Raw genomic sequence first — 55,836 nt, forward strand, 5'->3', positions numbered from 1 at the left:
ATCGCCGGATTCGTAGAAGACTCGGCGGTTAGAAACCGCGTCTACACAGACAAAACCCGCCTCCGCGGGTTGAAGAAAAGACGGTTAAAATCGCCGGATCTGATTAATTCTCTTCATTCCGCGGAGGCGGAATTTGTTTGTGTAGACGCGGTTTCAACCGCCGTCTTTTTCTTATATTATAATTTGAGTCAAAGTCCTGTAGGTGCGATCGGCTCAATATCTGGATCGAATCCACCAACTTGATTTGTGCGAATTATCCACAAAAAAGCTCCTTGTTTTAAGAGGATTTTGGCGATCGCATCTTGGGTACGCCTCGGCAGCATTGTTCGGTAACTCATAGCAGCTTTGAACGAATTCACGATGCCAGCAAAAAAGCTTTTTTTCAGTTCAGAATCAATACCCGCCAATCTCGCATTTTTGCGCCAATCTGGACGGACAACACCGAGGGGAATTAATACTTTTTCTAAACTCTCTCCTAAGGCTATTAACTGGTTAAATCTTTCGGTTTGTGCGGCGGTGGGATGTGTTTTCAGCCAGTCTTGAATCTGAGGATTTGACTCAATTTCCGCAGTAATTTTTTTAATTGTCGCGTAAATTGCCTGACTGGAATCTTGGACGCAAGAAGTTGCTGGCGTGACTAAACTGGCGCCGGTGCCGTCTCCGCTGCGGTAGCGCGCCATCATGATATCTAGTTGCTGGTTGAATTCGGCTAAAGGCGACAAGGTGATGCCGTCAAAGTCGTAGTCGCAACACACGCAGTCTAATTTACAGATGATATCGCACACCGGGCGATCGCCCAACCAGCCGCGCTGCAAGTCTCCCATGTAACTTTGCCATTTGCTGGAACCTGCTACAATGCCGTCTGGATTGTGGGCATAAACTTGTTTGTATTCTATGTCAAAACGCAGTTCGCGGGTAAAGCGATCGCGCACAACTTTTGCTACTCCAAAAGCAAAATGTCCGGTGACAATTCTCAGCGGTGCCGGTTCGCCGCCTTTGCCGCCGATACCGCCGAAACAGTGAATCACTATACCGATATCTCCTTCTTGCCAAGGGGAGATTGAATCGTTTTCTGTAGCATCATTTGGCATCAACAATACTCTTTTGGCTTGTCCTTTTTGCGCCCTAGTATTTAACCAGTTTTGGTCTTTTAAATAAGCGAGAGATTTTTGTAACCCGAAATGTGTTTCATCTGGGATTAATTGGGCAATTTTCCGGGGTTCGATAGCCTGAACAACAAAAATATTATCTTCATCTCTTTCGCCGTAAATGTACCAGCCCTCTGAATTTAATGGCGATTGTTCGATTTGGTGATTGGTAGACCTCGCTATCCCATTTTTGTCTGGCTGTACTTGGGGAATCCGAATGATTTCGGCGGCGCCGTCAAATTGTTGGGATGTTTGGCCCAAATGCCGGACAATAAATTTGTCGCTGTCGGGTTCTGGGCGCTGTAAAATTGAGACTAAGGCACAGAAACGTCCGATAATTTGTACTGGTTCGCGATCGATAATTAATTCTTGCGGGTCGCTGTTGCTATGGTTGATGGCAATCACCGGTCTCCGTAACATCACAGTCACGCTGTCTTCGCGTCTGCTACCTGCTAGAGTTTCTAAAGGGCCGACATTGCGCCAGCCGTTCAATCTATCTGGATGGATGTTGCCTGATTTTTGACTTTTTTGAGTTTGTTTGGTGAAGCTGATATCTTGACTGACGGCGTGGACAAAAAATTGTACTTGGCGATCTGTACTCCACTTCAAAAATGCTATTTTGCCAATGAAATTTTGATGTTTTTTGGGTGCATTGATCACTTCAAAAAAAACTGATCCATAAATCTGGCGCTGTTCGTTTGATGGCAAAATCAAGCGCCCTTGCCAAAGTGCGATCGGGTTGTAGAGATGGGCAACTGCTGCTGCATCTTCGCAGACGATTTCTGGCTCCGGCTCTTCTAAAGTATCGCTTTCTGGTTCCTCAAAAAACGCCGGATAATTGGAATCTTCTTCGACAAATTGCGGTTCTAAAAAAACGTTTTTACCTGCGGCAATATTGGCAGTTGAATCTCGGTTTTTTAGGGGTGATTTCAATTTCAGAAAATGGCGTTTTTCCTCCAGCTTGTCCTGCAACCAATTGACAAAAACCCGAACAAAAATAAAAGCTGTGAGACCGAAAATCACAGCCAAAGCTGTCATCCCCAGAGTCAAAAGAAATTGCTCTAAAGATTGACCGGAAAGTAAAATAATTTTGGGCCAAATCGAAGAATATGCCGCCATAAATATATCTAGAAACGAGTTTTAGGTTCGATCCAGTCTGTGCTGGCTTGAGTGCCGAAAACTAGGGGTTTGTCTTGGGTGACAGATACGGTTTGGCCAGTCATATCGACGGCACAAAGAGGCCAAGATCGATCGCCCAAATGACCGGCGCGGAACAGAACTTGTCCCGGGCAAACTTGACTCCAACCCAACAATACAGCATGGGTGTAAAGACTGCGAGCCGGAGCAACGGTATAAGTATAATTATCATTTTTATCCCAAATGACCGCGTAGTCGGACATATCGGAAGAGTTGAACAACGCTTCAAATTCGCGGGCGAGAACGCGGGAACCCTCTTGATTCCAAGAAACAGGTACTAAAATCGCGATCGTCCCGGACATATCTGTGTCATCGCTAGCATACATTCCGCTTTCCGCCAGGGGCGAAGCAGCCGCCACTGTTTGCAGTTCCCCAGTTTTGAGATTTTCCACAAACATGACGCTGCTAACCCGACACCGGGCCAATTCCGGCTGTACTTGCAATTCAATTCGACTGTAAGCCGCGTATTGGCCGTTAGTTGAAACTAGGGAAGGACTCCGATAGTAGCGGATACCTGTGCCAGCATTTGAACTCACCTTAGCGTGAGTCTCATTAATCCATTCCCAAGGCACGGGATAGGGGCTATTTAAAGGGTCAGCCATCATTTTTTTTCCAAAAGTTCTACAATATTATCTAACAGATTCAGCCTCACACGCAGGAGATGATAAATCTGGTTTGTGTCGGAAATGCTGTGCCGCCAAACCCCAGATTTGTAGAAACCGGGTGAATTTTTCAGATTTGAGATTTGTCCTCCAATCTAAAATCTAAAATCCAAAATCTAAAATTGGATATATAGGATAGTATCGAAATTAATCTGGTATGTGTACCGAGAGGGAGGAACCATGACGCGATATTCTACGGAAAAACCTTCAATCCCCCCGACTCGCGTCTCTAAGTCGCGGGGAAAAGGTTTATTTTTACTGTCGCTAATCTTTAGACTGCTGTTGCTGGGAGTAGGCAGCGGTTTTGCGTGGGTTTTGGGGATGGCGATCGCCCAAATTTATCCCTCACGCGCCACGTCTATGCCGATCGCCGAGAGATTGCTGCGCGTAACTCAAAATTTGACCTCCAGCCCGAAACGCGCCCCAGCAAAGCCAATTCCAGCGCTTCCTGCACCAACCGCTACACCAACTCCCCAGTCGAAAGTCAATCCCGCCCAGAGAGAGAAATTGCAGGGAGATTTAAGAAAGTTGCAGGGCGAGCTCAACGCGCTAATTGGGCGCACAGCGGCTTTAGAAAGTCAGTTGGGTAGCAGCCGCCCGACGGAAACTTTGGAAAAGCGGTTGCAGTTGATGTCGCAGGAATTGGCTGCAACCCCAACGGAGGCCACTCCTCCTCTGGCTTTACCCGCGCCGAGCCCTCTCGATGGTAACGCGCAGCCACAGAATACGAGAAATCCAGTGTTTGCAGGGGATGCGCTGATGGTAACTTTGCCCAGCGATGTTTTGTTTAATACTGGCAGCATTTCTCTGCGGGCGGGTACCAGTGCGATTTTGGACAATTTGGTGGCGGAGTTGCGGAGTTACGAGGGGGCGACGGTGCGGGTTGCAGGCCACACTGACGACGCTCTTGAAGAGGCGGAAAATCGCAATGTGTCGTTTGCGCGGGCTCAGGCTGTGGTGCAGTATTTGTCTGGTGTGCTCGGGCAGAAGTATCATTGGGTGGCGATCGGCTACGGGGAAAGTCGCCCTTCGGTGGATAATAGTTCTGAGATCAATCGGCAGCGCAACCGTCGCATTGAAGTGGCAATTAGTCCTTAGTCAGTTGTCAGTTGTCAGTTGTCAGTTGTCATTGGGCTTATAGATACTAGACTTAGGATTGATAGAGCAACCGCAGATTTAAGGCAGATTAACACAGATGAACGCAGATAATTTCAAGAGAGTTTGTGGCTGTGGCAATTTTGTCTAGTTTTTTCAATTCACTGTGCCGAATTTTAGGAAAAATCATGCAACATTATTTGTAGGGTGTGTCGCCGCCAACCATCTTTAAAATTGACAAATAGTCGATCGGGCGACGCACCAGATAATTGTAGGGTGTGTCACCCTCAACCATCTCTCAAATTGACGAATAAACTCAGGGCGACGCACCGGATAAAATATTTGAGCAAATCAGCCTTTGACGAGTTTGGTGTTTGTGGAAATAATTTTAATGAGTCGTATCACGTGCGTCGCCCTGAGATTCTCGGTATTGAGTTAGGAATTTATCGCAGGCGACACACCCTACAACTACAAGCTGTCAACTGTCAACTGTCAACTGTCAACTGTCAACTGTTGAAGCCGAAGGTGTCAAAGGCGGTAAGTCAGAATTATTTTTAGCTTGATTTATTGTCTCTCGATATTCGCTCCTCAGCTTCGGTTTTAAATACAAATTCTCAATCAAAGCAGCTACTCCCGCAAACCAAGGCGGCACAATTACCGCGCCAATAATTCCTAATACTTGCACGCCTCCCAAGACAGACAGCAATTGATACAATGGATGCACCCCAACCGAGGAACCAACCAGCAAAGGATCTAGTACGTAAGTTTCTAAGTTTTGGATAAATACAAACAGCAGCAATACCCACAACAACACCCATCCACCCTTAGCTAAGGCGACGATTAAGGCGGGTACTGCACCCAAAACCGGGCCAATGAAGGGAATCAGATTTGTCACACCTGCGATCGCACCCAAGCCCAAAGCAAACTCCGGCATCCCCAAAAAGCTCAAACCTGCGGTGATAAATATCCCTAAAATCCCCGAAACTAACACCCGCCCGCGAATGTAACTCCCCATTCTTTGCCCGATGGGCGTGGCTTGGGCGGCGAGTTTTGTGTCCCAAGGTTTCGGGAAAAACTGCACCAAACTTTTAATTAATGTGTCGCTGTCCGCTACCATGTACCCGGAAATAAATAATGCTAAAACTAGGCTGAAGAAGCCGCCGAGAATGCCTCTTGTTAAACTGTACGATCGCAAAACCAGTTGTTGGCTCGATCGAATCAGCCAATTTGTCAGCGATTGAGTGTCCAGCAACTGATTCACCAAAGCAGGTGCATCATCGGTGAGGCGACTGGCTAAGCTAGTCGCTACCACTTCCAGACTTTCGGCGTAAACTGGTAACTGTCGCACCAGTAACTGTATTTGATCGATGACTGTCGGCCCGATTAACACTACCGTCCCGCTGAATCCGCCAATCAGAGTTAAATAAACCAGAATCACCGCCAGCCAGCGGGGAACGCGCATGGTTTCGGCCCAATTGACGATCGGGACGATCGAAGCAGCGAGCACCACTGATATCATCAGAATTACTAGCAGACTCCGCAATTGCCACAGCAGCACTAGCAGCAAGGACGATGCTACAATGAGCAGCAAGTTAGGTATAGAAATTGTAATCCGCTGTTCAGACATGATTAAATAATAAAGGTCTGTAGTTGCGCTTATCTCCTCGCACAGGGCGGGTTTATTTATCTTCTGAGTTACCCCATATATTTTGGGTAAAACCCAGCCCTACTCATTTTATAATAAAAAGTAACATCGGCACAAAAAAATAATATGCAACCACAATATTCAACTCAAGATTTATCAGCCATTTCGTCTATCAAATCACCAACGCTGTTTTACGAATGGCAAAAATATCGCTGCGCTTATGATGTTTATCAACCAACTACTGCGACAGAAGATAGCATACCTTTGTTATTAATTCATCCCATAGGAGTTGGATTGTCAAGAGTCTTTTGGCACAGATTTTGCGAAAGTTGGTACAAATCAGGTAACACAAATCCGATTTACAATCCCGACCTTTTGGGCTGCGGTGATTGCGAAATGCCCGCTGTGGCTTGCTATCCTGAGGATTGGGCGGCACAGTTGCAGTTTTTCTTGGAGACTGTAGTAAAAAAACCTGCGATCGTCCTCGTGCAAGGTGCTTTACTGTGTGTAGCCTTGGAATTAGCCAAAATCCAGCAGAAAAGCGGTTCTAACTTAATCCATTCCTTAGTCCTCGCCGGGCCTCCAGCTTGGGCGGTGATGAACAAACATTCGACAGATAGAGAGCAAAAAATCGTCTGGAATTTGTTAGACTCTCCCTTGGGAAACGCTTTTTATCGATACGCCAGACGCGCTAAATTTTTGCGCTCTTTTTCTGCAAAACAACTGTTTGGCGATGCTGCTAAAGTTGACAGCGAATGGTTGGATGCTTTGCAAGCTGGGGCGGCAAATCCTGACAGCCGTCATGCAGTTTTCTCATTTTTAGCGGGTTTTTGGCGGCAAGATTATAGTACCACGATTCAACAGTTTATAAATCCGGCACTCGTTATCATGGGAGAAAAAGCCTCAAGCATCAGTCAATCAGGTAAGGAAGAAAAACCAGAGGAAAGAATAGCGCAATATTTGGCTAACTTTCCCAACGCAGAGGGTTTATTAATGCCGGGGCGCAATGTTTTACCCTACGAATCTACGGCAGAATTTGTGAGTGCTGTTGCGGAGTTTGTGAATGGAAGTTTGCAACCGCAGATATCAGCAGATGAACACAGATGAACGCGGATGGAATTTCGTCTGCGTTAATCCGCGTTCATCTGCGGTTAAAAAACTCTGAATTTCAACTGCGATGCCAAATTGTTGTGCCATCTTTTTGATCGATCAGAGTAATGCCCCGATCCTTGAGTTCGTTGCGAATGCGATCGCCCTCAGCGAAATTTCTAGCTATCCGGGCATCCTTCCGCTGCTGAATCATCGCCTCAATTTCCGCATCACTCAAACCGCCAACCGCCGCATCGCTGTCAGCTTCCGGTTGCACCTCCAACCCCAAAACTCCCGCCAAATTCACCAAAGTCAGCCAATGAAGCTGCAACAATTCCGGCGAAGTTTCAGTTTTGCCTTGATGCACCAAAACATTGCTTTCCTTACCCAATTCCTTCGCCAATTCAAACAAAACAGCCAAAGCAGCAGGAGTATTGAAATCATTATCCATAGCTGCTTGGAATTGCTCCACAGCTTTGGTATCTTGTCCGGTTTTCTCAACATCCCAATTTAGTTTATCGGCATATCGGAGTCCAAAAAGCAAGCCTTCGTTGATAGTATTCCAGCCATTTTGAGCATTGGCGATCGCATCTTCGGTAAAATCTATCTGACTGCGATACTGCGCCATAAACACAAACAGCCTCACCGCCATCGGTTCCACCGCTTTTGACTTATCGCCTTGATTCTTACTCCCCCCCTTAGCAAGGGCAGATTCATTTTCACTCTTACTCCCCCCCTTAGCAAGGGGGGGCTGGGGGGGGTCAGATTCAAGTTCTCCCGACCAATTCCCCTCCAACAAATCGCGAATTGTAATAAAATTGTGCAAAGACTTCGACATCTTTCTGCCATTAACAGTCACAAAAGCATTGTGCATCCAATAATTAGCCAAAGACTTGCCAGTCGCAGCTTCAGATTGAGCAATTTCGTTTTCGTGATGCGGAAAAGTTAAATCGGAACCGCCGCAGTGAATATCAATAGTTTCGCCCAAGCAATCGCGCACCATCGCCGAACATTCAATGTGCCATCCGGGGCGACCTTTTCCCCAAGATGATTCCCAAAAAGGTTCACCGGGTTTAGCGCTTTTCCACAGGGCGAAATCTGAGGAATCTTGCTTTTTTTGAGCTTCTATTTCGGCAGTTTCTAATCTGCCGCTAGCCCCGGCTTCCATTTCTTCCAACTTGCGGCCGGAAAGTTTTCCGTAGTTGTCAAACTTGCGAACGCTGTAGTAAACGTCGCCACTGTTCGCATAGGCAAAGCCTTTGTTTTCTAACTCGTGAATCAGCCGTTTGATGCCGTCTATTGAGTGGGTGGCGCGGGGATATTCATCGGCCCTGAGAATATTTAGTTTGTCCATGTCGGCAAAATATTCGTCGATGAAGCGTTCGGCTACGGCTTCCATTGTGGAATTTGTCTCGCGGGCGCGATCGAGAATCTTGTCATCAATATCGGTAAAATTCTGTACGTAGCGCACCGAGTATCCCCGCCACATCAGATATCGGCGCACCATATCCCAGACGATGTAAGCGCGGGCGTGGCCGACGTGGCAGTAATCGTATACCGTAACGCCGCAGCAATACATCCGCACCTTTGAGGGTTCGATGGGATCGAAAGGTGATTCGCGGCGGGTCAAGCTGTTGTAAAGCGTTAGGGACATGGGATTTGAGATTTGGGATTGATGTATTGCTCTAATTTATTATAGTACCGCGTTTGATTCCGCTATTTTTTTTGCTATCAAAATTTGATTGACGAACTCCGTCGGCATGGTGTAGCATTGAATTAGATGCTAATTTAATGTTATTATTATGATCAACCTTTCAAGAGACATACATTCTCTCACCGATTTCAAACGTAATACGACTGAGTTTGTGCAGCGACTGAAGCAAACAAAAAATCCTTTAGTTTTAACTGTCAACGGGAAAGCAGAGTTAGTTGTTCAGGATGCTGAATCTTATCAGAAGCTTTTAGATGCAGTTGAGTTATTGGAGAGTTTAAAGGGAATTAAACTGGGCTTGGAACAAATGGATCGAGGGGAAGGGAAAAAAGCGGAGGATTTTTTTAATCAACTGTTTGACAAGTTAGACAGTTCCCCATGAATCAGATGAGGAAGGTAATAGCTGATGAAAGAAAATATTTGGATTAACTTTTTAGAAAAAAATAAATTAATGCGATCGCCTGATGAAGTGACAGCTTTTGAAAATGCTTTAGCCTCAGTTGCCGATCGTCCTCACAATGAAGATTTGCCAGATTTGCATCTGATTTTAGACGATCGCTGCGAACAGCCAGAAGTCATGTTCGGTTTGATTCATTTTTTAGAATCTTTTGATGTGTCAGCACAGATTCAAGCATTTGTTACAGTTATACCGCAATTAATGCTCGTTGCTTCGGAATGGACGAGAATTCTCCACAACCGCATTTTGAATGATGATGATGCTTGTCGTTTGTATCGAGATATTTTGCATTCATTGAACTCCGAAGAACCTAGTTTTGTTCGTCAATTGCTGGAAGAAAGCGCTAGTTACAATTTAAGCAAGCGGGAACCAAAATTAGAGTTGGCTAGGTAAGAATGTTTAGGCAACAGCAAAATCTGTCAAAGGGCGATCGATCGTCTGGATGGTGAAAAGCCAGCACTATATCGCTTTGATGAACTTCTTCTTTTAACAGTTCGTTGGCGATTCCTTGTCTTTACAAAAGTATTGGAAAACCTGATTTTTAGGACAATAATTAATTATGGTCAGTCGGTGGCGATCGCCATTTTTTGAGTATCGTGTGAGATATGAGTTAGAATTGGGGTTGAAAAGCTCCACATTGCGATCGCCCCTAATCGCAGTCAACTGTGGGTTCCATCTACAATCCATAATCTAAAATCCGATGACTTCACTCCCACCCAACCGCGCCAAAACACTCAAGGAAGCTTACCGCGCTTGCGATGTCAAGCCTCTAGCGGGTGATGATATTGCCCGATATTATGTAGATTTGTCCGCAGTACGCAACACAGTGGCGATCGAAAATGTTAGCACGGATTTGGATCTTCAAGAACCGGGAGAATTTAACACAATTTTGTTTACCGGACATCGGGGATGCGGCAAAAGTACAGAATTAAAACGCATTCAGTCGCGGTGGGAAAATGAATATCGGGTGATTTATATAGAATTCGATCAGGAACTAGATGTTCTTGATGCTGAATATACCGATTTATATTTGCTAGTTATCAAAAAAGTAGCTGATGAGTTAACTGAATTAGGATTGAAGTTTGATCCAAAACTATTACATAGTTTTGAATTGTGGTTTAAAGAAGTCACTAAAGAAACAGAAGAAACTGTTCAATCTTCTGTTAGCATTGAAACTGAAGCAAGTGCAGGGGCAGAAATTCCCTTTATTTCTAAGCTGATGGCAAAATTGATCGGTCAAATCCGAGGTTCTAGTCAACACAAACAAGTTATTCGCGAAACTCTTCAGCGCAATCTATCCCGCTTGCAAACAGATATGAATCTGTTGTTAAAAGATGCTTTTGACAAGCTGATACGCAAATATCCAGGCCGTTACAAAAAAGGATTTTTACTGATTGTTGATAACTTAGACCGCATTACTCCAAGAGTTGCCAATCATTTGTTTTTTGATTATGCTCCTCAACTGCAAGAACTAGACTGTACAATTATCTATACAGTGCCGATTTCGGTAATTTATTCATATAAAAATGTCAGCAATTTATTTGATAGCAATCCCAACATCGTGCCAATGGTGAATATTTATGAATTTAACCGCAGTGAGTGCGATTTAAATTGCAATCAGCAAAGATTAGATGGAGTTGCCAGTTTGATCGAGAAACGAGTTGATGTTAGTGCGGTATTTGATGATCGAAAACAGTTGCTAGATTTGGCAAAAGCCAGTGGCGGTCATGTGCGACAATTGATGCAGATAACTCGATCGGCTTGTCGCACGGCCATTACTCGCAAACACAATAAAGTTTTGGCTGAAGATGTAACTTACGCTTTAAATCAACAGCAATTTGATTTTGAAAGGTCTACTCCTACACCAGAATATTATACAATACTAGCGCGAGTTTGCATCGACAAAGATATTGCTAAAGAAGAAATCGGACAAAATTTATTATTCAATCTTTCCGTCTTGGAATACAACGGCAATAGTCGGTGGAATTATGTCAACCCACTCGTAAAACAAAGTTATGCTTTCCAACAAGCCCTTAGATCAATTCAAGGAAATCCCTGAAATACACCAGCAAAGGATAATTGAATTCAATCAAGAATCTTTTGACCAATTGCTGACGTTTGTCGATATTGTTCCCGATGATGCCTTTGATTTGGGATTTATTGACTGTAATTTTGCGAAGGATACAGATGCGATTATTCAGGCTTTAATTAATCATCCCGATTGTCAAGAGATGCAGTTTGAGATTTGGGATTTTCCCGATCCTGATATGCGCTTTTTGATGGATGAAATTCTGAAGGTTTTGCCAGCAGTCAAGGTTCAACCAGACAAAAAGTTGATTTTCATTGTGCGGGGAGTGGAAAATGCGATCGGGATGACGGGGGAATATCCGCCAATGTTGGTAGATTTTAATTGGGTGCGAGATGCTTATCCGGTTATGGTACGGCATCCAATGATTTTTTGTTTGCCAGATTATGCGATTACGCGAGTTGCTAATTATGCGCCGGATTTCTGGGCCTGGAATTCGGGAACTTTTGTGTTTAAAACTCCGGCAAATACTAGGGATGATGCGATTTCTCAAACTCTGGATGCTAGCAAAGAAATTAGCAATTGTGAGGTTCCAGAAAAGCAGGAACGGATAGATTTATTAAAACGGTTATTGATTGAATACACTCCCTCGAATGGGCGCGAGGAAACTCAAGGTGATTTAAAAACTCGCATTAGGGTTTTGAATGATTTGGGAATTGCTTATCGCAGTCGGAGTGACTACTCAACAGCAAAATACTATCTGAAACAAGCATTAGATTTGGTTAAAGATGATGAAGATTTAGCCGAACTCAAGGCAAATTCTTTGCATGAATTAGCAATTGTTGAACGCAATCTAGGAGAAATCGAAAAAGCGATTACTTTAGAAAAGCAAGCTATGGAAATCTTTGAACGCATCGGCGATATTAAGATGAAAGCTGCTACTTTGCACCAACTAGCAATAATCTATGCCAATCAAGGGGATGTAGAAAAGGCGATCGCATTTTATCAAGAATCTCTCGAACTTGAGGAAAAAATTGGCGATGTTCAAGGGAAAGCTGCTACTTTGCACTGTCTAGCAATAATCTATGCCAATCAAGGGGATGTAGAAAAGGCGATCGCATTTTACAAGGGGATGTAGAAAAGGCGATCGCATTTTATCAACAATCTCTCGAACTTAAGGAAAAAATTGGCGATGTTCAAGGGAAAACTGCTACTTTCGCAATGCTTGGACAGTTGTTAGCAGCGCAGGGAGATTTTGACCAAGCTTTGAATTATTTACAGCAATCTTTGAAGATTTTACAGCATTTGCGATCGCCCGATGCGGAGATAGTGAAGGAAATTATTGCTGAGGTTGAGCAGATGGATGGAGATCGTAAGTTTGCGCGCGGGATTTAGAAACCGGGTTTCTCACGAATATCTCGTGAGGATGCGTAAAATCTCGTAGAAACCCGGTTTCTGGCCGCCCTCACCCACCAAACCCTCCAAACCCATCACCAGCCCCGTCCCAGAATATGTCATCAAACCCTGATATTTGTCCGAACATCGATCCCCTGACGCTCTAAAATATCAATATTCCCTGACATATTGATCCCCGAATCCCCGAAAATGCGTATAAGTACCCATGATTAAGGCAAAAGACCCCTTGACCAGACCGGGAGTTGTCTGCAACATTAAGTCATGACAAAGCGATCCCAAAGAAATGCTTTGATTGAGCAACTTTGGGAGTCAGATAGCGCGTGTGCTGCCGGCACAGCGTTGCTAGCAGCACCGATCGCACTCGCACAATCGATCTTGTCAATCAAGAATCGATAGATAAAGCTTTATTTAGATCGGACGGTGCGCGCAGAAGCCAATAAGTCAGAAACCCCGATCGCAATTGGGGACAAGACAAGCTAAAAACCAGCAAGGCTTCAAAGGTTGGAGAGATTCAGAAGCTCGATCGTAATTGTATTTAAAAGAGTTTCTAACTCAAAAAATCAACACATTAGTGTTGAATCGAAAAATCTAACCCGCCATCCAAATTAGTGGAGAACAAACTCATGGCAAAAGAACGCCCACCATTAGAAGAGATGACTTTGCGACAACTCCGCAGAGTTGCTAGCGAATGTGGAGTCTCTCGCTACAGCCGGATGCGGAAATCGCAACTTCTGGCATCAATTCAAGAAATTCAGCGCAACAAGTTTTCATACAGTCCATCTCGCAAACTAGAGGCACAAGAAGCAGTGGAAGCAGCAAAGTTTGAACTAGGTCAAGAAGATAGAACAGGCGGTTCTTTGGCGTCTGTAGATGAAGGTTTAGCAGATTTGCCCAACGGTTACGGTGAAAGCCGGGTTGTTTTGATGCCCCGCGATCCAGAATGGGCTTACACCTACTGGGATATCCCGAACGATCGCAAACAAGAAATGCGCCGCCAAGGCGGACAGCAACTCGCCCTGCGGATCTACGACGTTACAGATGTTAACCTCGACATCCAAAGCCCCCACAGCATTCAAGAATATCCCTGCGACGAACTGGCGCGGGAATGGTACGTGCCAATCCCCGTAAGCGATCGCGATTATGCGATCGACATTGGCTACCGCTGTGCAGACGGCCGTTGGTTGGTGTTGGCGCGATCGGCAGAAGTCCGAGTCCCGCCAATCTATCCCAGCGACTGGATTGAAGACCAATTCATCACCCTCGACTGGGAAGAAGACTTGCGCGGCCAAACCTTCGCCGAACTGGTTCCCCCGGCCAAGAAAATCGCACAAGCAACCAACGGCATCGCTTACAGCACCGGCAACGCCATCTACGAACAAATCTTCGGCATGGCAGAATCGGCAGAATCGATGCGCGTAGCAGGTTCGATGTTCGGTTCCATGCAGCACGTTGCAGGTTCGATCCAGCAATCCGCAATCCACGAACAAGCTTTGAGTTCCTACGTATTCCCCTCCGGTGTTGGAATGTGGGCTGGGGCAGGAATGTCTGCCCTCACTGCGTCAGGTGTGGGTATGTCCGGCCTCACTGCGTCAGGTGTGGGTATGTCCGGCCTCACTGCGTCAGGTGTGGGTATGTCCGGCCTCACTGCGTCAGGTGTGGGTATGTCTGGCCTCACCATGTCCGGTTTCGGTATGTCCTCCGGTGTCGGTATGTCGGGAGTTGGCTTTGCCGCCCCGATGCGCCCCCGCCAGTTCTGGTTAGTTGCTGATGCCGAACTGATCGTCTACGGCGCCACCGAACCCGATGCTACCGTCTACGTAGGCGGACAGCCAATCAAACTGAATGCTGACGGCACTTTCCGCTTCCAGATGTCTTTCCAAGACGGCTTGATCGACTATCCGATTTTTGCAGTAGCAGCAGACGGCGAACAAAACCGCGCTGTCCACATGAAATTCGAGCGCGAAACCCCTGAACGTCGCACCAACACTAAGGAAGATTCTGTTGTGGAATGGTTGGGCTAATCGTAAATGTCGATCGCGATCCCGGTAGGTGTTTGGGTTTGTGCCAATTTTTTAACCATCACAAGGCCTACCCGGAGCAAATGGCGATTTGTTAGGGTTAGTTTCAGACAACAACCCATAACACCCCCTATACACCGTTCTCCTATTTTGAGGAGCGGTGTTTTTTGTATTTAGAAGGAAGAGTTGACAGTTGACAGTTGACAGTTGACAGTTGACAGTTGACAGAGGGAATAAGGAATAAGAATTATTTCTTGGTAGGGTGCGTGAGGGCGAGAAATCTTTACATCCACACTTCGAGACTATTACTCACGCACCGCCCCAACGATTGAATCATATCAATGCTAGCGTCAACGATATTAGACAAGACTCTCAACATCTGCCTGTAGATAGATGTTGACTTAACTTGCGATCGAACTCGTGACCTCAAAATTTGTAATTTTCACTCAACAATTATTAAGTAAGCTAAAGTTTACTTAAATTTTCATTGCACAAACTCGGTAAATCCCGCGAAACGAAAGAAAGCGAGTTATGAGATCAGTAAGGCGATCGCACAGTCATATCTCAAAAGCCAATGCCCAAAATAAATTCCCCGCCCCAGCGAAGGCAAAAGCGCCCCCGTCTTTTCGCCTTATTCGCTGTCACATTAGCAGCCGTCTTGCTGTTATTTATTCTGCCCGCACTGACTCAGCAGCCAGTTGTGCTGACGATGTTAATGCAAGGCCAAGACATTGCCAACTGGAAACCGTTTGTCAAAGAATTTGAACAGAAAAACCGCGATATTCGCATCAACCTCGTAGAAGGGCCCTTTGACACAAACCTCGTCGAAAATCTTTACACATCTGCCTTTCTTTTAGGCGAGTCGCCCTACGACATCATCAACATGGATATCGTTTGGGTTCCCAAATTTGCCGCCGCAGGTTGGGTAAGGGATTTAACCGACAGAATTCCCCCCGAACAACTTGCAAAATTCATCCCCGGTAACGTTGAAGGCGGAAGGTATCGGGGCAAACTTTACCGAATTCCCCACGCTTCGGATGCCGGAATGCTTTATTACCGCAAAGACATTTTAAAACAAGCCGGAATTCCAGCACCGAAAAATTTTGAAGAGATGGTAAAAATCTCTCAAAACTTACAGCAACAAGGAAAAGCAACTTGGGGTTATCTGTGGCAAGGTAAACAATATGAGGGAGTATCTGCGATGTTTGTCGAAGTGCTCTCGGGTTTCGGCGGCTTCTGGGCTAATCCTCAAACTTTTGAAGTTGGGTTAGATAAACCCGAGGCCATTAAAGCAGTGGAATTTCTCAAAAATACGATCGCCTCCGGCATCTCTCCAGCGGGTGTTACTACCTACGGCGAAGAAGAAACCAGGCTGTTGTTTCAAAACGGGAAAGCGCTGTTTTTGCGAAACTGGCCCTATGTTTGGAAGCTAGCAAATGCCGAGGGATCTAAAGTGAGAGGCAAAATTGCGATCGAGCCAATGCTCAGCAGTATCGGTAAAACAGGCGGTTCTTGCTTGGGCGGCTGGGGCTGGGGAATATCCAAAACATCAAAACATCCAGAACAAGCCTGGAAAGCAATTAAATACCTCACCAGCGAGGCAACCCAGCGCAAATTTATTTTAGAAACAGGTTTAATTCCCAGTTACAAATCCCTATTTACCGACAAAGAAATAGTCGCCAAATATCCCCACTACCCGCAACTTTTAAAAGTAGTGGAACGCCCAGCCTTGCGCCCGCCCATTGCACAATACGCTCAAGCTTCTGATATTTTGCAGCGCTATTTGAGTTCAGCTTTTACTGGGAGAATGACTGCGGAACAAGCAATGAAAGCGGCGGCTAGCGAAACTCGCAATTTATTAGGAAGTTTGAAACAACCAAAAGCTTCTTGAACAGTTGACAGTTGACAGTTGACAGTTGACAGTTGACAGTCCTAAAGCCGTAAATGAGGGATAAATTAGGGCTAAAAAATATGCAATCAGACAAGATGCGACAGCGCGAACAAAGAACCGGATGGATATTAGTAGCACCAGCATTGATAATTCTGCTGCTAGTATTTGCTTACCCAATCTTGCGCGCGTTTTGGCTGAGTTTATTCACCCAAAACCTCGGTACTGAATTGAAACTGGTTTTTTCCGGCTTTGCTAACTACAGTCGAATGTTAGGCGACGGGCGTTTCTGGCAAACTTTAAGCAACACCACAGTCTTTACTTTTGCCTCTGTTGTGCTGGAATTAATTCTCGGCATGGGCATTGCCTTAGTCTTAAATCAATCTTTCACGGGGCGCGGCATTGTGCGGACAATTTCCCTGCTGCCTTGGGCGCTACCTACTGCATTGATGGGTGTAGCTTGGGCGTGGATTTTTAACGATCAATACGGCGTAATTAACGACATTTTACTGCGCTTGGGATTGATTCAAAAGAGCATTAGCTGGTTGGGAGATCCGACTTTGGCAATGATGGCAGTGATTACAGCCGATGTTTGGAAAACTACGCCGTTTGTCAGTCTGCTTTTGTTAGCGGGATTGCAATCGATTTCCGGTGATTTGTATGAAGCCCACGCCATTGACGGCGCCAGTAGTTGGCAGAGTTTCCGTCAAATTACCTTGCCGCTGCTGATGCCCCAAATTGTGATTGCTTTGCTGTTTCGATTTGCCCAAGCTTTCGGCATTTTTGACTTGATTCAGGTGATGACGGGAGGGGGGCCGGCTGGGGCGACTGAGACGGTTTCTATCTACATTTACAGCACGGTGATGAGGTATTTAGACTTTGGGTACGGGGCGGCTTTGGTGGTGTGTACTTTTTTGCTGTTAGTGGCCGCAGTTGCGATCGCCAGTTACCTATTATCGAGAGCCCGCGCCAGTCAATTTTAGATTTGGGATTGGGGATTTTAGGTTGGTGGTAGTTAATGAATCAGATACGTTGAGGGAGAAATTAAAATCAGACTATTCATTGCTTCAATCTTCTTCCTTCCAGGTAGAGGTAGCTGTCAACTGTCAACTGTCAACTGTCAACTGAATGAAACGTTCCTTTCATTGGTATAAACTATGTCGATCGCCCGCGAACAACCTACCACAAAACCCTTTAACATCCGGCAATTAATCTTGCCCCTATCAGCGATATTAATTGTCGCATATTTCCTCGCACCCATCATCTGGCAAGTGCTGACTTCCTTCAAAGTAAACGCCGATATCTCAGCAATTCCCAACGTCTACATTCCCGCACGAATTACCTTCGATCATTACCTGTCCTTATTCCAGCGCCGTCCGTTTGCACTTTACATTTTAAATAGCGCTTTTGTTTCCATTACTTCCACACTGCTGTGTTTAGCAGTAGGTGCTCCCGCAGCTTACGCATTAGCCAGATTGCGGCTGTGGGGCGAGAGAATTATTCTGGCAAGTGTGACAATTGTGACGCTATTTCCGGCGGTGTTGTTATTTTTAGGACTGTTGGAAATAGTCAAAGCTTTGGATTTAGGAAATAATTATTTAGCCTTAATTATTCCATACACAGCTATCAATCTGCCGCTAACAATTTTGGTAATGCGGAGTTTCTTTCAACAACTGCCAAAAGATTTAGAAGATGCTGCTAAAGTTGACGGATACAACACCTTTCAAATGCTCTGGCAAATCGTGCTGCCGATGACATTTCCCGCCTTAGTCACAACCGGAATTCTGACATTTATTTCAGCTTGGAACGAGTTTATTTTCGCACTGACATTTATGACTCGCGAATCTCTGAAAACAATTCCCGTCGCCACGGCTCAACTCAGCGGTGCATCAGTCTTTGAGATTCCCTACGGCCCGATCGCAGCAGCCACAGTTTTAGGAACCTTACCCTTGGTTTTGCTAGTTTTGGTGTTCCAACGGCGCATCGTTCAGGGTTTAACAGCCGGGGCTGTCAAGGGATAGTAAGGAGAGTTTTGAGTGGTGAATTTGTCAATAAAACAGTCAAATAGTTAAGGATCGCGAATTAAATAATTTACACAAGTTTGTGGAATGGGCGTCCCGCCCGTCCAGAAAGAACGGGCGGGACGCCCATTCCACAAGAACAATAAAGATTGTAAGTTATTTAATTATCATTCCTAAGTTGATTCCTAGTGACGAATAACCAATAACCAATAACCAATAACCAATAACCAATAACCAATAAAAAATCATGGCAAAACTGCAACTAAAAAACCTCAATAAAACCTACAGCCCCAAAGTTGTACCAGTAAAAGACATTAGCTTAGATGTCAGCGAGGGCGAATTTCTGACCTTGCTGGGGCCCTCCGGGTGTGGCAAATCTACCACGCTGCGGTTGATTGCAGGGTTGGAACAGCCGACTAGAGGCGAGATTAGAATTGGCGATCGCGATGTGACATATCTCAGACCGGGCGATCGGGATATTGCAATGGTTTTTCAAAGTTACGCGCTGTATCCGCACATGACAGTGTACGACAATATGGCATCCAGCCTCAAACTCCGCAAAATATCCGACAGCGAAATCGATCGCTTAGTGACAGAAGTTGCAGCATCCCTCGGATTGACCGAATTAGTCGATCGCAAACCGGGTAAACTATCAGGCGGACAGCGGCAGCGAGTAGCCCTCGGACGCGCCTTAGTGCGCCAACCAGCAGTATTTTTGCTCGACGAACCTTTAAGCAATCTCGACGCCTTATTGCGAGAAAAAGTTAGGGCCGAACTCAAACAATTGTTTTCATCCCAAAAAGCCCCTGTAGTGTACGTTACCCACGACCAAACCGAAGCAATGACACTTTCTACAAAAGTCGCAGTTCTCAACAGCGGCAGCATCCAGCAATTAGACCCGCCACACTTGATTTATAACCGTCCGGCAAATCAGTTTGTAGCGGGTTTTGTAGGCAGCCCGCAAATGAATTTGCTAGTGCTTAAATGCCAGGGAAATTTTGCGATGTTGGGCGATTCTGGAGTTCCGCTACCAAATCTGCCGACAGTCCCACCAGAGATTGTCTTGGGAATTCGCCCGGAACACCTCAGCTTTGCAGATGTAGAGGCCAGGAAGAAGCCAGATCCAGAGGCAATTAAAGGTGAGGTTTATTTAGTAGAAAACTTGGGAATGCAAAATTTAGTTAGCGTCCGAGTTAAAGGTTTGGAGTCAGTAACGGTGCGCGCTTTGCTCCCAAATGACCGTCAGTGGAGTTCCGAAATTGTCGAGCTGGTTTTTCCGTCTCAGTTGCTGCACTGGTTTGATGTCAAAACTGGCGATCGCTTGAAATGAAAATTTGGCCTGTATAACACGATCGATTGAAAATAGTCTAACCCTGTGCTGAAAAATACTATTTCTGCTTTTAACTAAGTTATGACTGTAGTAAGAGGTATAAGTATTTGGCTGCTGTTAAGGTGATATTTGTGCTTGAAAAAGCTAGTTGACTGGTATCATTTGCGATCGATCGCCATCACAAAAAAGGTTTGTAGTGCGGACTTAAGTCCGCAGTATAGAGGTTTTCAGAAAGATGAGGTATGACTGACAGCTTATATAATAATAAACAAAGAGGGCTGAAGCCCAACTACGTCCGCGAATCTTTTTAAGAAAGGCTATACAAACTAATCTGCACATTTTATGTTAAATTATATCGCGAACGGTAGCATCGGTATTGTGCGATCGCTCGGGCGGTGCCTCAGTACCAATAGTCTCATAGTCGGTAGTTAAAGAGCGATCGCACTGGCGCACCCTACTACTTGTTTATTTATAGAAAATAATGACATGAAGAACAAACATCTTAACAGTCTTTGCTTGGCAGGCCTGCTGTTGCTCGTGCCGATTTGTCCGGGGACAATTGCCCGCGCTCAAATTTCCGAAACTTCCGATACTAACGCCAGTCCAAAAACCTTCCTCAAAGATGAACTGTATTTTGGCTTAACTAAACCCGGAGGCGAGACAATTTCTGAGTCAGAATGGCAGGAGTTTGTCAAGGAAGTTATTACCCCTCGTTTTCGGGAAGGGCTAACTGTATTAGACGGTTCCGGGCAGTTTCTCAACCAGGGCGGAATATTGATTCGAGAAAACTCTAAAATAGTTATTTTGATTTATGAAACTAGCCAGGAAAAAAATCGAGCTATTCAGGAAATTATCGAAAATTACAAGCGCAGGTTTCAGCAGGAGTCAGTGCTGCGAACGACCAGCGAAGTTAAGGTTTCTTTCTGATTAGCTCATCCAATCAGCGTTTTTATGATATTATTCCTAGTAATCAAGGTCATACCCTCAGAGATAAGTAGGGTGCATTCAACAGTTGACAGTTGACAGTTGACAGTTGACAGTTGAATTTTGACTGCTGACTGCTGACAGTTTAGGAGCGACCTCTACCCTTAAGTCAGAGAATTGGAATAATGAATAGTCTGATTTTAATTTCTCCCTCAAAGGGAGAGGCTTTCAACCAATTTTTTCTCGTAAAAATTATAATTTGTGGGTATCGATCGCACATTGCAAAAAGTCGCCAGAAAAACCAGCCCGGGAGAAAACAAAAATATGACGAACGATGGCAACCCAAAAGCCCAAGCGCCGGATAACGACGATGTACAAAAAAATTTGGACGGTATTGGGAAAGCTTTGATTGTGAGCGTGGCTTGGTCTTACGCAGAGGCATTGGAGCGAACAAAACGAGATCGAAAAGAACAGAAAGCTACGCCGGAATCTCAACCAGAATCTCAACCAGAATCTCAACCAGAATCTTAGACATCCGCCGCTGCGAAAACAGCGCAATTGCTTTCATCTACAGAAAAGCGATCGATCGCGCACCGGCGAACCATCACAATCATCGCGCTCGAACACATTGGAATCGACTTTTTCGGCAGATTCCCGAAATTGCAGCGGTTTTTATGCCATTTTACCTCAATATATTTTATTTTACCCAAAAGGGATTTACATTAAACAAACTACGGTTTTATAGCTACAGTGTACAGAACAAACAACCAATTTTGAGATCGGTCTCATGTCTAATTCAAAAATGATTGGCAAAGCGATCGCAGGTGGCATTTGCTTCGGCATCCTCGCCAGCAGCTTCAACGGCGCGCAAGGCCCAGCATCCGCAGCAGCACCAACAATTGCCGAAGCAGCAGCCCCCGCCGCTAGCAATATCGACAAGCAACTTCTAGGTCAATGGCAAGGTACAATCCCCTCCGGTCAGTCTTTCACCTTCGTCTTTGCCCCAGAAGGCAAATTGTTCATGATGGGTAAATGCCCCGACGGAGCCCCCTGCGCCAAAGAAACGAGGTATAAAGTTAATCTCGCTGCAAAACCGATGCACCTGGATGTCAGCCTCAACAAGACCGAAACCGTTGAGACTGTTTTTGAGTTGACTCCCGAAGGTCAAATGCGCCTTCAGGTGGAAGGCACCAATCCCGGACTGCCAAGACCGAATTCCTTAAACGACCAGGCAACCGTGTTTAAAAAGGTCTCCGAGACCACTGCACTGCCTGCTGGCACTCAAGTCATCGGTTATTGAGGAAAATTCTTCCCCCGCATTCGGCAGTTAAGTAGTTCTGGGTTTTGAGTTTTGGGTGTTGTTATAGGCAGTTTTCAATTCTATGAAATATAGTAGGGACACCGCGCCGTGCACATTGGTGTCAACAACCAGGTCAAACCCAGTCACAGATGGCTGTTTGACCATTAAACTTAGATCCCCCCTTAGCTTGCCCCCTACTCCCCCTTAAGAAGGGGGGGACAAGAAGTTACTCAAAGTCCCCCTTCTTAAGGGGGATTTAGGGGGATCTAGACTTGGCATAAAACCCATATTTCTCAAGGGTTTCAGCCTTAAGTTGACACGCCTTGGGCGAAGCGTAGCGGAGGGAGTGCAGTGTCCCTACCGTAGCATCTGTATTTTTTTTACTAAGCGTGAAAATCACCATCAGTTAAAGAATTTAAAATTTAAAACTGAAAATTTAAGAGTTTCCCGCTGCCTTCTGTCTTTAACAGGCCCTGCTACAATCCACTTAATCTCCTTTTAACTTTTGCCATAGACTTCCATGAGTGAAACCGTCCTAGAAGTTCGCAACCTGCGGGTTGAATTTCAATCTGCGGACGCAGACAATGCGTCCGCAACAGTCAAAGCTGTTGACGGCATTTCCTTTGAGGTGAAGCGAGGGCAAACTCTGGGAATTGTCGGAGAGTCGGGTTCGGGAAAATCGGTAACATCCCTCGCTGTTATGGGTTTGCTGTCAAGTTCGTTAACGAAAATCCAGGGCGAAATTTGGTTTTCTCCGACAGCAGACGGCGTTACCAAGCAGCCTGTGAATCTGCTGGAAATGCCCGATCGGGAAAAACAAACCTACCGGGGAAGCCAGATTGCGACGATTTTTCAAGAGCCGATGAGTTCGCTAAATCCCGTTTTTACGATCGGCTTTCAACTCACAGAAGCCATTTGTCTCCACCAAAAGATATCCCAGACAGCAGCGCGGCGCAAAGCTGCTTCGCTATTGCAAGAGGTGAAGCTGCTACCGGGGGACGAGGAACTGCGGCAGCGCTGTTTGGCTTTGCGGCAAGAAGCAGGTGCCCAGGACGATCGCGATTTCATGCCACAAGTCAACGGCCAAAAACAAGCTATGCTCGATCGCTATCCCCACGAACTCTCCGGCGGTCAAATCCAGCGCGTGATGATTGCGATGGCCATTTCTTGCAATCCCACTTTATTAATTGCTGACGAACCGACAACGGCCTTAGACGTAACCGTGCAAGCAACAATCTTAGCTTTGCTGCGCGAGTTGCGGGACTCTAGAGGCATGGCAATGATTTTTATTACCCACGATTTAGGCGTCATTGCTGAAATTGCCGATACGGTGGCGGTGATGTACCGAGGTAAAATTGTTGAATGCGGTGCGATCGAGCAAATTTTCAGCAATCCCCAACATCCTTACACAAAAGGTCTCTTAGCTTGCCGCCCAACTCTCGAACGCCAAATGCGCCGCTTACCGACAGTTTCCGATTTTATGGAAGTCACCACAAATGCTAGCGGCGAATTGGTAATTGTCGAGAAAAATGTCGATTTAGACGGCGACAGCAGCGGCGGACTTTCCACTTTTCCCACCGGAAAACCCCCTCGGCTGCCGAATATTTCCGAGCCTTTGCTAGCTGTTAATAACTTGCGAGTCGGTTTTCCGGTGCAAGGAATGTTTGGCGAAACTAAACGCTTGTTTATGGCGGTAAACGATATTTCTTTTGAGGTTTACCCGGGCGAAACTTTGGGTTTAGTCGGCGAATCTGGCTGCGGTAAATCAACTTTAGCGAGAGCATTGCTGCAATTAATTCCGATATCCAGCGGCAAAGTGTTTTTTGAAGGTCAAGAAATTACCCCTCCTACCAAAAGTAGTTCCCGAGGGCAGTGGATGGCTAATTATCGGCTCAAAAAAGAGTACGATCGCCAATTGCGCCGGCTGCGGCGCGATTTGCAAATTATCTTTCAAGACCCTTATAGTTCTCTCGATCCGCGCCTGAGTGTTGGGGAAGCGGTGATGGAACCGATGGTGATTCACAGCTTTGGCAAAAACCCGAAAGAAAAGCGCGATCGCGCCGCTTATTTGTTGGATAGAGTGGGTTTAAATCCCGATTTTATGCGGCGCTACCCCCACGAATTTTCCGGGGGACAGCGGCAGCGAATTTGTATTGCTAGAGCTTTGGCTTTGAATCCTAAGTTTATTATTTGCGATGAATCGGTTTCTGCATTGGATGTATCGGTGCAGGCGCAAGTTTTAAATTTGCTCAAGGAGTTGCAAACAGAGTTTGGACTGACTTATATTTTTATTTCTCACGATTTGAGCGTGGTCAAGTTTATGAGCGATCGCGCGATCGTCATGAACAAAGGTAAAATCGAGGAAATTGGCACAGCCGAGCGCATTTACCGCCAACCGCAGCAAGCTTACACGCGGCAACTGATAGCTGCTATTCCGGCGGGGAATTTGGAGCGCATTCGGCAACAGCAATTAGGTCGCCAATCTGCTTTGTCTGCTGCGAATGCGCCCCTATCGCCTGGGGATGAATCGCAACAAATGTGATATTATCTAGTCCTTAAAATTAACCCCGAGCCTTTAGCAGCATCGGACTAAATGCCTCATCCAACCAATTTGATTGTGGTGGTTTGATGGGATACAATTCTAACCAAATCCCAGAATTAAGCCTACACATGGATTGTACCAAGGTTTGTAGTGCGGACTTCAGTCCGCTTTATACTGCGGACTGAAGTCCGCACTACAAACCGTTTTTGTGATGGTAATCAACCGGACACGATATTAATACCAGATTGATAATTGTAGCAAGAGTTTTGTGAACTTGTATTAATACAGTTAAAAAAATCAAAATCCAAATTAAACACTTAACACTGGATTCTGCCTTCGGTATGGAGAATGTCCGGTTATAGCAATTTGCAACACTCGCGAAGTACAACGGATCCATTCCCAATTCCCAATTACCCGGGAACATAGGAGTTTAACTAACAACTCCTACCAACATCTTTTTATTTTTTTTTCATAAATCAACAGTCGATCTTCATTTTAACTTCACAATTAATAGGTAGTATGAAATTTGGTTGAATTTGACGGAGAGTGCGGGTTTTTCAACCAGCAGTCAGAGAGTTCCCCGCAGTATTTTAGTACATCAAACCGGGTCATAACTTACGCAAAAAGTGGTTTGACAAGATACTCTTACGCGGTAATGTGCTTCAGGCGCACTCTAGATAATTAAATTTTGCGTGCTGGACTAGCTAGATTAGGCCAAATGTCCAATGACCAACAGCAATATCTAGTCCATTATTAAAGATAAACCCTTTATGCCCTTACAAAAAATGATAAAAGCCGCACCGCAGCTAAAAAAATATTACTCGCTAATTCCGTAAATACACTTAATTTTATGGTTGTGTTGCATAAAATAAGGAAAAAATGCCAATGCTTGATTTCGCCAGCTAGAAAAAATTTACCCGAAAGAATTGGTTGAAAGCCCCAAGCCTGCTCGGGAGAAATTAAAATCAGACTATTCATTACTCCAATCCTCGGACTTAAGGGTAGAGGTAGCTCTCAAATAGTCAACTGTCAACTGTCAACTGTCAACTGTCAACTGTTGAAAGTATTTTAACATCTTTAGAGTTGTTTTTAAGTCTTAACTCATCAAAAATTAAACTTATTCAAAAAAATGAAAGATCTAGTTCATATAGAAGAATCACAAAACACTAAATTGTTTAAATTCCTGCAACTATTATTGATAAAATTAACGGCAGCAGTCACCAGCAGACAGAAGGCAGAATGCAGTATGCAGTATGAACAAACAATCAGCCTCGCGACGATCGCCTCAGGCAGTGTATTCTCAGTTGCGAGTGTGGTACTGCTTGTATTAAACGGGTTGCTGGTAACAGGCGGAGGCGATGGTTTGTGCAAGAGCCAACTCGCCCTGGGATGTTTGGCTGTAGCCAATATTGTCATGTTGGTGGTGTCCGCGCGATCGCACGCCTCTGCTGTCTGGGCCTGCAACGATCGCCAAGAGAGCAAGTTCAACCAGGGCGATCGATTTTTTAGCCTGTCGCCAGATATGCTCTGCGTAGTTGCTTTTGACGGTTATATTAAGCACATCAACCCAGCAGCCGAAAAAATCCTCGGCTATTCCCCAGCCGAAATGGTGGGCAAACTCTTCATTGAATTCGTCCATCCAGGCGATCGCGAAACTACTCTAAAACAAGCTGAAAGGATTGCTGCGGGGAATAATATCGTTGGGTTTGAAAACCGCTGGCTGTGTCGCGAGGGGTCTTACAAGTGGATAGCCTGGACTGCTAGCCCTTTCTGCGAAGAAGAATTGATCTATGCTGTCGCCCGCGACGTTACCGATCGCAAACTCGCCCAAGAGTCGCTCCAGCACAGCAATTCAATCTTGCGTTCCGTGATTGAAAGCACGCCGGATGTCATTTTTGTCAAGGATATTCAAGGCCGCTACGCGATCGGAAATTCTGCCCTAGCTAATTTTTTTGAAAAACCTATTGAGGCAATTATAGGCAAAGACGATACAGAATTATTTCCCGCTGAAATAGCCAAAAGAATGATAGATTCAGACATCGAAATTCTAGCATCAAGAATACATTTCAATCAGGAAGAAAATCTCCATATAAATGGACAAATGCAAACATTTCTGACAGCAAAATGCCCTTGGTACGACTCGGAAGGAAATGCGATCGGCATCATTGGTATATCACGCGACATCAGCGATCGGAAAGCAATAGAAGCAGCACTACAAGAAAGTAACATCCTCTTTGAAAACGTCATCGAAAGTACAGGCGACAGCATTTTTGTCAAAGATATTCAGGGCCGCTACCTATTGGTCAATTCTACGGTTGCGGGCATGATTGGCAAGCCAAAATCAGAAATTTTTGGCAAAAATGATGCCGAATTATTTCCGCTGGAGATTGCGAATATGCTGGCGGAAAATGACCGCCGGATCTGGCAATCTGGGATTGAGGAAAGCATCGAAGAATTAGTAAAAGATAGTGAGGGCAACATCCTGACATTTCTTTCTACCAAAAGCCCTTTGCGCGATCGCTCTGGAAACATCACGGGCGTGGTGGGAGTTGCTCGCGATATTAGCGATCGCAAACAGGTAGAAGCCGCCCTGCGGCGCAGCGAAGAGCGGTTGCAGCTAGCTCTTTGGGGTTCCGACAGCGGAATGTGGGATTGGAATATAGTTACTGACGAAATGTATTGCAACCACGAGTACAGTGCTTTGTTGGGCTACGAACCAGACGAACTACAAGCAAATGCGATCGGTTTGTCACAGCTAGTTTATCCCGACGATTTACTGGTATTGAACCAGAAATTAAATGCCTATTTGGAAAATCCAGAAAATGGCTATGCTGTTGAGCATAGAATGTTAGCTAAATCCGGCGAATTTAAATGGATTTTGGCGCGGGGGAAAGTCGTAGAAAGAGATGAAAATAATGCTCCGGTGAGAATGATTGGCACTATTTCTGATATTGGCGATCGCAAACAAGCCGAAAAAGCTCTCCAAGAAAGCGAGCAAAAATATCGGTGTTTAACTGAAGCCACCTCCCAAATTATTTGGGATACTACCGCCGCAGGCGAAGTTGTCGCCGAACAAACAGGATGGAGTGCATTTACGGGAGCGACTTACGACGAAATTAAAGGATGGGGGTGGCTCAATAACATCCATCCCGACGACAGAGAATATACTGCCAGGATGTGGTCTGAGGCACTTGCCGATCGCACCTTATTCGCAATAGAACACCGCTTGCTGCGGCACGACGGCGAGTACAGGTATATGACCGTGCGCGGTATACCCGTATTGAATGCAGATGGCAGCGTTCGCGAGTGGGTTGGCATCCACTCCGACATTACCCCAGCCCGCCGCGCCGAGGCAGAAATGTGGCAGCAAAAAGAATTTCTGAGCAGCATCTACGACAGTGTGAACTACAGTATTTTCGTACTAGATGTCGGCGCAGACGAAGAATTTCGCTACGCCGGCTGGAATCGAGCAGCAGAGTTACTCAGTAACATCAGCAAGGAGGAAGGATGCGGCAAAACTCCAGAAGAACTTTTCCCAGCATCTACGGCAGCGTTTTTCCGGCAGAAATTAAGAGAATGCCTGCTAAAAAATAGCTCTCTTTCTTACGAAGAATCTGTTAGTCTTGAGACTCAAGAAGTCTGCTTTATCACAACTCTGACTCCGCTGCGAGACGAATTTGGGAAAATTTGTCGCATTGTGGGAAGTGCTACCGACATTACAAAACGCAAACAAGCCGAAGCACAATTGCGCGAACAAGAAGAATTTTTAAACAGCATCTATAACGGATCGAATCAAGTTATTTTCGTGGTAGATGTCGCCGCCGGAGAGTTCCGCTATGCAGGCTGGAATGCAGCTACAGAAGCATCTACAGGCATTTTGAGTGCTGATGTCAAAGGCAAAACTCCCGAAGAAGTGTTTCCCCCAGCAGTAGCAGCAAATTTTCGGCAAAGATACCTCGATTGTTTGGCCGCAGACAGCTCGATTTCTTACGAAAATAGCGCCGAATTGGCAGGTGTAGAAAATTGGTTTATCGTAACTCTGACGCCCCTGCACGATACCTCTGGCAGCATCTACCGAATTATTGGTAATTCCACCGACATTACGGCTCGAAAACTTGCAGAAGCAGCGCTGCAAGCTAGTCAGCACTTTGTTGAGCGCATTGCCAATACCAGTCCGAATATTCTCTATGTTTACGACGAAATCGAGCAGCGAAATGTGTATGCCAACCGCGAAATCACCGACCTCCTGGGCTATACAGTGGCAGAAGTTCAAGAAATGGGCAGCAATCTGTTGCCGACAATTATCCACCCTGAAGATTTAGCTAAATTTCCCAGATATATCCAGCAAATAGAAAATGCTCCCGACGGCGAGGTGGTTGAGTACGAATATCGGGTGCTCGACAGACAAAATAGTTGGCGCTGGTTAGTCAGTCGCGATATTGTATTTAGCAGAACAGAGTCGGGCAAAATCCAGCAGCGTCTCGGTGTTGCTGCCGACGTTACAGATCGCAAATTCGCAGAACAAGCTTTAGCAGAACAATTGAAACTTTCTTCATTCACAGCAGATGTGGGAATTGCTCTGACTGAAAACCGCACTTTACCTGCAACTTTGCAAAAATGTACCGATGCAGTTGTGCGCCATCTGGATGCTGCGTTTGCTCGGATTTGGACGCTCAATGAAGAGGGAAATGTCTTGGAATTGCAAGCAAGTGCGGGGATTTATACTCACATTGACGACGCTCACAGCCGCATTGCGGTCGGCGAGTTCAAGATTGGTTTAATCGCCCGGGATCGACAACCTCACCTCACTAATTCTGTGCAAGAAGATGCCCGAGTCAGCGACAAAGAATGGGCGAAACGAGAAGGAATGGTGGCTTTTGCTGGATATCCGTTGATTGTTGACAATCAGTTGGTGGGAGTAATCGCCATGTTTGCTCGCCAGGAGTTGACGGAATCTACACTGATTTCTTTTGCGTCAATTGCCGATTCGATCGCCCTGGGAATCAAGCGCAAACAAACAGAACTTGCTCTCGCCGCCCAAAAGCAAACTTTGAGGGGAATTATTGACAATGCTCCCATCTGGGTGTGGATGGCAAATGCTAGCGGGCGGATGTTATTAGCCAACAAAACTTTCTGCGAAGATGTAGCTATTCCCGAAGAGAAGTTCTTAGCAGCCTCTCACTATTCCGAAGTTTTTGGATTAGAAGCATCTGCTAACTGCATGGTATCAGATGCACAAGCCTGGAGCCAAGATCCTCCCTGTTATTCTGAAGAATTGCTCCAGTTGGTTGACGGTGAATACCACCAGTTGGAGATAATTAAAACTCAGGTCAAAGATGATTGCGGTAATGCGATCGGCTTAATCGGTTTGGGTTTGGACGTAACGAAACAAAAAGAAGCTCAAAGACAGTTGCAAGAGTCGGAAGCGAGATTCCGCAAATTAGCAGAGCAGGAAGCGCTGCTTAACCAACTAGCTAGCAATATCCGCAAATCTCTGGATTTAGACACTATTTTGGCCACCACTGTGCAGCAAATACGTGAATTGCTGCTGCTCGAACGGTGCCTATTTATCTGGTATATAACCAACGAAAAATCAGCATTTTGGAATGTAGAATACGAGGCAAAAAATGATGAACTACCTTCCTTGCTGGGTGTATTTCCGGCTAACTTGACTGGTTCTAAAGCCGAGCGAATTGCCAATATTGAAATAATTCGGGTGGATGATTTTAAAAATGTTACCGATCCAGTAGAGCGGAATTTTTTCATGTGTATAGGATTACAGTCTATGCTGGACATTCCCATTCAGACATCTTCAGGTAAAATAGGGGTAATTTGCTGTAGCGCTTCTAGCAGCATCCGGTGTTGGAGCGATGAGGAAGTGGAACTGTTAGTGGCTGTGGGCAATCAATTGGCGATCGCCATTAATCAAGCCGAACTTTACGAAACATCTCGCCTCGTCGCCGCCGAAGCTTCATCAGCAGCCATGAAGCAAAAATTGCTCAACCAGTTAGGCAGTCAAATCCGCGCTTCTCTCGATTTAGATACTATATTGGCAACAACTGTACACCAAATTCGCGACTTGCTACAACTCGATCGCTGCTTGTTTATTTGGTATGTATCCGATGTCGAGATACCCGCTTGGGATGTCGTCCACGAAGCTAAAAATGATGACTTGTTCTCGCTTGTGGGTTATTATCCTGCTGACGTAACGGGGAGTCTGGCCCAAAAAATAGCCCAATCGGAAATCTACCAAATAGATGATGTTGCAAATTTGAGCGATCCCATAGAAAGAGAGTTCTTTTTGCAGTTGGGTTACAAGTCTGTCTTGGATTTGCCGGTCAAAAGTGCAGGGGGTTTAATTGGTGTTGTGGGCTGCGTGGCTTGTCGCGAGATGCGGAGGTGGACACAAGACGAAGTGGATTTGCTATCGGCAATTGGCGATCAATTGTCGATCGCCATCAGCCAATCCGAACTCTACACCCAAAGCGTCGATTCAGCCCGAATGGCGCGAGAACAAACTGCCCAACTAGAAGCAACTCTGTGCGAACTTAAGCTTGCTCAAACCCAGCTCGTGCAAGCAGAAAAAATGTCGAGTCTCGGTCAGATGGTAGCAGGAATTGCCCACGAAATCAATAACCCAGTCAGCTTTATTTTTGGCAATCTTACCTACACAGAAGAATACACCACAAACCTGATGAAACTGCTGCAAATGTATCGAGATGAATACCCGGAACCGACCGCAGCTATTCAGGAGGAAGTAGAGGCATTAGAGCTAGATTTCTTGTTAGACGACTTGCCAAAAATGCTGTCTTCGATGCAGGTGGGAGCAACTCGCATCCGAGATATCGTGCGGAGTTTGCGAAATTTCTCTCGCCTTGATGAATCTGAAATGAAAAAAGTTAACATTCACGAAGGCATCGACAGCACGTTGATGATTTTAGAACACCGTCTGAAAGTTCAGCCCGTTAGCGCAGCGGGTACGGAGTACCATCGCCCAGCAATTCAAGTCGTTAAAGAATACGGACAATTGCCGCTGGTAGAGTGTTACGCCGGACAATTGAATCAGGTGTTTATGAATATTATAGCGAATGCAATTGACGCTTTACAAGAACCGCTTCCAAATTCAGCAATTATCCGCATTTCTACAGAGGTAGAAGGTAATTTTGCTGCGATTAGAATTGCTGATAACGGTGCAGGTATCACCGATCAAGTCAAGCAGCGGATATTTGATCCGTTCTATACTACAAAACCGATCGGTTCGGGGACGGGAATGGGTTTGGCGATTTCTCATTCTATTATTGTCGAAAAACACAAAGGTGAAATCAAGTGTTTCTCTGTGGTGGGGAAAGGCACTGAATTTACGATCAAGATTCCGATTCAAAGAAGAGAAAATTAAATAGGTTCTATAGGGTTAACTCTTAGGTACGTAGTTGCGCTTCAGCGCTCTTTCGGGTGCATCTGGCGCAAGGCGAATATATCCGTATGGGCTATAGCATGACCTCGGTGAATATGAGATGATAACTAATAACTTATATGCGATCATGCTTCGCCCTCTTCCTTGCGCCAGATGCACCCGCTCTTTCATATGTATAAAAGCGCTGAAGCGCAACAACGTACCTTTATACAGTTGCGTAAATTCAGTTAATATGATATGAACAATCTAAAATCTGAAATCTGAAATCTGAAATGACATTACCTCCAGGCAATTTGGGTTTACCGCTAATTGGCGATACCCTCAACTTTTTACAAGATGCTCAATTCGCCAAAAAACGCCACCAACAGTACGGGCCAATTTTCAAAACCAGCATCTTCGGACAGCCTACCGTGTTTGTGTCCGGCTCAGAGGCGAATTTGTTTGTTTTAAGCCATGAAAATCAATATTTTGTTATGAGTTGGCCTCCGAGCATGAAAGCGCTTTTAGGGCCGCTTTCCTTGGCGCTGCAAACGGGTTCGGAACATCAAAATCGGCGCAAGCTGCTGTACCAAGCGTTTCAACCGCGAGCTCTGGCGGGCTACATCGGCGGGATGGAAGATATCACTGGGCGCTACTTGGAAAGATGGACGCAGATGAGCGAGTTTGCGTGGTATCCCGAACTGAGAAATTATACTTTTGATGTTGCTAGTAAGTTGTTAGTTGGGATTGATGCTGGTTCGGAGACGGCGCTGGGACATTATTTTGAAACTTGGTGCGAGGGTTTATTTTCGATTGCTTTAGATGTGCCGTGGACTAAGTTTGGAAAGGCGAAAAAGTGCCGAAAGTTACTGTTATCAGAACTTGAAAAGATTATTCGCGATCGCCAACAAGATATGGGAGAAGGGAATGATGCTTTGAGTTTGCTGATTTCGGCTCGCGACGATGACGGAAACAATTTGAGTTTGGAGGAGTTGAAAGATCAAGTGCTGCTGCTGTTGTTTGCGGGACACGAGACTTTGACTTCGGCGATCGCCTCTTTTTGCCTTCTCCTAGCTCAAAACCCCGATGTGATGGCAAAAGTTCGCGCGGAACAACAGCAGTTTTCGGCAACTGAACCGCTAGACTTGGAACAGCTCAAACAAATGACTTATTTGGAGCAGGTGATGCGAGAAGTGCTGCGGTTGGTTCCGCCGGTGGGAGGCGGTTTTCGGCGGGTAATTCAGGCTTGCGAGTTCGGCGGCTACGAAATTCCCCAGGGTTGGAGCGTGCTTTACGAAATCAATCAGACGCATCAGGATAGCTCAGTTTATCCCGAACCCGATCGCTTTGACCCCGATCGATTTAGTTTGGAGCGATCGACAAATGCTAAACCTTTCAGTTACGTGCCCTTCGGCGGCGGTTTGCGGGAATGTTTGGGGAAAGAATTCGCGCGGTTAGAGATGAAACTGTTTGCGGCGAGGATGGTTCGAGAGTGCGAATGGGATTTGTTACCGGATCAAGATTTGAATTTAATCCGAGTACCGACTCCACACCCGCGTGACGGTTTGCGAGTGAAGTTCCGGCAAAAAATTGCAGGTTCGTAGTGAGGACTTCAGTCCGCATTCAGGTTCGTAGTGAGGACTTCAGTCCGCATTCAGGCTCGTAGTGAGGACTTTAGTCCGCATTCAGGTTCGTAGTGAGGGGAGCATCTCAGTTTTGCATTTATAGTGCGAGCGTCCCCGCTCGCGTATGCTACAAATCGCGAGCGGGGACGCTCGCACTATAATAAAAAAAATGCTTTTTGCAAAATTGAGATGCTCCCAAGCGTGAGGACTTTAGTCCGCATCTATCCGAGGACTAAAGTCATCACGCTCCGGTGCATTTGGTTTTTGAAGAGGGCGAAGCATGACCGCAGATAAGTTATTAGTTATAATCTCATATTGACCGCGGTCATGCTTCGCCCCTACAAATATATTTGACAAACCCAGATGCACCTGCGATCGCCTACAATATTACAACTCCATCGGCCCCAAATACTTAGTCAAATAAGGCGAAAACACCTCATAAATCAGTGTCAGCGGCTTCCCGTGATGCCAAAACAAATAGTGTCGCCCCCAAAAAGGCCCCGACTCTTGAAAAGCCGACTCCAAGGCCACCGACTCACCGCAATAAATGCCTTGCACATCGCGATACAATTCTGTTCGCAGCCGCGCTAAACTTGCCCAAATTGGCAAAGATTTATTTTCCAAATATTCATCTACGTGACTCGCTTCCCACCAAGAAGTCGCGTAGGCGAGGCGCTGTCCCGAAGCTGTACGCAGCCACACTTGACGGCGCAGGCGCGGCCCTGGAACCGCCACAATTTGTGCAGGCGCACCGTCTGCGTCTTCACCCACCAAGGACATATCGATCACATCTACTTCTGTGGGTTCCCCTGTCAGCAGTTGCAGGTGACGGGTGGGGGAACCGTCGCCCAAGAGCAGTATTTGCCATGCGGGTGCTAGCTTGGTGTGGGGTAAACCCTTCTGTACTGCGTCTTGGGCTCCTTCCCACAGGGGGTTGAGAGCGTGCCAGGTTTGGCTGTTTTTGGGTGTAAATGTTGCAGTCAAGGGTCTTTACAAAACTTAATTTTTTGTTTATTATAACGCTTCTGCAATTATCCAGTCACAAGTCAAAACTCTATTGGCGATCGACTTATGACGATCGCCCAGATGATTTTGAGTTAATTAGTTATAATGCAGTTCGCGATCGCACTCCGACTTTCATAACCGGGTTTGTGCGAAATCTGCGGGTGACAACACCTGTTTTCGTAAAAAAAACGCTTTTTTGGTACCCGTGCTTCAACAGTTGACAGTTGACAGTTGACAGTTGACAGTTTGATAGTTGACAGTTGACAGTTGACAGTTTGATAGCGACCTCTACCTAGAAGTCCGAGGATTGGAGTAATGAATAGTCTGATTTTAATTTCTCCCTCGAAGGCTTGGGGCTTTCAACCAATTCTTTCTGGTAATTCCTAAATACTTTTATTGGACTGATTTTATTAGATTTTTCTACTGACAACTGACAACTAAAAAATAAAAAATAAGAGGGCGGGTACTTTTAGTACCGCCCCTACCAACTAACAACTAACAACTAACAACTAACAACTAACAACTAACAACTAACAACTAACAACTAACAACTAACAACTAACAACTAACAACTAACAACTAACACTGACAACTACTATATGTTACGAATAACCGAAATCAAACTTCCCTTAGATCATCCTGAAGATGCGATCGCCAGCGCCCTTCTCAAAAAGCTGCAAATTCCCCCCGCAGAATTGCTCAGCTATACCATCTTCAAACGCAGCTACGACGCTCGCAAAAAAGCCGAAATTGTTCTTGTCTATATTGTGGATGTCGAGACAACACAGGAAAACGAACTTCTGCAACGCTTCAAAAAAGACCCTCATGTCATGGTGACGCCAGACACGAGTTATCGCTATGTAGCCCAAGCCCCCAGCAATTTGACGACAGTTCGGCCCATTGTGATCGGTACGGGGCCGTGCGGTATGTTTGCAGGGCTGATGCTGGCACAAATGGGGTTTCGCCCGATCCTTTTGGAACGTGGCAAAGCTGTGCGCGATCGCACGGCTGACACCTTTGGATTTTGGAAGAAAAAAATAGAATTCAACCCAGAATCTAACGCCCAGTTTGGGGAAGGCGGTGCGGGAACTTTTTCGGATGGCAAGCTCTACAGCCAAGTTAAAGACCCTCAGCATTACGGGCGCAAGGTGCTGACAGAACTTGTGAATGCGGGTGCTTCACCGGAAATTTTATATATTAATAAGCCGCATATTGGTACGTTTAAATTGGTGGGAATTGTCCAAAGTATTCGCGCCCAAATTGAATCCTTAGGCGGTGAGATTCGGTTTCAAACTCGTGTCGAAGATATTCATATCGAAAATGGCAAAGTGCAGGGAATTACTACAGCCAGCGGAGAATATATTGCTAGTAATTATGTAGTTCTGGCGGTGGGACACAGCGCCCGCGATACTTTTGAGATGTTATTCTCGCGCGGTGTTTACATTGAGGCTAAGCCTTTTTCGATTGGTTTTCGGGTGGAACATCCCCAAAGTGCGATCGATCGCTGTCGTTTTGGCGATCGGGCGGGCCACAAGCTTTTAGGTGCCGCCGATTACAAACTGGTTCACCACTGTGCAAATGGTCGTTCTGTCTACAGTTTCTGTATGTGTCCCGGCGGTTTGGTAGTGGCGGCGGCGTCGGAACCGGGGCGACTTGTGACGAATGGGATGAGTCAATATTCTCGCAACGAACGCAATGCTAACAGCGGGATTGTGGTGGGTATCACGCCGGAAGATTATCCGGGTCATCCGTTGGCGGGAATTGAGTTTCAGCGTCGCCTAGAAGAACGGGCATTTGAGTTAGGAGGTGGCACTTACAACGCCCCTGGGCAGCTTGTGGGAGATTTTTTGGCGAATCGCCCTTCGATCGCCCTAGGCGCTGTGCAGCCTTCTTATACGCCCGGAGTTGTGATGACTGATTTGAGCGAAAGTTTGCCGGATTTTGCGATCGCAGCCATCCGCGAAGCACTTCCGGCTTTTGACAAACAAATTAAAGGATTTGCGATGGATGATGCGGTTTTGACTGGAGTGGAAACGCGGACTTCTTCACCAATTCGGATCAAGCGCAAAGACGATTATCAGAGTTTGAATACTGAAGGGCTTTATCCTGCGGGGGAAGGTGCGGGATATGCGGGTGGAATTCTGTCGGCGGGGATTGATGGGATTAAGGTAGCGGAGGCGGTTGCTTTGAGTATATTGCAATCTTCAAATCACAAAGTTTGAGGTAGGATTAACTAAGATTTTGCACAATGTCAATTAGCCTTTTATGAACAGGCAAGATGCCTGTTCCAAAAAGATTAAATTTCTTGTGGAACAGGCATCTTCCCTGTTGCTGTTGATGTAACATCTCAGATCAACCAACTGCAAATTCGGTGTATTGTCGGACATGAGGTGCATGATAGGCTAGCACAATTTCCTGGGATGGGACGCCTCGTGCTATTAATTGATTGGCGATCGCCTCTTCAGTTCCGTCATGCTGTACCCAAATTTTCCCATCTTTAATGTCTACATGAATTATGCAGCCATAAATTCGAGTGTTACTATCTTTCCAACCCACATGAACCAGTTGATAGCGATCGCTGACTAAATCGAAAATTGTCTCGCTGGAAACTGGATCGTGAGGCGATCGCCTCTGAGATCGTTCAGTTAGCAATTCCTGAATATATTGACGATACAAACTTACTTTATCCATTCAGAAATCTCCTGTTTTTCGGTGTCGTAAACTAAAAGTGGAATTTGATTGCGTTCAATTACCGTTTGAATAAATGAGTATTTGAAAAATTTTCTGTGAATACCTAATGGAATTGCCAGGTAAAGAGTTCTCTCTGGATCGTCAAATTCTAATGCAATCCGATAGTTGATAAATTGTCCCACTGCGGTATGAAACTCTGAAATCGTCGATGGTGCCAAAAACGTTTTGATTTCAATCGCAATTTTTTCATTATCCTTTGTAGCTGCTAATAACTGTTCTGCACCCAGATCGATATAAAAATCAACAAATCCGAGATCGATATGATAAGGGTCATCGGTAATTGTCCAACCCTGATTTTCGAGGGCAGTTTTGACGAGTTCGTGAAACTTATCTTTAGCTGGCATATTTAAACAGTAGCTAATTGCGATCGAATTTGAGTATCCGTATATTCCGGTGTCCAACCGACCGTGGTGGTAAAATAGCGCACAGCTTTAACTTTCCGGGCTGCTGTCAAATAAAACCAGTGTTCCGTATTCGCTGGTACGTTGATAAATTCTTCGGGCTGTACAGTCACTTCTACTTGACTACCGTCGGGACGCACAAAACCGAAAATTCCTTCTCCTGCTACAATGTAGCGGACTTCATCGTCAGCGTGAATGTGACACTTGTCGAATTTGGAGAGCAGAGTGTCGAGGCTTGGAATGTCTGGGTGTAGTACAATTAAGTCGCGGGATTGATAGCCTGCGCTTTCCTTGAGTTGCTGAAAGTAGCCGTCGAGGGCTTGTAGCACTTGCTCTTTTTGATTGTCGTCGATCGCATCGAGAGCCAGCAATTCCCGAATTTCTGGGTTGTCACCCACCGGCCAACTATTGAGTTGAATGTTCAAAGGAGCAAGTTCGCGGGTAATATCGCTCAGTTGAGTATAGGTTCTACCGTTTTCGAGTCGCAGGATAGCCATTTTTGCACGTTCCTATTTTTGATTAACAGACACAGCGAAAGACGCTTGTCGATCGCGCCTGTACAATAAAAACAATTTTAACTCACATTTTGCAGCATTCTCAGGCAAGATGCCTGTTCCACAAGAGTTGAAGATTTATCGCGATAAGATTGATAAGTCAGGCGCCCGGTAGCAACCGCTGCGATCGGCAACACTGAGATATTTTAGATGTAACTTTTGCAACAACTATGCCTACTTATACTGGAATTTCTAGCGAAGCTTTTCAGCATCCCCTCGATCGCCAAGCCGAGACCGCATTACGCAGCGTACCTGGATTTGACTTAATTGCCAGCAAATTTGTAGAATTTGTCTACGAACGACCGCAGTTCGTTTACCTAATGGGAAATAGCATACAAGTCGGCCCGCGCCAATATGCCAGCATTTATCATATATTTCGGGAGTGCGTGCAGGATTTAGATATTTTTCCAGAACCGGGTTTGTTTGTGTCTCAGAATCCCGCTGTTAACAGCTATGCCCTCGGGAAAAATCAACCCTATATAGTTTTAAACACAGGTCTTTTAGATTTGCTGGATGAGTCAGAAATCAAAGTAGTCCTGGCTCACGAGTTGGGACACATCAAATGCGGTCATCCAACTTTAAATCAAATGGCGATGTGGGCGATGAGCATCGCATCAACAATTGGCGAGATGACTTTTGGGCTGGGAAACATTGTCGGTAGTGGTTTAATTTTTGCTTTTTATGAGTGGCGGCGGAAGGCTGAATTATCGGCAGATAGAGCAGCTTTGTTGGTGACGGATGATTTGAACAATGTGATGAAGACGATGATGAAACTTGCGGGAGTTAGCAGTAAATATGCAGATCAATGCAGTTTGCAAGAATTTATCCGCCAGTCTGACAACTATCAAGAACTCGATCGCGACAATCTCAACCAAGTGTATAAATTTTTACTTTACAACGGTGGCCAAGGCGTGATGCTGAGTCACCCTTTCCCGGTGGAAAGGCTGCGGTATTTGCGAGATTGGGCGGCTTCCGAGGAATACCGGCAAATTAAGCTGGGTAACTACAAGCGGGCTGTAGCTGAGGGTGCGGTTGATGTGAAGTCCCAAACATCTAACAGCGAGACGGAGGCTTTGCGCCGTCAGATTGAGGAGTTGCAGCGGGAGATCGATCAACAAAAATCTAAGCAAAAATAAGTTGAGGATGTGCCGCAAGTACCTTGCGGCTGTCATTAGCGCCTTCAACCACTGTTTGCGTAAGTCTTTGAAAATTTACCGGATTTGGGGGAGGGAGGAAAGTAAAAGGAAGACAGGCTGCGGATCTCCCATCCCGCTACCTCGGAATTATATTAGAGTGCGATCGTCCCCAAAAGCCATAGCCTGCATTTGCAACTTCCCTCCAATCTACAAACTGTCCTCTTTTTTCTGAAATCTGTTTCTCAGAAGGTGTAGTTTAAATCTAGATAAGCTTATAACTCAATCGGGGCAAGAAAAAAATGATTATTGATAAAGCAATGAATACTCACAAACCAACTTCTAATTTTTTCGGGAATATCGGAAAAATTGCGATCGCCCTCAGCGTGCTAGTCGCCGGAATGGCCTTTACAAATCCTCCGAGAGATAAATACCTAACTTATGCTTCCGGCGTGCTCGAAACCGAGTTTAAAAACACCGTGCGTAATGATTCCCGCGTACCCAAAGCTTTGAGTGGCGTTGCAGAGACTTTCCTGACTTCCCAGCGCGGCTCGATCGAACACTTGCTCGACAATACAACGGAACGTCAGAACTTTGGCGTTGTCAGCATTTACACAACTCAACTAGGTAAAAAAAGCTATCAAACGGTTGGAGCTTTTGGCAATTTCGTTACCCTCCCACCTAGTTCGGCAAATGCTGAAAAGTAATGTCAAATTAAGTTAAATTATAGAAACCGGGCTTGCGATCGAACCCGGTTTTTACTTACTAGAAATAATTGGTTTAAGGCCGGAACCTTTGTAGGGAGAAATTAAAATTAGACTATTAGACCTATTGCAAAAAACAATCTATTCTATAATTAATAGTTAGCATTTTATTATGCTAGTTTTAGCAGCAGGTACGTAGTTGCGCTTCAGCGCTCTTTCCGAGATCCAAAAAGAGCGCTGAAGCGCAACTACGTACCTAAATTTAATAGACATCTTGCCAAAAAGATATCTGCGATCATTAAAGATTTATAGCAATCCTAAATGATTGATGAAGATTGGTAGCGGTAGTGGATGGTGCGTGCCTACCACCTATCTATCGGGGCAACCTGGATCTTTAAGAGCAACTACAAAAATTATCCAAATGATGGGAAGACTACTATATTATAAAAATATTAAGTTTTATTAAACACGAAAATTTCTCGTCCCACTTACTATTAAAATAAATAAGATAAATTTTTATGTTTGACAAATAAGCAGATGGCTATGCAATTAAGTAAGGGTGAGAGATTTAATCTCTCTCAAGAAGCACCGGATTTAAAAAAAATGGCGATCGCCCTCGGTTGGCAGGTAACGGAGGCAGGACAAAGCTACGACATTGATGTCTCTGCATTTATGCTAGGTTCGGACGGCAAATTACCTGACGATAATTTTTTTATCTTTTACAATAATCTGCAATCCTCTGACGGTTCGGTACTGCAATCGATTCCTGAAAACAACCCAGCTAAAGAAAATAAGACTATTTACGGCATTATCTTAGAAAAAGTTAATCCTGAAATTGTGGAAATAACTTTTGTTGTGACTATTCACGAAGCAGATAAAATCAATGCAAGTTTTAGGAATATCAGAAATAGTTTCATCAAAATTGTCAATTTGGATACCGGAATCGAACTTGTCCGGTATGAATTAACAGAGAGTTTTACACTAGAAACGGCTCTAGAATTTGGTCGTTTGTATAGAAAGAATGGAGAGTGGAGATTTCAGGCGGTAGGAGCAGGATATCAAGCTGGATTAAAGAGTTTTGTTGACAAGTATTGTAGGTGAAATAGCAATAACATTACTGCAAAGCAGCGATGAAAAAATATCGCCGACAGATTCTGATAGCAGCACAAAAACTCGCCGCCGGAGAAGAAATAAAAGGTAAACTTTAGTCGAGTTAGTTAATAGATGACAAAATGTGCTGGTAAGCTTCGATGGTTTTTCGGGCGATCGCCTCCCAGTTATAATATTTTTTAGCATAAGCTTGCCCGTTAAAGCCCCTGCGCTGCCTTTCCTGTGGTGCGAGGAGGGCTGATTCGATCGCACGGGCGATCGCCCCTACCTCCAGAGGCACCACCCACCCAGCCTCCGCTTGCTGAATGTCATCCCAGATATAAACGCGATCGGAAATAACCACAGGTACACCCGCAGCCATCGCTTCTGCTACGGCAATACCAAAGTTTTCGTAATAAGAAGGCAACACAAATAAGTCAGCTTTTCTCAACATCTCAGCTTTTGAATCACCGCTAACAAAACCCGTTATTGTAGTAAATCTTTCTAAAATTGATTTTTTTATTTTGACTTTAATTTTGGCTTCGTAATCGGCATCTTGGGGATTAGAACCTGCTAAAATAAAGTTAAATTTTAGACCATCTTCTAAAATACTTTCCAGTGCCGTAATTAGCAATTCTAATCCTTTTTTAGGTTCGATTCGCGACATAAATAAGATGATTGGTATTTCCGAATCAGGCAATATTTCAGGGTAAGCATCTGCCGTCACCCCCAATGGAATTATCAAATCTTTTGGAACAGACATCTTGCCTGTGCTATCTAATAGTAAACAATCTTGTGGCACAGGCATCTTGCCTGTGCTATCCAAACCAAACCTTTCTGAAATTTTAGCTTCTTGCTTGCTAGTGAAATGAATTGCTGCCGCACCTGCTAAATTAGGTCGTTCTAAAAGTGTAGCATAAACCTGTTTTAAAAGCTTTTTCTTCTGCAAATCTGCGGGGTCAAGCATACCGCAGGGCCGGATAATATACGGTAACTTGTGCCCTCTGGCAATTGTCGCAGCGAAAGAAGTTACTGGCGAGAACAAAGCGTGAATGTGAGCGAGGTCAAATTGCCGCGCATTTTGATTTAACCACTGCAATAAACTCAGAGAAAACTTATATCTGCGAAACGGAGAACAGCGGAAATAAATAATCTCATAGCCGTTTTGTTTGATTGGTAGATTTAACGGCACATCTAAAGGATCTTGACCGATATCTCCGTTAGAATCTGTAGTGATAATTGTGACATCAATGCCTTGGGAAGCGAGGGCGGCAGAAAGTCCTAGTACCATTTGACTCGGGCCACCGTAGACGAGGGAAATTGAGGGGATAATTTGAAGGATTCGCATGATTAGCCCTTGGTCTTAATTGCGGTAGCTGGTTGTGTTATTATATAAAAAATTGCAAGATTTGCACTTTATACTAATTTAGGCGATCGGAGGCAAGTTATGCTGATTGGATTCAGCGTCGGCAACTACAAATCTTTTAAAGAAACTGTCACACTCAGCATGGTAGCTTCGTCAATTACGGAGGACGATCGAGAGCTTGACGAAAATAATGTATTTGAAATCAATCATAGATTAAAATTGCTAAAAAGTGCTGCTATTTATGGAGCAAATGCCAGCGGCAAAAGCAATCTTGTTGCTGCTGTTAACTTTATGAAGTGGTTTGTCCTTAACTCATCCAAAGAAACGCAAGTTTCAGAGGCGATCGATATTGAAGCATTCAGGCTAAGCACAGAGACAGAAAAAGAGCCATCATTCTTTGAAATAGTTTTCTTGCTAGAAGGCAAAAATTTTAGATATGGTTTTGAGATTAATTCTGAACAGGTTGTTGCTGAGTGGTTGTTTCAAAGTGATGAAGATTCAGAAACAATGCTTTTTGAACGGGATTTTGACAGCTTTATATTAGATGATTTCCCGGAAGGGCAAGGTATTAGCGATAAAACTAGAAACAATGCTTTATTTCTTTCTGTTGTCGCACAATTTAATGGTAAACTTTCTGGCAAAATCCTGCTGTGGTTCAGTAAAACTTTGCAATTGATATCAGGCTTGCAAGATAGGCAATACCGCAAGGAAACTTTAGAGTCTTTTGAGAACGATCGCCACAGGCATGATATTATTGAATTCATTAAAAAATTAGACTTGGGTATTGCTGATATCCAAATCACAAATCAACCTGTATTTATTATTTCCAATAATACAGCATTATATGGTAATTCCTACGGTAGTTTATATCCTATTTCTGAAAGCAAACCAGCCGTGAAAACAGTTCATCGGAAATATGATGCTGACGGTAAGCAGACTGCTATAGAAATATTCGATATTGAAAAGCATGAGTCTGAGGGAACAAACAAATTGTTTGCATTAGCAGGGCTGCTTCTCGATACTTTGAGGACAGGAAAGATTTTATTCATAGATGAACTTGATGCCCGACTACATCCGTTGATTACTCGTGAATTAATCTGCTTATTCAATTCTAACGAGACTAATCCCCACAACGCACAGCTTATATTCACGACACATGACACAAATCTGCTTAGCAGCAAGACTTTTCGCCGAGATCAAATATGGTTTACCGAGAAAGACAATAAGGGCGCTACTGATTTGTACTCTTTAGTAGAGTATAAAGTAGGAAAAAATGCCTCATTTGAACACGATTACATCATCGGAAAGTATGGTGCTATCCCTTTTGTTGGTAATTTCAAAGAACTTCTAGGTGAACTCTATGCCTAAAAAAAGTTCGTCCAGAAGAACTATTGATTACTCTAAAAGAAAAGTTAAAAATAGAAGATGGTTTTTAATCGTGTGCGAAGGTGAAAAAACAGAACCCAACTATTTTAGAAGTTTCGCGGTAGACACAAAGGTAATCAAGCTTGATATCAAGGGAGAAGGGAAAAACACGAGGAGTTTAGTAGAAAAAGCTATTGAGTTAAAAAATGACTCAGAATACGACGAAAGCGATCGATTTTGGTGTGTCTTCGATCGCGATATTAACGGTAAAAATTCTAACGACGCGCAAAATTTTAATGCAGCTATGACTCTTGCAAAAAATAACGGCATTAAAGTAGCGTACTCCAATGATGCTTTTGAACTTTGGTATTTACTACACTTCCATTTTTATAATACTGGAATTTCTCGCAAGGATTATCAAAATATGTTGACGAAGTTGCTCGGATACGAGTATCAGAAAAACAGTGAAACGATTTATGAGGAACTGAAAAACAAACAACAGGATGCGATCAAACACGCAAAACGGCTTTTAATGGAATACGATCGCCCTAATCCTGAAAGTGATAATCCTTCAACAACAGTGCATCTGCTAGTGGAAGAACTTAATAGTTTTATTCCTAAGAGTTGATGAATTTTGACACGATATACCTTAAATATACTTGGTATTAGCACAATTTGACTTCTTCCCATGAGTCTGTGTATCCCATACGCGAGATAAAATTTATCTGATCGGGCTAACCCAATGGTGTTGTGATACGATCGAGCAAGATTAATCATGCAGAATACCAAAAATGACTGTTCATTTTTAAGTAACTTTAGGAGTTGAATCAAAAATGGCTAAACAATCTCTCTCATTTATGCCGATCGCAATTTCGATGTTAGCCGCCATTAGTTATCCGACAACCAATGCAGCCGCTACCGCCGAAGTATCGCCATTACAGCCAACAGCATCAGCCATAACCGTCGCACAGAAGCCCACTCCCAGCGACACGAATAAAAAGCTTCCTGACGTGCCGGCAAAGCTACAAGTGCCTGCTGGTAATGCTTTAATCTCCGAAGTGTCAGCCAAAGGCGTGCAAATTTACGTGTGTCAACCCAAAACTGGCGATCGCACTCAATTTGAATGGACATTAAAAGCACCGGAAGCTGATTTATTTAATGCAAGTGGCGCATTAGTTGGCAAACATTACGGTGGCCCAACTTGGGAGTATACTAAAGACAAGAGTAAAGTCGTTGGCGAAGTAAAAGAACGTGTAGATTCGCCCGATCGCACTACGATTCCTTGGGTGCTACTAAGTGCCAAAAGCAATGAAGGTAACGGTTTATTTAGCAAAGTTACCTATATCCAGCGCGTCAATACTAAAGGTGGCAAAGCCCCAGCTACCGGATGCGATTCCTCAAAACAAAATAGCACTACCCGCGTGGATTACACAGCAGATTACTACTTCTTTGCTGCTAATAAGTAATACGCTTGTTAAAAGGTTTTGCGGCAAAAGAAGCGTTTGGTTTATTTGCACGAATCCTTGAATAACCCAGGTGCGTCGCTATGAGATTGTTGATATGTAGTTAGGAATTTTTCATGGCGACACACCCTACGACTTCTATCTTCTGCTACAAAAGTTGTTTGTAAAAGTCCAATAACTGCTCAGCTAAGGCTTGATTTGTATAACTTGTCATAACTTTATGATAACCCCGATCGCCCAAATCAACAGCAAAATCCCGCGCTTCCATCAATTGCTGCAAACAATCGCGCAAAATCCCTGCATTTCCCTCTGGGAAGACTAACCCCGCATCGCCGATAACGTGGGGAATTTCGCCGCAATCGGAACCGATAACCGGGATTTTACAAGCCATCGCTTCAATTAAAACATGACCGAATTGTTCTTTCCAGCCCACGGTAGTCAAAGTTTTGAATTTATAGCTGGTTTGCGAGGGCAATACCAAACAGTTCATTAAGTTAATGTAAGGTGGAATTTCTTCATGGGAAACGCTTTCTACCCAGATTATTCGATCGCTGATGCCCCATTCTCTACATTTTTCTTCCAAGTGCGATCGCAATTTTCCTTGTCCTACTAACAACCACTTCCAAGAAAGTTGTTTCAATCCTGCTAATGCTTCAGCTAAAGTTAGCAGTCCTTTTTCTTCGACAAATCGCCCTACAAATCCTACCACAAAATCTGTTGGTTTAATGCCAAATTTTCTAGATAACTCAATATCTTTAGCAGCAGGCACAAACAATTTTTCATCTACTCCAAGTTGGGGCATTACTGCCATTGCACCTGTGTAGCCCCGCTGGTGCAAAATTTTAGAGCCATCTAAATTGCCGGCAATAATTCCGTCGGTATTCTGAAGATTGCAATTTTCTAATAGGGAAATAGGCCATTTCAATTCATAGGATAGATTCCACCAGGTAAATAATATATTTTTGGCTTGGAGTTTGAGTAATTTATTGAGTATAATTAATTGGCTGTAGGCTAGGGATTTTGAACCTTGTTCGACTTGGATAATCTGCGGTTTGAATTTCTGTAAAAGTCTAATTATATCTGTACCAAATGTTAGCAAGCCTTGATTGTTTTGACTAAAATTGGAGATGGGAACTATTTTAAATGAGTCTTCTTGATAAAATTCGGTTTCGATGATTTTATTTTGTACGCCTCCGGGTTTCCAGCGTCGTGGCACTACAATTGTTACTTCAATATCGGGTTCTAGGTTGGCTAATATTTTGAATTTTTCCCGATTTATGTCAACTATATAGGTGTGGCTGGCAACGAGGATTCTCATTTATTGGGAATGGGGAATGGGGCATTGGGAATGGGGCATTGGGAATGGGGCATTGGGCATCGGGCATCGGGCATTGCGAATTAATTCATAAATTATTTAGGGTTGATTTTGTCTTGATTTGTGTAAATTTGTCCGTCATTCCAGAGCGATTTGATGAGTGTTATGAGGGCACTGATAAAACCGAGGATATAAAAAGCAAATCTAGTGATAATTTTTAGGGGCGATCGGCTTTTATGACAAGGTGGATGCCCCAAAACGTGGCAGTCAAAGAGTTTGGCAAAAAATCGCAGGCATTGAAAGACGGTTAAATTTTTCAATCCCATCAGGAAGTGGTTGTGATAAAATGTGGTTTGATATTCGATCGATCGCGTGCTGACATCGTGACATCCGCCGCTTTCTTCCCCCAAGTGAACTAAACAAGCACTGGGATCGTACCAAATTTTCATGCCAGTCGATCGCAATCTCAAACAAAAATCCGACTCCTCCCGCACCGCACTCCCTACAAACCGCTCGTCAAACGTCAAACCCCACTCGGCAAAAACCTGACGGCGAAACGACATATTGCAGCCTCTAGCCGAGAGTACCTGCTGCGGTTTGACTGTATGCACCAAATCGATAAAATACCAAGCAATGCCCGGATCCATGGCTTCTGGGGGCAAAAAGTCGATCGCCAAATCGCCTCCAGAATTACCCAGTTTCATTCTGTCAAAAACCCTGCCCGCCACACATCCCACATCCGGTTTTGCTAAATAATTATCAGCATGAGCGGCTAAAAAACCATCCGGCAATTGTACATCATCATCAATAAATAAAATAATCTCTCCCACAGCGCGCCGCACAGCATAATTTCGAGCTCCCGGTAAACTCGCCCAATCTACCGGAAACCACCGAATTTTCCCCGCAGTTGCCAATTCCTCTAAATAAACTTGAGTTTCCGATTCGTGAGTGCGAGTTTGATCGATTACCAGCACTTCAAAATTCGGGTAATTTTGCCGAATCGCGTCAGCCAATGTCTCTCGCAGGGGTTGCTCGCGGTTGTAGGTAGGTATCACAACAGAAATCATCATTCGCAGTTGCCACTTTAATTATTTCTCTAAACGCCAAAGCCACACATCGCCCGGTGGGTAAATTGGTGTAATTTTATATTTTTGCACTTGTTCTAATTCAAATCGCAATAGCTCGGTGCTTCTGTAGAGAAATACATCGCTAAAACCATCAGGAATTTTAACTTGCTCGGGTTTCACTGCTAGCAAAAGCTCTACTTGCGGCTTCAGCAAATAGCTGACAGACAGTATTTTTCCGGTGAGGTTGTTGCCTCCGTGACAAATCACTAAAGGTTTTTGGGCTTGATTGACAATCGCCGCTACTGCGGGATTGTATTTAGTGCTAGAAGGATACTTGTTCCACCAAAGTTGTGACTGTGAGCTGACGGCACAAGAAACTATTTCACTCGATATTATGGCTATTAAACCGAGCTGCCAGAGTTTTTGTTGTCGGGGATTGTGGGCGGTGGCAATTTTAGCGGTAAACAGGTAGGCAACAGCTAGCTGGATTCCTAAAATATAGGGAACTAGATAGCGATCGGCAATGCCTCCCACTGCTATCAATACTATCGCTGTAATTCCGATCGCTGTCAAGACCAACAGCCAAACTCGTTTGGGAGTTGAGTAGCAAAGTAAATAGATTGAATGTGCGATCGCTAATATTAATATAACTGCTACAATCAGTCTGATTGAATCAGTAGTATTGCTCGAACCTAATTTGATGATTCCACCCGCCCAATGGGTGTCAATAAAAGTTCTACAGGTGATAATAATCAAAGGTTTAAGTGAAGATAGGGCCGAAAGAGAAAGATGGGGTAAACCTACTGTTGCAGCGATTCTGGGCGAGTTATCAACTAATACGAAAATCCAAGGAGCGAAAATGAGTGTTGCTGCCGCTGAAGCTAGTAAATAAGCAATTAATGTTTGGCGAACACGCCAATTTTCAGTGATAATTACGTAGATACCGTGGGCTAATATTACTATAAAAAATAATAAACTACAATACAGTCCTACAGTTAGGGCGATCGCATAAATCAACCAAACGCCTTTGCTCAATTTCGATGTAGATTTAAATGTAGATTTAAATGTAGATTTAAATGTGGCGGTAGATTTTTGTAGGGCGATCCTCTTCGTTGGCGCAGCCCCCGTAGGGGCGGGCTTCGCTAACGCCCGCAGCAGAATGGCATTCGACAGCAAGACGAGGACAGCAAACATCATGTACGGCCTTGCCTCTTGCGCGTACAAGACGTGAAAAGGCGACACAGCCATGATTGTCACAGCCATCCATCCCGCACGTGCAGAGCGAAATAATTCCCAGCACAGCCAATAAACGCTCGGAAAAATCAACAAACTCATCCAAGCTGAAAGACTTCTGACAGTTGCCACTTCCGGGCCGAACCACTGCACCCAAAATCGGGCTAAAATAAAATATAGCGGCGGTAGTTGAGGTTCTTCTGTAGCTAAACCTTTAACTGTATCCAACCAACTTTTTTCGGGATTTATCTGCTGGTATTTCCGCTGCAAATCTTGAACGCTAATTGTTTTTCCTTGAAAATCTTGCTGTACCATTTCCGTCCAGGTGTAGCCAGAAATTCGCAGCGAGGTGATAGATTCGTCGAAGGAGTAGACTTTGCGATCGAGGTTTGTAAATCTAAAAAATATCCCCGTTATTAATATGACGACAATTAAAATTTTTAACCAAGTTTGGTGTAACCGCCCATTTTTAATTGATTTGCTGTTCATAAAATCAGAAATGGGGAATTGAAGAAAGAAGAAGTTAGTTGTTTAGTCTATAAGTAATAAGGATGAGGGAATAAGCATGAGAAAGTGGTTTCAATATCCCCTATATTTTACTAGAGGATTCTTGCCATTGGTGTCAACTCAATCTCAAGCTTAGTCTTAGCCTAATGTCGATCGCCGAGAGCTAGATCCCCCCTCACCCTCCGTAGGTACGTTGTTGGGCTTTAGCCCTCTTTAGGCGTATATCTAAAGAGGGCTAAAGCCCAACAACGTACCTAGAGAGATACACAGGATTTCAGACTCAAGTTGACACTTCCCTCTTCCTTCTTCCTTCTTCCAACTGTCAACTGTCAACTGTCAACTGTCAACTGTTAGATAGCGATGTGTTGCTGAACGGCTAAGACTAAATTTTCAGTCCAGAAGTTAGCTAAGTCGGCGCTGGCAGCTTCTACCATAACTCTGATTAGCGGTTCAGTGCCAGAAGCGCGAACCAAAATCCGTCCCTGTTCTCCCATTGCAGTTTTAGCGCGATCGATCGCCTTTTGCATGGGTTCGCACTCGTGCCATCTTAAGCGTTTTTCGCGATCGTCCACCCGTACATTTACCAACAACTGCGGATATGTTTGGAAACTGTCACTTACCAATTGTGACAAAGATTCCCCTGACTCACGCACCAGCGAAGCTATATGCAAAGCTGTCAACAAACCATCGCCACTAATACCGAAATGCGGACAAAGAATGTGCCCCGACTGTTCGCCGCCCAACATCGCACCCGTGCGCTGCATTTCAGCGTGAACGTGCTGATCTCCGACGTTTGTTCTAGTTAGTTTGCCCCCCAATTCTTCCCAAGCTCGCTCGAAGCCCAGGTTAGCCATTACAGTAGAAATAATTAAATTATCCGGTAACTGTTCGGAGGCGCGCAATTGCTGGCCCCACAGATAAAGAATGTAATCGCCGTCAATCGATCGCCCTTTGTTGTCAACACCCAAAACTCGATCGGCATCACCGTCAAAAGCAAATCCCAAATCGGCATTGTGTTCCAAAACCGCCGCTTGCAAACTGTCGAGATGAGTAGAACCGCAGTTAACATTAATGCGAGATCCATCAGGAGAATTGTGCAAACAGATCACATCCGCCCCCATTTGCTCAAACACCGCCGGCGCCAAACCAGCAGCAGCCCCCCAAGCCAAATCCAAAACCACCCGCATTCCCCGCAAATTCATCTGTTGCAGCGAATCTGAGAGAGAATCAGCATAATCTTTAATCAACTCCGGGCGGTGGTAGTGATGCCCCAAAGCCAAGCTAGCAACCGCAACCTTAGCCCCTCGGATTCCCGCTTCGATTTGTTCCTGTAAATGCTGAGACAGCTTTGACCCGTTGGGGCCGAAAAACTTAATCCCATTGTCTTCTGGGGGATTGTGGCTAGCCGAAATCATCACTCCGCCCACAGACTGCGAAATGCTTGCCAGATAAGCAACGCAGGGAGTGGGACACAAGCCCAAATTCCACACTTCCAAACCGGCGGCTGTCAAACCAGCCGACAGTGACATTGCCAGCATATCGCTGGAATTTCTGCTGTCTTGTCCCAAAATCACAGGGCCCTGGTTGGGGGCATTTTGGCGTAGAACTTGCCCAGCCCAGAATCCAACTTGCAGCGCTAGGGGTGCAGTCAGCAATTCTCCAACTTTCCCGCGAATTCCGTCGGTGCCGAAAAGTTTTGTATTTGGTAGGGAGAGGGTATTTCCCAGCAAAATCGTATCGCGTTTGACTGGTTGTACCGAGTTAGTAGCCGAAAACTCGCTGCCGCGATGGCGCGAAGGTGTCTGAACCATATTCACTCCTTTAGGAATATTCACACTCACACTTTGCAGTTCATGTTACAACTGAAAGATCTTTTTTTCAGCGTAAAGTTAATTTATTTCGAGGATTTCTCAGGAAACTTGCTTTGACAGGCTACGGAGCAAGTTTAACTTCTTCAGAAAAATTTGTATGGTATCTAAGGGAAAAACTTTTATGGGGCGCGCCAAGAGGATCGTGGCGATCGCTCTTGGGGACGCTTCCACACGGATTTGAGACGATCCTGATGCCCTTTGAGTCTGTCAATCGATTTTAGATTTTAGATTTTAGATTTTAGATTTTAGAGGCGACCCCACGGATAAATTCGGGGGAAGAGAGGATTTTCGATTTTCGATTTGGGTGCTGTGTTGCCATATACTTTTTGGCGGCAAATTTCTAGGCCGGGTATCGGTTGGGTCGATCGCTCCGGGCTGTGTTCGATCGCGATTTCGCCATCAGGTGCTAGCATTTCTTGGCTGGCGATCGCGTTCAACACAGGTTCGTACAAGTCGCTGGCGTAGGGCGGATCGAAATAAATGCGATCGAATTGCTGTGGTGATAGTGAGGCTAATTTGGCGATCGCATTTCCCCGCAGAATTTGGAACGTTTGCGAAGAGTCTGCTACTTGCTCCCAATTTTCGCGGATAATCGCACAAGCATTTGCCGACTGTTCGATGCCGGTGACACTCAAAGCCCCGCGACACAAGGCTTCTGCACCCATCGAACCGCTGCCGGTACAGATATCGAGCCATTTGCAATCTGCGATCGACCCTTGCCAAATATTAAATAAAGCCTCTCTCACTCGCGCCAGAGTCGGGCGAGTTGCCAGTCCCGGCAGAGTTTTTATTTGGCGGTTTCCGTAGATTCTGATACTCATAAGAAGAAGGAAGAAGGAAGAAGGAAGAAGGAAGAAGGAAGAAGGAAGAAGGAAGAAGGAAGAAGGAATAAAGTATTTGTAGGGTGCGTAGCCATTAAAACTCCCTAAATTCAATGAACAATCTCATAGCGACGCACCTTACACTTCGGGCTAGTGGAAACAAACTACCAACTCGGTTAGTACCACTAATTTTTATAAATTATATTATAATTTGACCAAAAATGGAATTTGGAGCCGACAAAGCAGCTCCATTCTTTTGGAAAAATCGTATCATTTAAAACCCAGACTTAACAGTATTTTCTGCTTGATTAGATTCAGGTACTGGTGTCTGGGCTTGTTTGACACATAATACAGCATTGCTGACTACCAGTGATACTAACACCACTTTAACAGGAAACGAAACAGGAGGAGTATTCATAAATTTATAATTGGTAATTAGTAATTAGTAATTGGTAATTGGTAATTGGTAATTGATTCCGAAGTTTGGGCAACCACCGGGGATTGCCCTAGGGAATAACAACTATCAAAAGTTGTTGATAATCATCGGTTGGGTTTGTCGCGCCGGAGGAGATGCCGGTACAGGAGCAGGATAAGGTTGTGGATAAACCGGATAACCTGGTTGCGGATATCCAGGTGCAGGTGGATATGTTGGTTGTTGATAAATTGGCTGTTGATTGGGTTGTCCGGGATATTGAGGTACAACATTAGGTTGTCCGGGATATTGAGGTGCAGCATTTCCGGGAAAACTTTCAGGAGAACCAGCAGTTCCTTGGGGAAATTGCTGTTGATTTTCTGGGAGATTTTGAGGATAAGATGGAATTCCCAAGATGCCTTCAACAGCGCGGCGGAGAATTGGTCTCAGGGGAATTGCTAAACTCATTTCAGCGCTTGAACCGATCGCCATTACAGACAGCGTTCCGACAATAGCTAGTTTTCCGAATCCTTTTTGCAGTTGGTGTTGAGCAATCATGGTTTGTCTTCCTTGTCAAGTGATTTTAGATTTTGGATTTTAGATTTTAGATTGAATTCATAGATGAGTATGGGTATTCAACTAAAATCTAAAAGTTAAAGTGTTGGTGAATAGATAGATGCAGCCGAGAACTAAGGCATGGGGCGAGAATTGGGTGCGTTGCCGTATTGATTCCGGTTTTTTTGTTTGTGGTTGTTTGTGGCTGCTTGCTTAACTGTTGATACTTTCCCACAAGCCAAAAGCAAGGGCTACGGAAGAATCGGGAGTTAAGCAAGGAGTTAAGAATCTCGATAAATACCGAAACTTAGGATTTATTTCATCGCACCCAAAACGAGACATCGCGGCGGCCGTTAACAGAAGTTCCAAACTGGGTAACGTTGACATTGTTGCAGTTGAATTCCCCGAACAAACCGCGATTTCCTTGGTTGCTACCTCGAACGGCGATTGTCCCGTTACCGTTAACTCTTTCAACTACTCCAATGTGTCCGTGAGTGCGATCGGCACCGGGGAATGAAGACTGCATAACAACGACTGCACCGGGTTGAGTCCCAACTTGACGGAAGCCGTTACGTTGCAACACTGAACCGTAATCTTTGGCACTCCAAACATAGGGAGGACGCAGTTGAAAACGATTGTTTGCGTAGTGTACGCACTGGCAAAATTGCGCGGCTGCGGCTGGTTTGATATTGGATAAACTCGCAGTTACGACTGTGCTAGCGGCGGCGAAAGCAGTTAACAAAGCTAGAGAAATTTTGGAGGAAGAAGTAAATAATTTCATGGTTGATTCCTTGTTTGTTTGCGGTTGTTTGCTTAACTGTTGATACTTTCGCAGAAGCGCCAAAGGATTTCTCGCCAGAAACGGGACTTAAACAAGGAGTTAAGGATGGGTCGAAATATTTTTGTCAAGCCTTTGCTCGGAAAGGGTTTCAGGCGTTATAAAATTTAAAGAGGGCGAGAAAGTTAACTCCGGCTTCTCCTGAGTCGATCGCAAATTCCGATTAATTCCGGCGTACACCCCATCTCTCGCGAGGTTTTCCCTCGCCAACCGCCGTCTCAAGCGGAGTGCGCGTGCTAACAGAGAGCCCGATTTAAAATCTAAAATCTAAAATCTAAAATCTAAAATCCAAATGAATGTACCCAAAGCAAGGCGCGATCGCGGCAGAATACTTACAGACAAAGGATGGAAGAAAATCTGGGACGCGATTTATCTCAAATTTACCGATCGCCCCAGCTTGCAAACCATCTCTGAACAAACCGATCCTGGACTTAATCGAAATTCTCCGTCTTTCGTCTCGACGGATACGGTGTCTAATATATTGAACCGGCGAGCCCCCGCTGACACAGCCAAAATGGAGAGTTTGTTTGCGAGTTTTGGACTGCGACTCGAATCTGACGATCGCACTTCCGGGGATATTTCCGGCAATCTCGCGCCCGCGCCCACTCCTCAAACCCGGCAAAATTGCAGCGAATTGCCGGATATTTCGGGGTTTTTCGGTCGCCGCGAAGAACTGGGTTTCTTGAAAAACTGGATTTCGGGCGATCGCTGTCGGTTAGTTGCGATCTTCGGGATGGGCGGAATTGGTAAAACTGCACTTTGCGCGCAATTAGCCAAGCAAATTCAAAACGAGTTTGAATTTGTCATCTGGCGGAGTTTGTCGAATCAGCCGAGTTGTCAAGATTTGGCGGCTGGCTTAATTCAATTTATCTGCGACTGTCAGGGCAAAAAATTGCCAGAAAACCTCAGTGACGGCATTTCCGTTCTGATTGAATATTTGCAAGCGCACCGCTGTTTAATCGTGCTTGACGGCGTGGAAACGATCTTAGATACGGGCGGTTTTGCTGGCAAATATCGATCGGGCTACGAAGATTACGAAAGGCTGTTCAGACAAATAGGAGAATCCAACCATCAAAGCTGTTTATTGCTTACCAGTTCGGAAAAATCTAGAGACATAGCTATGTTGGAAGGTCAAACTCGTCCCGTTCGATCTTATAAACTCACAGGTTTAGACAATATGGCCGCGCGGGAAATCCTGCAAGAAAGAGGTTTGACTCAAGAAAAACAATGGGATGAATTGATTGACTGTTATGCCGCTCATCCTTTAGCCCTGAGGATTGTTTCAGCAATGATTTTAGAGTTATTTAATGGTAAAAGTTCAGAGTTTATCAGAGAAAATACCGTATTTTTAGGTCAAATTAACCATATTTTATCGCAGCAATTTCAGCGACTTTCGGTATTAGAAAAAGATGTAATCAAGCAGTTGGCTACGGCGGGAGCACCAATGGATCTAGCTCAATTGCGCGGCGGACTTTCTGAACCGGTTAAAACATCGAATTTGATGGAAGCGCTGGAATCTCTGGGATGGCGATCGCTAATTGAGAAAATCACAGTCAGCGGCAATGTCGCTTTCACGTTACAGCCGGTGGTGAGGAAATATGCGATCGAGCGATAGGTATTAGCTGGTACGATATGCTGCGAGATCGTAATTTTAGGATTGGGATAGCGATCGCAAATCATTAAGGATTGCTATACACCTTTTGAAAAAAAAGCAGGTACGTAGTTGCGCTTAAGCGCTCTTTCGGCAAATATTAAAATTAATTGAGGTATGAGGTATGTAGTTGCGCTTCAGCGCTCTTCCGGCAAATATTAAAATTAATTGAGGTATGAGGTATGTAGTTGCGCTTCAGCGCTCTTTCGGCAAATATTAAAATTAATTGAGGTATGAGGTATGTAGTT

The 55,836-nt window shown here is 44.8% G+C and carries 48 protein-coding genes; 28 read left to right on the forward strand and 20 right to left on the reverse strand.

Annotation, left to right across the window (positions count from 1 at the left end; all coding sequences use genetic code 11):
* Nucleotides 1–188: 188 nt before the first annotated feature.
* A complete protein-coding gene (locus tag JGK22_RS23390) occupies nucleotides 189–2,267 on the reverse strand; it encodes an abortive infection protein (protein WP_293313837.1) in 2,079 nt (692 codons plus the stop codon).
* 8 nt (nucleotides 2,268–2,275) lie between these two features.
* Nucleotides 2,276–2,950 carry a hypothetical protein gene (locus JGK22_RS23395; RefSeq protein WP_293313840.1) on the reverse strand — a complete coding sequence of 225 codons (675 nt, stop codon included), beginning with the start codon at nucleotides 2,948–2,950 and terminating at the stop codon, nucleotides 2,276–2,278.
* A 237-nt stretch (nucleotides 2,951–3,187) separates the two neighbouring features.
* On the opposite strand from JGK22_RS23395, the gene JGK22_RS23400 reads away from it, so the two are divergent.
* Nucleotides 3,188–4,105, forward strand: coding sequence for an OmpA family protein (locus JGK22_RS23400; protein WP_293313843.1), 918 nt, complete (start codon nucleotides 3,188–3,190; stop codon nucleotides 4,103–4,105).
* 496 nt (nucleotides 4,106–4,601) lie between these two features.
* Here JGK22_RS23400 and JGK22_RS23405 read toward each other — a convergent pair whose 3' ends face one another.
* Nucleotides 4,602–5,729, reverse strand: coding sequence for an AI-2E family transporter (locus JGK22_RS23405; RefSeq protein WP_293224269.1), 1,128 nt, complete (start codon nucleotides 5,727–5,729; stop codon nucleotides 4,602–4,604).
* A 144-nt stretch (nucleotides 5,730–5,873) separates the two neighbouring features.
* On the opposite strand from JGK22_RS23405, the gene JGK22_RS23410 reads away from it, so the two are divergent.
* Nucleotides 5,874–6,854 (forward strand): alpha/beta fold hydrolase, encoded by a 981-nt coding sequence (locus JGK22_RS23410; protein WP_293313846.1) that lies wholly within the window; start codon nucleotides 5,874–5,876, stop codon nucleotides 6,852–6,854.
* Nucleotides 6,855–6,915: 61 nt separating this feature from the next.
* Here JGK22_RS23410 and cysS read toward each other — a convergent pair whose 3' ends face one another.
* Nucleotides 6,916–8,490, reverse strand: coding sequence for a cysteine--tRNA ligase (gene cysS / locus JGK22_RS23415; RefSeq protein WP_293190431.1), 1,575 nt, complete (start codon nucleotides 8,488–8,490; stop codon nucleotides 6,916–6,918).
* 148 nt (nucleotides 8,491–8,638) lie between these two features.
* On the opposite strand from cysS, the gene JGK22_RS23420 reads away from it, so the two are divergent.
* A complete protein-coding gene (locus JGK22_RS23420) occupies nucleotides 8,639–8,929 on the forward strand; it encodes a type II toxin-antitoxin system Phd/YefM family antitoxin (RefSeq protein ID WP_293190430.1) in 291 nt (96 codons plus the stop codon).
* Between the two features lie 24 nt (nucleotides 8,930–8,953).
* Nucleotides 8,954–9,397, forward strand: a complete 444-nt coding sequence (locus JGK22_RS23425) for an Imm30 family immunity protein (protein WP_293190429.1) — start codon at nucleotides 8,954–8,956, stop codon at nucleotides 9,395–9,397.
* Here the strand turns inward: JGK22_RS23425 and JGK22_RS23430 are convergent.
* Nucleotides 9,390–9,509: a hypothetical protein gene (locus tag JGK22_RS23430; protein WP_325315896.1), complete on the reverse strand. Its 120-nt coding sequence runs from the start codon at nucleotides 9,507–9,509 to the stop codon at nucleotides 9,390–9,392. The two genes, JGK22_RS23425 and JGK22_RS23430, sit on opposite strands and share 8 nt — an antisense overlap.
* Before the next feature lie 195 nt (nucleotides 9,510–9,704).
* Here JGK22_RS23430 and JGK22_RS23435 point away from each other — a divergent pair, with 195 nt between their 5' ends.
* The 11 genes from JGK22_RS23435 to JGK22_RS23485 all read left to right on the forward strand — a co-directional run bounded on the left by JGK22_RS23435 (nucleotide 9,705) and on the right by JGK22_RS23485 (nucleotide 21,158).
* Nucleotides 9,705–11,063, forward strand: a complete 1,359-nt coding sequence (locus JGK22_RS23435; RefSeq protein ID WP_293190428.1) for a P-loop NTPase fold protein — start codon at nucleotides 9,705–9,707, stop codon at nucleotides 11,061–11,063.
* Nucleotides 11,020–12,168, forward strand: coding sequence for a tetratricopeptide repeat protein (locus JGK22_RS23440; protein ID WP_293313849.1), 1,149 nt, complete (start codon nucleotides 11,020–11,022; stop codon nucleotides 12,166–12,168). The genes JGK22_RS23435 and JGK22_RS23440 overlap by 44 nt, the downstream gene beginning before the upstream one ends.
* Before the next feature lie 8 nt (nucleotides 12,169–12,176).
* Nucleotides 12,177–12,425, forward strand: coding sequence for a tetratricopeptide repeat protein (locus JGK22_RS23445; protein ID WP_293313871.1), 249 nt, complete (start codon nucleotides 12,177–12,179; stop codon nucleotides 12,423–12,425).
* A 282-nt stretch (nucleotides 12,426–12,707) separates the two neighbouring features.
* Complete coding sequence (locus JGK22_RS23450; RefSeq protein ID WP_293185226.1) at nucleotides 12,708–12,842, forward strand: hypothetical protein; 135 nt, start codon at nucleotides 12,708–12,710, stop codon at nucleotides 12,840–12,842.
* Between the two features lie 227 nt (nucleotides 12,843–13,069).
* Nucleotides 13,070–14,467, forward strand: a complete 1,398-nt coding sequence (locus tag JGK22_RS23455; RefSeq protein WP_293185227.1) for a DUF4912 domain-containing protein — start codon at nucleotides 13,070–13,072, stop codon at nucleotides 14,465–14,467.
* A 571-nt stretch (nucleotides 14,468–15,038) separates the two neighbouring features.
* Nucleotides 15,039–16,355 (forward strand): ABC transporter substrate-binding protein, encoded by a 1,317-nt coding sequence (locus JGK22_RS23460; RefSeq protein ID WP_293205012.1) that lies wholly within the window; start codon nucleotides 15,039–15,041, stop codon nucleotides 16,353–16,355.
* Between the two features lie 80 nt (nucleotides 16,356–16,435).
* Entirely contained in the window at nucleotides 16,436–17,335 is a 900-nt protein-coding gene (locus tag JGK22_RS23465; RefSeq protein ID WP_293196737.1) for a sugar ABC transporter permease, read from the forward strand.
* Between the two features lie 174 nt (nucleotides 17,336–17,509).
* Nucleotides 17,510–18,373: a carbohydrate ABC transporter permease gene (locus tag JGK22_RS23470; RefSeq protein ID WP_293205015.1), complete on the forward strand. Its 864-nt coding sequence runs from the start codon at nucleotides 17,510–17,512 to the stop codon at nucleotides 18,371–18,373.
* Between the two features lie 247 nt (nucleotides 18,374–18,620).
* A complete protein-coding gene (locus JGK22_RS23475) occupies nucleotides 18,621–19,703 on the forward strand; it encodes an ABC transporter ATP-binding protein (RefSeq protein WP_293182583.1) in 1,083 nt (360 codons plus the stop codon).
* Nucleotides 19,704–20,189: 486 nt separating this feature from the next.
* A complete protein-coding gene (locus JGK22_RS23480) occupies nucleotides 20,190–20,630 on the forward strand; it encodes a DUF3574 domain-containing protein (RefSeq protein ID WP_293196735.1) in 441 nt (146 codons plus the stop codon).
* A gap of 258 nt (nucleotides 20,631–20,888) precedes the next feature.
* Complete coding sequence (locus tag JGK22_RS23485; RefSeq protein WP_293182587.1) at nucleotides 20,889–21,158, forward strand: hypothetical protein; 270 nt, start codon at nucleotides 20,889–20,891, stop codon at nucleotides 21,156–21,158.
* On the opposite strand, the gene JGK22_RS23490 is transcribed toward JGK22_RS23485, so the two are convergent.
* On the reverse strand, nucleotides 21,155–21,337 hold the full coding sequence (locus tag JGK22_RS23490; protein WP_293182589.1) for a hypothetical protein: 183 nt from the start codon (nucleotides 21,335–21,337) through the stop codon (nucleotides 21,155–21,157). The two genes, JGK22_RS23485 and JGK22_RS23490, sit on opposite strands and share 4 nt — an antisense overlap.
* Before the next feature lie 77 nt (nucleotides 21,338–21,414).
* Here JGK22_RS23490 and JGK22_RS23495 point away from each other — a divergent pair, with 77 nt between their 5' ends.
* Nucleotides 21,415–21,927 carry a hypothetical protein gene (locus JGK22_RS23495; protein WP_293190424.1) on the forward strand — a complete coding sequence of 171 codons (513 nt, stop codon included), beginning with the start codon at nucleotides 21,415–21,417 and terminating at the stop codon, nucleotides 21,925–21,927.
* A gap of 520 nt (nucleotides 21,928–22,447) precedes the next feature.
* Nucleotides 22,448–24,469: an ABC transporter ATP-binding protein gene (locus tag JGK22_RS23500; RefSeq protein WP_293313852.1), complete on the forward strand. Its 2,022-nt coding sequence runs from the start codon at nucleotides 22,448–22,450 to the stop codon at nucleotides 24,467–24,469.
* Nucleotides 24,470–25,237: 768 nt separating this feature from the next.
* On the opposite strand, the gene JGK22_RS23505 is transcribed toward JGK22_RS23500, so the two are convergent.
* Entirely contained in the window at nucleotides 25,238–25,447 is a 210-nt protein-coding gene (locus tag JGK22_RS23505; protein WP_293182595.1) for a hypothetical protein, read from the reverse strand.
* A gap of 151 nt (nucleotides 25,448–25,598) precedes the next feature.
* On the opposite strand from JGK22_RS23505, the gene JGK22_RS23510 reads away from it, so the two are divergent.
* Together JGK22_RS23510 and JGK22_RS23515 are read left to right on the forward strand one after the other, a co-directional pair.
* Entirely contained in the window at nucleotides 25,599–31,865 is a 6,267-nt protein-coding gene (locus JGK22_RS23510) for a PAS domain S-box protein (RefSeq protein ID WP_293313855.1), read from the forward strand.
* Between the two features lie 290 nt (nucleotides 31,866–32,155).
* Complete coding sequence (locus tag JGK22_RS23515) at nucleotides 32,156–33,466, forward strand: cytochrome P450 (protein ID WP_293182598.1); 1,311 nt, start codon at nucleotides 32,156–32,158, stop codon at nucleotides 33,464–33,466.
* Between the two features lie 408 nt (nucleotides 33,467–33,874).
* On the opposite strand, the gene JGK22_RS23520 is transcribed toward JGK22_RS23515, so the two are convergent.
* A complete protein-coding gene (locus tag JGK22_RS23520; RefSeq protein ID WP_293182600.1) occupies nucleotides 33,875–34,471 on the reverse strand; it encodes a chorismate lyase in 597 nt (198 codons plus the stop codon).
* Between the two features lie 620 nt (nucleotides 34,472–35,091).
* Here JGK22_RS23520 and JGK22_RS23525 point away from each other — a divergent pair.
* Nucleotides 35,092–36,714, forward strand: a complete 1,623-nt coding sequence (locus tag JGK22_RS23525) for an NAD(P)/FAD-dependent oxidoreductase (RefSeq protein ID WP_293205024.1) — start codon at nucleotides 35,092–35,094, stop codon at nucleotides 36,712–36,714.
* A 130-nt stretch (nucleotides 36,715–36,844) separates the two neighbouring features.
* On the opposite strand, the gene JGK22_RS23530 is transcribed toward JGK22_RS23525, so the two are convergent.
* From JGK22_RS23530 to JGK22_RS23540, 3 genes are read right to left on the reverse strand one after another with little or no spacing between them, the layout of a single operon-like run.
* Nucleotides 36,845–37,183, reverse strand: coding sequence for a XisI protein (locus JGK22_RS23530; RefSeq protein WP_293182604.1), 339 nt, complete (start codon nucleotides 37,181–37,183; stop codon nucleotides 36,845–36,847).
* Complete coding sequence (locus tag JGK22_RS23535; protein WP_293182606.1) at nucleotides 37,171–37,587, reverse strand: XisH family protein; 417 nt, start codon at nucleotides 37,585–37,587, stop codon at nucleotides 37,171–37,173. The genes JGK22_RS23530 and JGK22_RS23535 overlap by 13 nt, the downstream gene beginning before the upstream one ends.
* A 2-nt stretch (nucleotides 37,588–37,589) precedes the next feature.
* Nucleotides 37,590–38,141, reverse strand: a complete 552-nt coding sequence (locus JGK22_RS23540) for a cupin domain-containing protein (RefSeq protein ID WP_293182608.1) — start codon at nucleotides 38,139–38,141, stop codon at nucleotides 37,590–37,592.
* 227 nt (nucleotides 38,142–38,368) lie between these two features.
* Between JGK22_RS23540 and JGK22_RS23545 the strand changes: the two genes are divergently transcribed.
* The 3 genes from JGK22_RS23545 to JGK22_RS23555 all read left to right on the forward strand — a co-directional run bounded on the left by JGK22_RS23545 (nucleotide 38,369) and on the right by JGK22_RS23555 (nucleotide 41,136).
* The gene (locus JGK22_RS23545) at nucleotides 38,369–39,334 is read left to right on the forward strand and encodes a M48 family metallopeptidase (RefSeq protein WP_293205026.1); all 966 of its coding nucleotides are present in this window, start codon (nucleotides 38,369–38,371) and stop codon (nucleotides 39,332–39,334) included.
* 299 nt (nucleotides 39,335–39,633) lie between these two features.
* Nucleotides 39,634–40,038 (forward strand): DUF4359 domain-containing protein, encoded by a 405-nt coding sequence (locus JGK22_RS23550; RefSeq protein ID WP_293190418.1) that lies wholly within the window; start codon nucleotides 39,634–39,636, stop codon nucleotides 40,036–40,038.
* A gap of 540 nt (nucleotides 40,039–40,578) precedes the next feature.
* Nucleotides 40,579–41,136 (forward strand): TerD family protein, encoded by a 558-nt coding sequence (locus JGK22_RS23555; RefSeq protein ID WP_293182612.1) that lies wholly within the window; start codon nucleotides 40,579–40,581, stop codon nucleotides 41,134–41,136.
* 112 nt (nucleotides 41,137–41,248) lie between these two features.
* Here the strand turns inward: JGK22_RS23555 and hpsP are convergent, their stop codons facing one another.
* Nucleotides 41,249–42,472, reverse strand: a complete 1,224-nt coding sequence (gene hpsP, locus JGK22_RS23560; protein WP_293313859.1) for a hormogonium polysaccharide biosynthesis glycosyltransferase HpsP — start codon at nucleotides 42,470–42,472, stop codon at nucleotides 41,249–41,251.
* Nucleotides 42,473–42,571: 99 nt separating this feature from the next.
* Here hpsP and JGK22_RS23565 point away from each other — a divergent pair, with 99 nt between their 5' ends.
* From JGK22_RS23565 to JGK22_RS23575, 3 genes are all read left to right on the forward strand, one after another.
* Nucleotides 42,572–43,858, forward strand: coding sequence for an ATP-binding protein (locus JGK22_RS23565; protein ID WP_293182616.1), 1,287 nt, complete (start codon nucleotides 42,572–42,574; stop codon nucleotides 43,856–43,858).
* Nucleotides 43,851–44,483 carry an RloB family protein gene (locus JGK22_RS23570; RefSeq protein ID WP_293182618.1) on the forward strand — a complete coding sequence of 211 codons (633 nt, stop codon included), beginning with the start codon at nucleotides 43,851–43,853 and terminating at the stop codon, nucleotides 44,481–44,483. The genes JGK22_RS23565 and JGK22_RS23570 overlap by 8 nt, the downstream gene beginning before the upstream one ends.
* Before the next feature lie 205 nt (nucleotides 44,484–44,688).
* Entirely contained in the window at nucleotides 44,689–45,321 is a 633-nt protein-coding gene (locus JGK22_RS23575; protein ID WP_293182620.1) for a DUF3455 domain-containing protein, read from the forward strand.
* Nucleotides 45,322–45,466: 145 nt separating this feature from the next.
* On the opposite strand, the gene hpsO is transcribed toward JGK22_RS23575, so the two are convergent.
* The 5 genes from hpsO to rsmD all read right to left on the reverse strand — a co-directional run bounded on the left by hpsO (nucleotide 45,467) and on the right by rsmD (nucleotide 52,132).
* A complete protein-coding gene (gene hpsO, locus JGK22_RS23580) occupies nucleotides 45,467–46,636 on the reverse strand; it encodes a hormogonium polysaccharide biosynthesis glycosyltransferase HpsO (RefSeq protein ID WP_293182622.1) in 1,170 nt (389 codons plus the stop codon).
* Nucleotides 46,637–46,728: 92 nt separating this feature from the next.
* Nucleotides 46,729–47,703: a hormogonium polysaccharide biosynthesis glycosyltransferase HpsN gene (gene hpsN / locus JGK22_RS23585; protein ID WP_293182624.1), complete on the reverse strand. Its 975-nt coding sequence runs from the start codon at nucleotides 47,701–47,703 to the stop codon at nucleotides 46,729–46,731.
* An 18-nt stretch (nucleotides 47,704–47,721) separates the two neighbouring features.
* The gene (locus JGK22_RS23590) at nucleotides 47,722–49,422 is read right to left on the reverse strand and encodes a glycosyltransferase family 39 protein (protein WP_293205033.1); all 1,701 of its coding nucleotides are present in this window, start codon (nucleotides 49,420–49,422) and stop codon (nucleotides 47,722–47,724) included.
* A 368-nt stretch (nucleotides 49,423–49,790) separates the two neighbouring features.
* The gene (glmM, locus tag JGK22_RS23595; RefSeq protein WP_293217279.1) at nucleotides 49,791–51,251 is read right to left on the reverse strand and encodes a phosphoglucosamine mutase; all 1,461 of its coding nucleotides are present in this window, start codon (nucleotides 51,249–51,251) and stop codon (nucleotides 49,791–49,793) included.
* Between the two features lie 305 nt (nucleotides 51,252–51,556).
* Nucleotides 51,557–52,132: a 16S rRNA (guanine(966)-N(2))-methyltransferase RsmD gene (gene rsmD / locus JGK22_RS23600; RefSeq protein WP_293313862.1), complete on the reverse strand. Its 576-nt coding sequence runs from the start codon at nucleotides 52,130–52,132 to the stop codon at nucleotides 51,557–51,559.
* On the opposite strand from rsmD, the gene JGK22_RS23605 reads away from it, so the two are divergent.
* Nucleotides 52,103–52,240, forward strand: a complete 138-nt coding sequence (locus tag JGK22_RS23605; RefSeq protein ID WP_293313865.1) for a hypothetical protein — start codon at nucleotides 52,103–52,105, stop codon at nucleotides 52,238–52,240. The genes rsmD and JGK22_RS23605 overlap by 30 nt on opposite strands.
* Before the next feature lie 166 nt (nucleotides 52,241–52,406).
* On the opposite strand, the gene JGK22_RS23610 is transcribed toward JGK22_RS23605, so the two are convergent.
* The 3 genes from JGK22_RS23610 to JGK22_RS23620 form a co-directional block, all read right to left on the reverse strand.
* Nucleotides 52,407–52,550, reverse strand: a complete 144-nt coding sequence (locus JGK22_RS23610; protein WP_293182630.1) for a hypothetical protein — start codon at nucleotides 52,548–52,550, stop codon at nucleotides 52,407–52,409.
* 105 nt (nucleotides 52,551–52,655) lie between these two features.
* Nucleotides 52,656–53,102 (reverse strand): hypothetical protein, encoded by a 447-nt coding sequence (locus JGK22_RS23615; RefSeq protein ID WP_293211364.1) that lies wholly within the window; start codon nucleotides 53,100–53,102, stop codon nucleotides 52,656–52,658.
* A gap of 316 nt (nucleotides 53,103–53,418) precedes the next feature.
* On the reverse strand, nucleotides 53,419–53,880 hold the full coding sequence (locus tag JGK22_RS23620; protein WP_293313868.1) for a CHAP domain-containing protein: 462 nt from the start codon (nucleotides 53,878–53,880) through the stop codon (nucleotides 53,419–53,421).
* Between the two features lie 349 nt (nucleotides 53,881–54,229).
* On the opposite strand from JGK22_RS23620, the gene JGK22_RS23625 reads away from it, so the two are divergent.
* On the forward strand, nucleotides 54,230–55,552 hold the full coding sequence (locus tag JGK22_RS23625; RefSeq protein ID WP_293217230.1) for an NB-ARC domain-containing protein: 1,323 nt from the start codon (nucleotides 54,230–54,232) through the stop codon (nucleotides 55,550–55,552).
* Nucleotides 55,553–55,836 lie beyond the last annotated feature (284 nt).

This window comes from Microcoleus sp. PH2017_08_TRC_O_A (genome assembly GCF_020738665.1).
Classification (GTDB): domain Bacteria; phylum Cyanobacteriota; class Cyanobacteriia; order Cyanobacteriales; family Microcoleaceae; genus Microcoleus.

Coding starts and splice junctions, on each gene's coding strand:
- JGK22_RS23565 (WP_293182616.1), top strand. CDS start 42,572: ATGCTGATTGGATTCAGCGTCGGCAACTACAAATCTTTTAAAGAAACT.
- JGK22_RS23435 (WP_293190428.1), top strand. CDS start 9,705: ATGACTTCACTCCCACCCAACCGCGCCAAAACACTCAAGGAAGCTTAC.
- JGK22_RS23475 (WP_293182583.1), top strand. CDS start 18,621: ATGGCAAAACTGCAACTAAAAAACCTCAATAAAACCTACAGCCCCAAA.
- JGK22_RS23390 (WP_293313837.1), bottom strand. CDS start 2,267: ATGGCGGCATATTCTTCGATTTGGCCCAAAATTATTTTACTTTCCGGT.
- JGK22_RS23420 (WP_293190430.1), top strand. CDS start 8,639: ATGATCAACCTTTCAAGAGACATACATTCTCTCACCGATTTCAAACGT.
- glmM (WP_293217279.1), bottom strand. CDS start 51,251: ATGGTTCAGACACCTTCGCGCCATCGCGGCAGCGAGTTTTCGGCTACT.
- JGK22_RS23540 (WP_293182608.1), bottom strand. CDS start 38,141: ATGGCTATCCTGCGACTCGAAAACGGTAGAACCTATACTCAACTGAGC.
- JGK22_RS23480 (WP_293196735.1), top strand. CDS start 20,190: ATGAAGAACAAACATCTTAACAGTCTTTGCTTGGCAGGCCTGCTGTTG.
- JGK22_RS23425 (WP_293190429.1), top strand. CDS start 8,954: ATGAAAGAAAATATTTGGATTAACTTTTTAGAAAAAAATAAATTAATG.
- JGK22_RS23470 (WP_293205015.1), top strand. CDS start 17,510: ATGTCGATCGCCCGCGAACAACCTACCACAAAACCCTTTAACATCCGG.
- JGK22_RS23550 (WP_293190418.1), top strand. CDS start 39,634: ATGATTATTGATAAAGCAATGAATACTCACAAACCAACTTCTAATTTT.
- JGK22_RS23570 (WP_293182618.1), top strand. CDS start 43,851: ATGCCTAAAAAAAGTTCGTCCAGAAGAACTATTGATTACTCTAAAAGA.
- hpsP (WP_293313859.1), bottom strand. CDS start 42,472: ATGCGAATCCTTCAAATTATCCCCTCAATTTCCCTCGTCTACGGTGGC.
- JGK22_RS23530 (WP_293182604.1), bottom strand. CDS start 37,183: ATGGATAAAGTAAGTTTGTATCGTCAATATATTCAGGAATTGCTAACT.
- JGK22_RS23400 (WP_293313843.1), top strand. CDS start 3,188: ATGACGCGATATTCTACGGAAAAACCTTCAATCCCCCCGACTCGCGTC.
- JGK22_RS23440 (WP_293313849.1), top strand. CDS start 11,020: ATGCTTTCCAACAAGCCCTTAGATCAATTCAAGGAAATCCCTGAAATA.
- cysS (WP_293190431.1), bottom strand. CDS start 8,490: ATGTCCCTAACGCTTTACAACAGCTTGACCCGCCGCGAATCACCTTTC.
- JGK22_RS23455 (WP_293185227.1), top strand. CDS start 13,070: ATGGCAAAAGAACGCCCACCATTAGAAGAGATGACTTTGCGACAACTC.
- JGK22_RS23575 (WP_293182620.1), top strand. CDS start 44,689: ATGGCTAAACAATCTCTCTCATTTATGCCGATCGCAATTTCGATGTTA.
- JGK22_RS23395 (WP_293313840.1), bottom strand. CDS start 2,950: ATGATGGCTGACCCTTTAAATAGCCCCTATCCCGTGCCTTGGGAATGG.
- JGK22_RS23510 (WP_293313855.1), top strand. CDS start 25,599: ATGAAAGATCTAGTTCATATAGAAGAATCACAAAACACTAAATTGTTT.
- rsmD (WP_293313862.1), bottom strand. CDS start 52,132: ATGAGTATCAGAATCTACGGAAACCGCCAAATAAAAACTCTGCCGGGA.
- JGK22_RS23505 (WP_293182595.1), bottom strand. CDS start 25,447: ATGAATAGTCTGATTTTAATTTCTCCCGAGCAGGCTTGGGGCTTTCAA.
- hpsO (WP_293182622.1), bottom strand. CDS start 46,636: ATGAGAATCCTCGTTGCCAGCCACACCTATATAGTTGACATAAATCGG.
- JGK22_RS23545 (WP_293205026.1), top strand. CDS start 38,369: ATGCCTACTTATACTGGAATTTCTAGCGAAGCTTTTCAGCATCCCCTC.
- JGK22_RS23515 (WP_293182598.1), top strand. CDS start 32,156: ATGACATTACCTCCAGGCAATTTGGGTTTACCGCTAATTGGCGATACC.
- JGK22_RS23590 (WP_293205033.1), bottom strand. CDS start 49,422: ATGAACAGCAAATCAATTAAAAATGGGCGGTTACACCAAACTTGGTTA.
- JGK22_RS23460 (WP_293205012.1), top strand. CDS start 15,039: ATGCCCAAAATAAATTCCCCGCCCCAGCGAAGGCAAAAGCGCCCCCGT.
- JGK22_RS23500 (WP_293313852.1), top strand. CDS start 22,448: ATGAGTGAAACCGTCCTAGAAGTTCGCAACCTGCGGGTTGAATTTCAA.
- JGK22_RS23525 (WP_293205024.1), top strand. CDS start 35,092: ATGTTACGAATAACCGAAATCAAACTTCCCTTAGATCATCCTGAAGAT.
- JGK22_RS23625 (WP_293217230.1), top strand. CDS start 54,230: ATGAATGTACCCAAAGCAAGGCGCGATCGCGGCAGAATACTTACAGAC.
- JGK22_RS23465 (WP_293196737.1), top strand. CDS start 16,436: ATGCAATCAGACAAGATGCGACAGCGCGAACAAAGAACCGGATGGATA.
- JGK22_RS23410 (WP_293313846.1), top strand. CDS start 5,874: ATGCAACCACAATATTCAACTCAAGATTTATCAGCCATTTCGTCTATC.
- JGK22_RS23610 (WP_293182630.1), bottom strand. CDS start 52,550: ATGAATACTCCTCCTGTTTCGTTTCCTGTTAAAGTGGTGTTAGTATCA.
- JGK22_RS23405 (WP_293224269.1), bottom strand. CDS start 5,729: ATGTCTGAACAGCGGATTACAATTTCTATACCTAACTTGCTGCTCATT.
- JGK22_RS23450 (WP_293185226.1), top strand. CDS start 12,708: ATGACAAAGCGATCCCAAAGAAATGCTTTGATTGAGCAACTTTGGGAG.
- JGK22_RS23495 (WP_293190424.1), top strand. CDS start 21,415: ATGTCTAATTCAAAAATGATTGGCAAAGCGATCGCAGGTGGCATTTGC.
- JGK22_RS23615 (WP_293211364.1), bottom strand. CDS start 53,102: ATGATTGCTCAACACCAACTGCAAAAAGGATTCGGAAAACTAGCTATT.
- JGK22_RS23620 (WP_293313868.1), bottom strand. CDS start 53,880: ATGAAATTATTTACTTCTTCCTCCAAAATTTCTCTAGCTTTGTTAACT.
- hpsN (WP_293182624.1), bottom strand. CDS start 47,703: ATGATGATTTCTGTTGTGATACCTACCTACAACCGCGAGCAACCCCTG.
- JGK22_RS23535 (WP_293182606.1), bottom strand. CDS start 37,587: ATGCCAGCTAAAGATAAGTTTCACGAACTCGTCAAAACTGCCCTCGAA.
- JGK22_RS23555 (WP_293182612.1), top strand. CDS start 40,579: ATGCAATTAAGTAAGGGTGAGAGATTTAATCTCTCTCAAGAAGCACCG.